The following is a 57,671-nucleotide window of genomic DNA, read 5'->3' as shown; positions in this document are numbered from 1 at the left end:
CCTACCGCTTCAGCCGCTCAGCGCCTTCAGCGTGGCCGTGCCCCCGGGGTCGCGGTCCGTGCTCACCGGCACCAGGGCGACCTCGTCGACCCCGGCCGCGGCGTAGGCGGACAGCCGAGCGCGGATCGCGTCCGCGTCCCCGAGCAGCGCGACCGAGGCGACCAGTTCATCCGGCACGGCCTCGAACAGCTCCCTGGGATGGGGCCGGGTACGCGCGAACGCGACGACATCCGCAAAGCCGGCCTCGGCGAACATCTCTCCGTACCCGGGCGCGGCCAGATAGCCGACGACGGCGCGGCGGATGCGGTCGACGGCCTCGCGGCCGGGGTCCACGGCGGCGGTGGCCCAGGCGGCCACGCGGACGTCCGGGTCGGCGGCGCGCGCCTGCGCGGCCAGCCGCCCGGCCGAGGCGGGCGTGATCAGGTTGAGCACCATGCGGTCGGCCAGGGCTGCGGTCCGGACGGCCGACGGCCCGAAGGCGGCGACGGTCAGCCGCGAGCGCGGGGCGGGCAGCCGCAGCCGGTAGCCGCCGGCGGACCGCTCCCCGTCCAGCAGCGGCCGGAGGGCCTCGACGGCCTCCCGCAACGCGGTCGCGGGCCGGGCGCGCGAGCGTCCGTGCCACCCCTCCACGACGAGCGGGCTCGACGTGCCCACCGCGACGTCCACCTGCCGCCCGGTCAGGCCGGCGACCGAGGCCGCCCCCATGGCGATCATCATCGGATCGCGTACGCCCACCGCCAGCGGCCCGACGGTGAGCCGGATCCGCGCGGTCGCCAGCCCGATGGCGGTGGCCAGGGCGAAGGCGTCGTACGTGGCCATCTCGCCGATCCACAGCGACGGATAGCCCAGCTCGTCGGCGGCCCGGGCGGTCACCAGGGCCTCCTCGGCGGGCCGGTCCTGCCACAACCCGAGCGACACGCTCAACGAGGGGTTCACACGCGCTCCAGGAGGACGGCCGATCCGGAGCCCGCGGCGCCGCTGACGGCGGCGACGCCGTACCGGGCGCCCCGCCGGTGGAGCTCGTCGACGCAGGCCGCGACGAGGAGGGCGCCGGTGGCGCCGAAGGCGTGGCCCATGGCGATGGTGCCGCCGTTGACGTTGAACCGGTCGTCCCCGACGCCGAGGTCGCGCTGGAACTTCAGGCAGAGCGCGGCGAACGCCTCGGCGAACTCGAAGACCTCGACATCCTCGGTGGACAGCCCGGCGCCGGCCAGGACCCGCTCCACCGCGAGCTGGCCGGCCGTGAGCATGGTGACCGGGTCGGCGACGGCGGTGGCGGTGCCGGCGATCCGGGCAAGGGGAATCAGGTCCAGGCCGGTGCCGACGAGCACCAGGCCGGCGGCGTCGCAGAGGCTGGGCGAGGTGCCCCGGGTGTGCAGGTGGCGGATTTCGCCGAGCTCGGGCCGGTGCTTGAGCACGACCGCGTCCTGCTCGGGCGTGCCGGCGAAGGCGGGCGCCATCGCGGTGTAGGACTCGATCGTCAGGCCGGGGCGTACGTGCTCGTCGCGGTCCAGATCGTTGAGGCGCACGAGGGAGCGGTCGTAGCGGCCGGCCGCCCACGCCTCGGCGGCGAGCGTCTGGGTGCGCAGGCCGTACCGGTCGAGCTCGTCGCGCTCGAAGCCCTCGAGGGTGGCGACCACGTCGGCGGCCACGCCCATGTGGAGCGAGCCGACCGGCAGGGACCACAGCGGCCCGCGGTCGGAGAACATCGGCACCCGCGACACCGACTCCACCCCACCCGCCACGACCGCGCCGCTCGCGCCGGAGGCGACCAGCGCGGCGGCGGTGCGCACGGCGTCGATGCCCGAGGTGCAGTAGCGGTTGACGGTAATGCCGGGCGCGTCGAAGCCGGAGGTGAGGGCGGCGGTGCGGGCCAGGTTGCCGCCCTGTTCGGCGGTCTGGGTGGCGCAGCCGACGATCAGGTCGTCGGCCGAGCCGATCCCGGTCCGCTCGGTGAGGGCGGCCAGCAGCCCTTCCAGCATGGCCAGCGGCGTGACGCCGGACAGTCCGCCGCCGGGCCTGGCCTTGCCGCGCGGGGTGCGGACGCACTCGTAGACGTAGACGTTCACCGCAGTTGCTCCGCGCGCACCCAGGTGGCGTGGAAGCCGAGCGGCACCCGCCGCGGCAGCAGCACCCGGGCGATCGGGCCTTCGGAGATCCGGGCCGCGTGCAGGATCCGCACCTCGGAGCGGCCCTCGCGCTCGTCGGTGACGAAGCTGACCAGGTAGCCGTCGTCCTCGCCGGTCGAGCCGTCGCGCGGGGCGAAGGGGGCCTCGCTGCCGTAGACGCCGGGGCCGTAGAAGTAGGTCTCCTTGGCGCCGGTGACGTTGTCGTAGCGAACCAGGCCGTCGAAGAGGTTGGTCTCGGCGTCGGCCACGGAGACGTTGTAGGCGTAGCGCGTGGGGTATCCGGTGGCGCGCGCGTCGATCGAGGGGAACTCGGTGTTGTGGTCGGGGTCCACGTACCCCTCCGACGTGGTCCCGGTGCGCAGGTCGAAGCGGTAGCGGTACATCCGCGCGTCGAGCTTCAGGTAGGAGATCATCCGCGCCAGCGGCGAGCCGTTCCCCGACGGCGAGGGGCGGGCGACCCGGCAGACGTCCAGGGTGATCTCGTCGCCCTCCTCCCAGGCGTTGACGACGTGGTAGATGTAGCAGGGCTTGGCCTCGAACCAGCGGATCTCGTGCGCCTGGCCGCGCCGCGGGATCACGCCGAAGCGCGAGGGCAGCTCGCGGTCGAAGGTCAGCTTGTAGCGGCCCTGCCGCGCGGCGTCGAGATCCTGGTAGAGCGGCAGGTCCATGAGGATCGCGTGGTTCCGCGTGATCGCCATGTCGTGCGGCAGCCGCGCCCCCGGCAGGTCCAGCTCCACGCGGTGCTCCACGCGGCCCCCGGCTCCGACGACGCCGTAGCGCAGGTACGGCGGGCGGGGCCCGTAGTCGAACCAGAACAGCTCGCCGGTGCGCTCGTCCACCTTGGGGTGCGCCATCATGTCGCCGTTGAGCGTGTCGAGGAAGGTGTCGGCGCCCAGCGTCTCCAGCGAGAGCGGGTCCAGCCCGTACGGCGAGCCGCACAGGTACCACGAGGCCAGCACCCGGCCCCGGTGGAAGATCAGATCGGTGTTGGCCGTGTCCTTGAAGGGCAGGCCGCGGGCGTTGCCGAACGGGTTCGCCTTGGGGCTCTCCATGACGCCGGTCCACAGCGACCGGCCGGCCGCGGACTCGGCCTCGAAGGCCCGGGTGCGCACCCATCGGTTGCGGTAGCGGGCCCGGCCGTTCTCGAAGTGCACGGCGTGGACCATGCCATCGCCGTCGAACCAGTGGTAGCGCCCCTTCATCGGGAACCGCGCGTTGGGCCCGTTGCGCAGGTAGACGCCGTTGAGGTCCGCGGGGATCCGCCCGATCACCGTCAGCTCGTCGGCGGTGATCTCGTCCTGGACCGGTGCGTAGACGCCGAGCAGGTACGGGTTCGGCTCGCCCGACTCGTCCATGATTACGACACTTTCGGCCATGTCTGGAAGCTACGATAGACGAAGTCAGGCGTCAATGACCGGGCATTGACGACCTGACTTCTGCTTTCGTAGTGTGGCGCCCATCACACCCGTGGGAGCCGCGATGACGCATTCCGCCGACCGGATCGCCCGCTACACCGCCCGGGGCTGGTGGACCGGTGACACGATTGACAAGCTCCTCGCCACCCACGTCGCGGCCCGTCCCGCGGACCTCGCGATCGTGGACCCGCCGGACAAGGACGGGCCGACCAAGCGGCTGACCTGGGGGCGGCTCGGCGCGGAGGTGGAGCGAGTGGCCGGCGTGCTGCACGCGCACGGCGTCGGCCCCGGCGACGTGGTCGCCGTTCAGCTGCCCAACGGCGTCGAACTGGCGGTGAGCTTCCTCGCGATCGTCCGGCTCGGGGCCACCGTCACGCCGTTCCCCGTGCAGTACCGCGAGTACGAGCTGGCCCAGCTGCTGCCGCTGTCCGGCGCCCGGCTGCTGGTCACCGGCCGGGAGTCCAGGGCGCCCGAGGGCACGCCCACGCTGTCGTGGCCGGACGACCTGGAGGACGCGACGGGAGCCGGGGCGCCGCGGCGCGACGCCGACCCCGCCGAACGCGTGACGATCTGCTGGACCTCCGGCACCGAGGCCGTTCCCAAGGGCGTGCCGAGGTGCCACTACGACTGGCTGGCGGTCGAGGCGATCTGCACGGCCGCGGCCGAGCTCACCGCCCGGGACGTCATCCTCAACCCCTTTCCGATGGTCAACATGGCCGGGATCGGCGGCGTCTTCCTGCCGTGGCTGCGGACCGGCGCGCTGCTGGTCCAGCACCAGCCCTTCGACCTGCCCACCTACCTGGCCCAGATCGCGGCCGAGCGGGTCACGTACACGCTGGCCCCGCCCGCGCTCCTCACGCTGCTCCTGCACCAGGAGGCGATCCTCGCGAGAACCGACATCTCCTCGCTCACCCGCATCGGCTCCGGCTCCGCCCCGCTGCCGCCGCCGATGGTGCGCGGCTGGCAGGAGAGGCACGGCATCGCGATCATCAACTTCTTCGGCTCCAACGAGGGCATCGCCCTGCTGTCGGATCCCGCCCACATGCCCGACCCGGAGGTCCGTGCCCGATTCTTCCCGCGGCCGGGCGCGCCGGGGGCGCCGGAGCTGCTCGACCGGGTGAGCACCAGGCTGGCGGGCCCGGGCGGCAAGGAGATCACCGAGCCCGGTGTCCCCGGCGAGCTGCGGCTGAGCGGCCCCACGGTCTTCGCGGGCTACCTGCCGGGCACGGCCGCGGCGGACCCGTTCGACGAGGACGGCTACCTCAGGACCGGCGACCTGTTCGAGATCGCCGGCGAGCGGGGGCAGTACCTGCGCTTCGTCGACCGCGCCAGGGACATCGTCATCCGCGGCGGCATGAACGTCGCCCCCGCCGAGCTGGAGGCGCTGCTCGCCGGGCACCCGTCGATCGCCGAGGTGGCGGTGGCCGGATACCCCGACGAGGTGCTGGGCGAGCGGGTCTGCGCGGTCGTGGTCCCCAAAGGCGAGATCGACCTGGAGTCGGTCGTGGCCTTCCTGCGGGACAAGGGCATCGCCTCGTACAAGCTGCCCGAGCGGCTGGAGATCGTCGACGCGCTGCCCAGGAACCCCGTCGGTAAGATCCTCAAGAGGGAGCTGAAGCTGTGATCCGCATCCTGGGCGGCCACCAGACCGACTTCGCCCGCTCCGGGGCGGACCTGTTCGGGATGCTGCGCGAAGCCGCGCTCGGGGCGCTGGAGGCGGCGGCCGTACCCGCCGAGGACGTGCAGGTGGCGCACGTCGGCAACCTGGCGGGCGAGCTGTTCGCCGGGCAGGCGCACCTGGGCGGCCTGGTCGCCGCGATCGACCCCGCGTGGGCCATGCTCCCGGCGTCCCGGCACGAGGCCGCGTGCGCCTCTGGGTCCATGGCGGTCCTGGCCGCCATGGCCGACCTGGAGGCGGGGTTCTACGACGTGGCGCTCGTCGTGGGCGTGGAGCTGATGCGCAACGTGGGCGCGAAGGAGGCCGCTCAGCACCTGGGGTGCGCGGCCTGGGCCGGGCGGGAGGCGCAGTCGGCGGACTTCCCCTGGCCCGCGCTGTTCGCCGAGATCGCCGACGAGGTGGACGCCCGCCACGGCCTCTCCCACGACCACCTCGCCGCGATCGCCGAGATCAACCACGGCAATGCCCTGCGCAACCCCCTCGCCCAGACCCGCTCCTGGTCCTATCCCGAGGGCTGCTTCGGAGCGGACGACGTGCTCAACCCGGTGGTCGAGGGGCGGCTGCGCAAGTACGACTGCGGGCGCATCACCGACGGCGCCGCCGCCGTGGTCCTGGCCTCCGACCGGTACGGCGGGCGGGGCCCGGCCATCGCGGGGTGGGGGCACCGTACGGCGCCGATGCCGCTGAAGGACCGGCTGGCCACGCGTGCGGAGTACCTGTTCCCGCACCTGCGGCGGGCCGCGCTGGACGTCTACGGACGCGCCGGGCTGCGCGGGCCCCAGGACGTGGACGTGATCGAGACGCACGACTGCTTCACGATCACCGAGTACGTCGCCCTCGACCACCTGGGGCTGACACCGCCGGGCGAGTCCTGGCGGGCGATCGAGTCCGGGATGATCGCCTTCGACGGCGGCCTCCCGGTCAACCCGTCGGGCGGCCTGCTCGGCCTCGGCCACCCGGTCGGCGCCACCGGCGTACGCATGCTGCACGACGCGGCCCGCCAGGTCTCCGGCGCCGCGGGCGAGTGCCAGGTGCCGGGCGCGCGCACGGCGCTGACCCTCAACATCGGGGGCAGCTGCACCACGGTCGCCCTGTTCGCCGTCACCCGCGACTGACGCCCAGCCGCAGCCGCTGCTCGGGCATGACGAAGTGCACCTCGGTACGGCCGAGCGCCTGCCCGCACGACCGGCACCGCAGACAGGGACGGAACGGCCGGCCGCACGCGCGATGGGTGACGCGCAGGTCGGTGTCCGGCGGGCCGGCGTACCAGGTCTGCGCCCAGTCGACGATGAAGGCGAAGATCCCGAAGAAGTCCAGCCCCTTGCCGGTCAGCCGGTAGCGGGGCCGCGCCCCCGGCTCGTCCGCGGCGAGCACCCCCAGCTCCGTGAAGCGCCGCAGCCGGTCGGCCAGCACCGACGGCGCCACGCCGAGCTCCGACTGGAAGTCGGCGAACCGCCGGGTGCCGAGGAACGCGGCCGCGAGGATCACCGTGCTCCACCGGTCGCCCAGCAGCTCGAAGGTCTCGGGGAGGTACGACAGCGGGTCGCGCCCGGCCTCGCCCCGCACGGTCCTGCGGTGATGACGCGCCACCGTCACCTGGGCGAACGTGGCCGCCCCCCGCACGGTCTCGGTGTCGCGTGCGGTGACCGGCGCCCCGCCGCAGCTCGCGCAGCCCAGCTCCACGTCCGTACGCCGCCCGCAGACGTCGTGCGCCAGCTCCGGCAGCCCGTGGCGGCGCGGCACCCACCTGCGCTCCCACGACCAGATCTCCACGAGCAGCGGCCACAGCTCGATCGCCCGCTCGGTCAGGAGATATTCGGTGCGGGTGCGGCCCTGCTCCCGGTAGGGGACCGGCCGCAACAGGCCGCCCGCGACCAGCTCTTTGAGCCGGTTGGCCAGCACCGACTCGGACATGCCCAGCTCGTCCCGCCAGTCGGCGAAGCGCCGGATGTGCAACAGGAAGGCCCGCTGCAGGATCAGCAGCGTCCACTGGTCGCCGATCGCCAGCAGCGCCTGCCCGATCGCGCTGGGCCGCTCCGTTCCCGTCACCCGCTCCGCTCCTCGCCGCCGGCCGCTTCGGCTGTAAAAGCTATCCGAGCCGCGCTCGTCCGCGTGCGGTACGCACCTTCAAGTGCGTACTTCCTAGTAGAGAGCAGCTCTCCGTAGGGTCGTGGCAGCGAAACCTGATGAGGGAGTCATCGATGCGCGCAGTCGTCATCCACGCTTTCGGCGGGCCCGAGGCACTGGAGATCGCGGACGTGCCGGTACCCGCGGTCCGGGAGCGGCAGGTCCGCATCCGGGTCGAGGCGGCGACGGTCAATCCGGTCGATCTGGCCACCCGGTCCGGGGCGCTCACGGAGGCGGGCCTGCTGCCGGCCCGCGACGTGATCGGCATCGGCTGGGACGTGGCCGGGACCGTGGACGAGGTGGGCCCCGGCGTGACCGGCATCGTGCCGGGCGAGCGGGTGATCGGCCTGTCGGACCGCCTCGACGTGCCGCTGGGCGCCCAGGCCGAGTACGTCGTCCTCGACGCGGACGCGGTCACCCGCGCGCCGTCGGGCCATTCGGCGGTGGAGGCCGCGACGTTGCCGCTCAACGGGCTCACCGCGGTGCAGGCGCTCGACCGGCTGGAGCTGGCCGCCGGGCGGACGCTGCTGGTCACCGGCGCGGCCGGCGCCGTGGGCGGGTTCGCCGTGCAGCTGGCCGCCGCGCGGGGACTCCGGGTGGTCGCGGTGGCCGGTGCCGAGGACGAGCCGCTGGTACGCGGGTTCGGCGCCGAGTGGTTCGTGCCGCGTACGGCGCGGCTGGGCGAGGCCGTACGCGCTCTCGTGCCGGGCGGCGTGGACGGGGCGCTGGACGCCGCGGTCGCCGGGGCGGCGGCTTTGGACGCCGTCCGCTCGGGCGGCGCCTTCGCCGCGCTGGTCGCGGGCGGGGCGCCGCTGCCGTTGCGCGGCACGCGGGTGTTCGACCACTGGATCCGCGCCGACGGCGCCCGCCTCGCGGACCTGGTCGCGCTGGTCGAGGCCGGCTCCCTCACCCTTCGCGTCGCCGAGACCCTGCCCCTGGACCAGGTCGCCGCCGCCCACCACCGCCTCACCAAGGGCGGCCTCCGCGGCCGCCTCGTCCTCGTCCCCTGACCCCGACCACCCACCGACGGCGGGACCGCCCCCGAACCCCGCCACGCTCCGACGCTGCAGCCTCCCCCGAACCCGACCACCCACCGACAGCGCAGCCTCCCCCGGGCGCTCATGCGCGGGAGCGGCTGAGGGTGAGGGTGAGGGCGGCGGCGAGGGCGGCGATGACGGCGTAGGCGAGCGTGGTGACGTCGGTGCCGTGCTGCCAGCCGAGAGCGCCGATCGTGGTGGCCATGGCGGCCACGCCCAGGGAGGAGCCGACGTAACGGGCGGTGTTGTTGGCGCCCGAACCCATGCTCGCCCTGGCGATCGGCACGCTCTCGATGGCCAGGTGGGTCAGCGAGGCGTTGATGAGCCCGCTGCCGACGCCGCCCACCACCAGCCCGGCGACGACCCGCGTCCAGGGGGCGGCGTCCGCGACCCCGAGCGTGAGCAGGGCTCCGGCGGCGGACAGGAGCAGGCCGAGCGCCAGGCGGACGCCCGAGTGGACGCGCAGGTGCCGGGCCAGCAGGGAGGCCAGGAACGACATGCCCGACCACAGCGAGAACAGCACGGCGCTGGTGAGCGGGGTGAGCGAGCGGGTCACCTGGAGCACGGTGGGCAGGTAGCTCATCATCCCGATGACGGCGATCCCCGTGACGAACGCGCCCGAGGTGGCCACCAGGAAGAGCGGGCGGCGCAGCAGGCCGAGGTCGATGAGGGGCTCGCGGCGGCGGTGCTCGATCAGCGTGAACGCGGCCAGCAGCACGACCGCGGCGGCGAACGACGCGTACACGACGGGCCGGTTCCAGCCCAGCCGGCCCTCGGTGACCCCGGCGAGCAGCGCGGCGGTGCCGAGCGCCAGGGTGATCGCGCCGGGCAGGTCGTGCGGCCGGCGGCGGTCGCTGCGCGACTCCGGCAGCATCCGGCCGGCCACCAGGGCCAGGACCGAGCCGGCGACGGCGATCAGGACGTGCACGCCGCGCCAGCTCCAGGCGGCGGCGATCGAACCGGACAGCAGCGGGCCCAGGGCGATGCCCAGCCCCAGCATCGCACCGTAGCGGCCGGTCACCCGGACGCGGTCCGGCCCGCCCGGGTAGGCGTGGCCGAGCATGCCCAGGCTGCCCGCCAGCATGGCCGCGCTCGCCCCGCCCTGCACCAGCCTGGCCACGACGAACATCGCGGTGTTCGCGGAGAGCGCCGCCAGCAGGGCTCCGGCGGCCAGCACCCAGGTGCCGGCGACGTAGGCGCGCCTGCGGCCGTGGTCGTCGGCGAGCCCGCCCGCGACCAGCAGGAGGGCGGACAGGCCGAGCGAGATCGAGTTCAGCATCCAGGCGGGACCGGTGGGCCCTGAGCCGAGGTCGGCGGCGGCCTGGGACAGCGTGACCATCGGCACCGTGTAGTTGATCAGCGCGAGCAGCGCGGCGGCGCAGGCCGCCACGGCCACCGTACCCGCCGCATGCGGGGCCGTCTGTGCGGGAGCCGATCGGGTGAGTGTCACGGCACCTCCTTGGTTCATTCATTGAACTATGGAGGCACACGCTAACACGCCAAGGTTCAATGAATGAATTACCCTGGGGGTCATGGCGCTCGGCAAGAACTACGACGGCCAGGACTGCTCGCTCGCCCGCTCCCTGGAGCTGGTCGGCGAGCGCTGGACGATGCTCGTCATCCGCGACGCCCTGTACGGCGTGCGCCGCTACGGCGACTTCCTGGCCCACCTCGACATCCCGCGGGCCGTGCTGTCCCAGCGCCTCACCACGCTCGTGGACGCCGGGGTCCTGCGCCGCCACCGCTACCAGGAGTCGCCACCGCGCGAGGAGTACGTCCTGACCGAGATGGGGCAGGAGCTCTGGCCGGCCGTCCTCGTCCTGAGCAGCTGGGGCGAACGCCACTTGTCGGCCAAGCCGCGCCGGATCTTCTGCCACGTGCCCTGCTACACCAGGATCGACGGCTACGGCATGTGCCCGGCCTGCGGCGTCCGCCCCGAGCTGACCGAGATCGAGGTACGCCCCGGCCCTGACGCCGACCTCTTCCGGGACGACCCGGTCAGCCGCGCCCTACGGCACCCGCACCGCATGCTCGAACCCCTGCCGCACACCGCCGCGGAAGCCACCTGACACCCACCACTGACCCTTGTCTGACCTCGCGTCCGCGGAAGCCACCTGACAGCCACTGGGCCGTGCCTTACCTCGCGTCTACGGAAGCCACCTGACCGCCACCGGCCCGTGCCTTACCTCGCGTCTACGGAAGCCACCTGACCGCCACCGGCCCGTGCCTTACCTCGCGTCTACGGAAGCCACCTCACAACCACCGGCCCGTGCCTTACCTCGCGTCCGCGAACCGCTCGACGCCGTCGATCCCGTGCGGGGCCGGCGCCGCGTGCCCGGAGTCGTTGAACGTGCCCTCACGCCGTACGGTGTGCCAGCGCAGCCGCACGCCCAGCAGGGCCGTCGCCAGGGACTGGATGACCACGAGGTACATGAGCTGGCGGTAGACGAACTGCTGGAGCGGCAGCACCCAGAGCGCGGAGGCGCGTTCGCCGTCCAGGCGGAGTGCGTACCAGCCCGTCAGCGCCTGCACCACCACGAAACCGGCCCATACCGCGACGACCGGGAGAGGATCGCCCAGGACCGTGTTGTAGATCGCCATGAGGTCGACGACAGGGGCCAGCAGGGGCAGCAGCACCTGGAACAGCGTCAGGTAGCCGAGGCAGCGGCGGCCGAACGGGCCGGGCCCGAGGACGGCACGCCGATGCTTCCACATCGCCTGCATGGTGCCGTAGCACCAGCGGTAGCGCTGCTTCCACAGCTGGCCGAGCGAGGTGGGCGCCTCGGTCCAGGCCAGCGCCTTCTCCTCGTAGACCACGCGCCATCCGACCCGGCACAGTGCCATCGTGAGGTCGGTGTCCTCCGCCAGCGTGTCGGTGCTCACCCCGCCCAGCGCCACGAGCGCCGAACGCCGGAACGCCCCGATCGCGCCGGGCACGGTGGCCATGCAGTCGAGCAGTTCGAAGGCGCGCCGATCGAGGTTGAAGCCGATGACGTACTCGATGTGCTGCCAGCGCCCGATCATGCCGCGCCGGTTGCCGACCTTGGTGTTGCCGCTCACCGCGCCGACCGTGGGGTCGGCGAGCTGGCGGACCAGGTGGCCGATCGTGGCGGGTTCGAAGACGGTGTCGCCGTCCACCATGATGAGCAGCTCGTGGGTGGCCTGGGCGATGCCGGTGTTGAGCGCGGCCGGCTTGCCGCCGTTGGGCCGGCGGATCACCCGTACGCCGGGCAGCCCCAGCGCCTCAGCCAGCGTGGCGGTGTCGTCGGTCGAGCCGTCGTCGACGACGAGGATCTCGAGCGGGCCCTGGTACGTGGTGTCGACCAGCGACCGTACCGTCGCCTGGATGCCGGCCGCCTCGTTGTAGGCGGGCACGATCACGGTCACCGGCGGGGGCGCGGACCACACGGGCGCGCGACCCTTTCGCCGCTTGCCGCCCCTGTTGCGTGCCGCGTGCACCCAGGCGAGCCCAGCGAAGAAGCCGAGCCGCCCCAGTGTGAGCGCTCCGGCGGCCAGCAGCACCCATGCCAGCACGTCGGCGAACGTCTCCGAAGCACGCTGGGCCAGGTTGAGCGCGGAGCCGGCGAACTGTTCGGCTCCGCCGGCCGGCTGGTGCGCCGAGGGCATGCCGAGCGCCTTGGTGACCGTGACGGCGCGGTAGCCCTTTCCTGCCAGCTCCCGCAGGACGGCTCCGACGGCCTCGACGGTCTGCCGCCGGTCGCCACCCGAGTCGTGCATCATGACGATGGCGCCCCGGCCCCTGGCCGGCAGCGAGGACGCCACGATGTTCGTCGTCCCGGGGCGGCTCCAGTCCCTGGTGTCGAGATCCGTCAGCGTGACGAGATAGCCCTCGGCCGCCAGGGCCTTCATGCTCGCCCACTGCGGCCCGGAGATCGCCGCGGGGGTCGAGGAGTAGGGCGGGCGGGCCAGCGTCGTGTGCAGCCCGGTCGCTCCGGCCAGCGCCCGCTGCGTCAGCGACAGCTCCAGTTTGAACCGCCAGTTGGGCAGCGCCGCGAGGTCGGCGTGCGAGTAGGTGTGGTTGCCCAGTTCGTGCCCCTCGGCGACGATGCGTCGCGTCAGCTCGGGGTATTTCGCCACCTTGGAGCCGACGGTGAAGAAGGTGGCCTTGGCACCGTACTTCTTCAGCATGTCGAGCACCTGCGGGGTCCACGCCGGGTCGGGGCCGTCGTCGAACGTCAGCGCGATGGTCCTGCTCGGCAGGCGGGCGCTGGAGGGCCCGTTCGCCGTGATGTTGAGTACGGGGCCGCCGCGCCGTACCTTCTCCAGCTCCGGGGACGGGGAGCCGGTGGAGGGTGGGGGCGCGTGTGTCTCTCCGACGACGTTGGTCACGTACCCGTTGAGCACCAGCGCGGCGGCGGCCAGCAGCATGCAGACGGCGAGCGGGAACCAGTGGCCCTTGGGGTCGGCCGGGGGTCTCGCGGTCGGCGCGGGCGGGATGTGCGGTCGTTCGTCCTGTTGCCGGGCAGTGTGGTCCTGCCAGGCCGGGAGCGGCGCGGACGGCCAGACCAGCTTGTCGGGCTCGTGTGGGCCGTTCACTTCTTCGGGCCCTTCGTCCGGTCCGGATCGAGTCCCGGCGGCGTCCTGGTCTGGCCGGGCGGCTCGCTGTCCGTGGGGCCGGCTGTGGGGTCGGCTGCGGGATCCGTGGCGGGGCCGGTGCTCGGCGCATCCGTGCTGGGCCGCGGCGTGGGCCGCGCCGACTGCGGCGAGGTCTGCCCGGACGTCGCCGACGGCCTGACCTGGCCGGTGGCTCTGGGGGTCGGCCGGCGCGACGGCGGGCGTGTCGTATCCGGGCGCGTCACGGAGGGGGTCGGCTGCTCGGACCGCGTCGGCGAAGGCGTCGGCGAGCGGTCCGGCGAAGCCGTGCCGTCCGACGCTCCTCGGCTGTCGCCCGGCCAGCCGTTCACCGAGAGCGTCGTGCTGGAGAACATTCCGGCGATCACGACGGCGAGCAGCGCGAGAGCCAGGACGCTCGCGGCGATCGAGCCGATCATGATCAGCCTTCGACGCCGTCCGCTCTGGTTGACGAAGACGGCTGTCGGGTTGTGTTGCTCAGGAGGCACGCGGAAATCGTAGTGACAGGGAGCAAAGTAGAGAAACTAGGGCATTCTTGACATCGCCCCCAAAATTGCCCGACACGCCCAGTCAAGCGTGCGGCGGCGCCCAAGAAGCGGGCGACCAGGAGACGGGGGCGGCCAGGAGGCGGGGGCGGCCAGGGATCGGGGCGGTGGCCCGGGGGCGGGGCGATGGCCAGGGGCGGGGCGGCCAGGGCCTCATGCGGGCAGCAGCCACGCGCACAGGGCGGCCGTCAGTGTGACCGTGTCGGCGGGAGCGGGGCCGGGAGCAGGAGCGGGAGCGGGGCCGGGGGCGGCGCCGGGGCCGGATGCCCACGCGACTGCCCCGTCCGGCCGGACGAGCGCTGCCGTCAGATCGTCGCGATCCTTGACGGTCGCCTCGACCACGTCCAGCACCCCGCGCCACGGCCCCGCCGCCTCCGCGATCTCCGGCTGCGACGGCGCGTGGACGAGCAGCGCCCGCCCGCTCCCGCACAGCTCCGAGAGCGTGCGCGTCTCCCCCGAACTCGTCACCAGCCGCAGGTCCGGGCAGGCGCGACCGGTCAGCGGGTGCGTGGCGGGGTACGGGAACTCGTACCGGGTGCCGAGCCCGTTCAGCATCCGGCCGAAGTAGCGGTTGACGTCCGGGAGGTCGAGCAGGTCCGACACGATGTCGCGCATGGCCGCCGCGTGCGCCCCCGGCAGCGACAACGCGGACTGGGCCCGCGTGTTGTGCAGGACAGCGGCGCCGACGGGGTGGCGTTCCGCGGTGTAGGTGTCGAGCAGGCCCTCGGGGGCGCGCCCGGCGACGGTGGCGGCGAGCTTCCAGCCCAGGTTGGCGGCGTCCATGAGGCCGAGGTTGAGTCCCTGGCCACCGTTCGGCGAGTGGACGTGGGCGGCGTCGCCCGCCAGCAGGACCCGGCCGCTCCGGTACGTGGCCGCCTGGCGGGCCCCGTCGGTGAACCGCAGCGGGCCGTTCACCTGCGGGAGCTCGACGTCCACGCCCGTCACCCGGAGCAGGCTCTGGCGCATCTCCTCGGCGGTCAGCGGCAGCCCGCGATCTTCGGGGAACCCGTCGAACTCGATCGTCGCCACCATCCCGGGCGCCCGCATCAGCCGGCCCGCTGGGGTCCAGCCCGGCTCGGGGAGCCGGTCGAGGCCGGGGGCGTCGGTCAGGACCCGCCGTACGACGCTCGTGGGTTCGGTGCCGGGGAAGTCGAACCCCGCCAGCTTGCGCACGGTCGAGCGTCCCCCGTCGCAGCCGACCAGGTACGGCGCGGACAAACGCCGCTCCCCTGCCGGGGTGGCGACGGTGACGGTGACGCCGGAGTCGTCCTGGGTCAGGGCGACGACCTCGCACTCACGCGACACGCCGCCCTCTCCCCCGCCGATCGAGGCGAGGTGTTCGGCGAGGACCCGTTCGAGGTCCCGTTGCCAGATCAGCGTGCCGACCCGGTCCGGCTCCTCCTGCAGGGCTGGGTCGATCTTGAAGATCTGCGCGAAGTGCCCCTTCTCGCTGCCGTGGTCGCGCGCCTTGTCGGCAAGGCCCTGCTCCCTGTACGCGTCCAGGACCCCGCCCAGCCCACGGCGGCGCAGCGCCTCGGCGGCCAGCGGGCCGATCCCGCGCGCCTTGGGCTCGGCGCTCGGCTCGGCGAGCCGTTCCAGCACCAGCGGCCTGGCTCCGGCGAGCCGTAACTCGGCGGCGAGCAGCAGCCCCACGGGCCCGGCCCCGACCACGATGACGTCGGCATCCATCGTCGCTCCCTAAACTAGACTAGACCGTCTCGTCTCGTAGACTAGTCCTCATCCGAAGGAAGTGGGTACAGACCATGGCCGAGCACGGCCCGCGACGCTCCCCGGTCAAGCGCCGGGCCATCCTCGACGCCGCGATCAAGGTGTTCACCGACCAGGGGTACGCCCGGACGAGCGTGGACGCCATCGCCGCGGTGGCGGGGGTGGGCAAGCAGACCGTGTACGGCCACTTCGGGGACAAGGAGCAGCTGTTCCTCGCCGCGGTCCAGGAGGCCAGGTCGGCGGTGAGCACCACGCCGGTCGCAGGCGACACGGAGGGCATGCCGGGCATGTCGGGCATCGTCTTCAGCGGGGATCCGCGCGAGGACCTCACCGCGCTCGGCGGGCAGATCCTCGACATCGCACTCTCACCCCGCGTGTCCGCGCTGCACCGGCTGACCATCGCGGAGGTGGCGCACCATCCGGAGCTCCAGCGCACCTGGCGGGAGAGCTCGGCGTCGGCGGACCACGCGGTGGTCGACTACCTGCGCGACTGCGACGCCGACGGACGGCTGCGGATCCCGGACCCGGCCAAGGCGGCGCGCCAGTTCTCGCACCTGGTGATCAGCGAAGGACGGGTCGAGACGGCGTACGGGATGCTGCCGCTGCGGCCCGAACGGCGCCACGCCATCGCCGCCGACGCCGCGGACCTCATCATCCGCGCCCACCGCCCCTGACACCGCACGAGGCACCACATGGGGAGACGCTGCCGCACGATCGCCACCCGCGCGGACACACAGGTCCCGTGATGCCACCCGCGCGGACACACGGGTTCCGTGATCCCACCCGCGCAGACACACGGGCTCCGTGATCCCACTCGCGGGCCGGCAAGCCCTTGATCGCCGCACACCGATTCGCGACCTCTTGATCGGCCGCGCGGCTGCCAGCCCCCATGGTCGCGTGCCGCTCCAGGACGCACCGGCGACCTGGCCAGTGCAGGGCGGTTGCGCCATGACGCACCCCTCCGCCGCTCCAGCCGACCGTCCCCCAAGGCCGCACGCCAGTCAGGGGAGGCCGTCGCGTGATCACGCGCGCGGTTCGTTCACCGCGGCGCGGGCCGCGGCGCATCTACGTGGTGGATTCAGAAGGGCCGGAGATAACCCTTTAGGACGACCCTTTCCAGCGATTATCACGTTTCGTGATGCACCTTGAACAAAATGCAAGAGACACATCACATGACAGCGTGCCGAGAAATATCCTGATTGCCACGTGGGCGAGGGCTCGGGGTGTGTGGAGGGGCATGTACGCGCATGGATAGAAAGCACCCTGGAAAAAAATGGTGAGATGTCCTATCTGTCGGTCTTGGGCATCAAGTGAACAATGTGACCAGTGTGCCTGGCGGGTTCGTACGCCACTCATTCTCGGACCGGCGACACCCGAACTGCACCGGAATTTCCGTTCCCATCTGGAGCGCGCCCAAGCCCGGCACGACATCTGTGCCGCGCTCCGGGCCACGGGAGCTCCTGGCGAGGAGGACGGGCAGCTGCTCCAGGAGTTGCTGGACCGCGCCGTCAGAGGCACCTCGGCAGCTGAGGAGACGGTCGAGAGCTGCCGCACCCGGCTCCGCATCGAGCGGGTGCCGCGCTGGCCGCTGAAAGACGTGTTGAGTCAGATGCTCGGCCACGTGATCAGGGGCGAGATCTCGGGGCTGCTGGTCGTCGGCCTGGGCGCGGACCGGGTGGCGGCGCGCAAGATCAAGGCGGGCAAGCACGGGACACCGCTGGAAGTGGACGGCCCGGACTGGAGCAGGACCTGGGAGGAGATCGGCACCGGCCTGCCGGCGGACCGTACGATCTGCCGGTTCGTCCTCGCCGGCGGCGTGGGCGACCAGCCCGACGACGTGCTGGACGCCGCCTCCCACGCCGACGCCCTCTATGCCCAGCTGGACAGCGCGTACGCCCTCACCAGCGGCCGGGTGGCGCTGGCCCTCGTGCTGGACCGGCCGGGCTGGCCACTGCTGGACCAGGTGGCGCGGGAGCTGGCCCGGCACCGGCAGCCGGTCGCCGCGCTCCATGGGGAGGACTTCGACAAGGCCGTCCAGCAGATGATCGACCGATCGCCGTTGCGCGAGCCGTACGCGCTGGTGCTGGGGCAGATCGACGCCGACAAGGGCACGGCCTCGCTGGTCACGCGGACGCTGTTCGAGACCGGCACGGTGCCGGGCAAGGACGTGCAGAAGGCGCTGACCGTCCAGGCACCGGAGGCGATCAGCGGCGGGGTGTGCCTGCCGGTGGTCAGGTTCACGTGGGGGCCGCCCGAGACCTGGGAGCTGGTGGGCAGCGGCTTCCTGCCGCTCGGGCCGGGCGAGAGCGCCGGACTGTGGGCGGTGCTCGACGGCGTCGACCGGGTCCGCCTGGTCGGCCAGACCAAGGAGGTGCAGCCCGACCGCAGATCCTGGTCCGAGCTCTACAAGTCGTTCTCCGTCTGGACGCAGCGGCGGCGGACCGTCGACCTGGTCTTCCTGCTGGAGCTGAACACCACGGAGGACAGGATCTCACTCGACCGGCGCGGGCTGGTCCGCGAGGTGATCACCAAGGCGAGCCGGGCACTGGCCGCACGCGATCTGCTGCGGGTCGGGTTGGTCGGCTACCGCGACCACGGCAGCAGGCGGCTGTACCGCACGGAACCCGTGGTCGACACCGTGCCGCTCGGCCGCCCCGACGAGGCCCGCGCCCGGCTCGACGACTGGGACAACGGCCCGGCCCATCCCACGACGGCGGCGCTGTCGGACGCCCTCCACGCCGCGTCGGAAATCCCGTGGCGAGATCGCAGCGCCCGGTTCGTGGTCACCGTTGGAGACCGTATGCCCTGCGGCACGGATCAGTTCAGCAAGCTGACGCCGGAGATCTGCCCCGGCCGGCGTTCCTGGAAGCGCGGCCTCGAGCAGGTCAAGCGGGACGGCGCGCGTTGCCTCGCGGTGGTGAGCGGGAAACGCCGGATCAAAGGGGACCGATCGTGGGAGGCCATCGGTGAGAACGGCCGCTTCGACGCGGACAGGGTGACGGCGGATGATCTTCTGGAAGCTCTGGGGCTGGCGGGCGACTTCCCGTTCGCGCAGATCGCGGCCGGCGAGGAGGGGTCGCCGTGACTGAGACCCCGCAACCACCCGTACGGCGTCTGCCCGACCGCCTGCCGGAACTCGAGGCGGAGGCCGTGTCCCCCACCCGCCCGGCCGTGCTCTCTCCCGGGCTCCCTCCCGGCCCCGACGATGACGCCGACGTTCCGTTCGCCCCGCCCGCGGACGTGGCCAAGGGCATGCGGATCGGCCTGTGGGGAGCGAGCGCCAGCGGCAAGACGACCTTCGTGAACGCTCTGGCCCACGTCGCCAACAACACCACCGATTACGGCAGGTGGCGGGTCATGGGCATGGACGACGGCGAGCGGACCTTCCTCACCGAGGGCAAGCAGCGCCTGATCAACGAGGGCGGTTTCCCCGAGGCCACCATCTCCGGCAGCGAGCTCCGCTTCGGTTTCGCGGGGCAGCGCCTGGACGGCACGGAGACCCATTTCGTGCTGCACGTCCAGGACCGGCCCGGCGGCGACTTCCACGACCGCAGCGCGGACATGGAGCAGGTGGCCTCTCAGCTCGCCCAGTGCCAGGGCTTCGTGCTGCTCTTCGACCCGCTCCGGGAGCGGCGCGACTCCAACAGCGCCGACTACCTGTTCGGCATGCTGGAGCACATCACCACGCTGCTCGTGAAATCCGGAGAGACCAAGCTCTATCTGCCGTTCGAGGTCGCGGTCTGCGTGACGAAATGGGATGACCCAGGCGTGTTCATGCCCGCCCGCGCGGCCGGCTGGGGCACCCAGGACAAGCCGGACGGCGCGCCACGGGTAAAAGATCACGATGCGAAGGCCTATTTCACCTGGGCGTGCCGCTATTTCGGCGCCGACGTCGGGCAGCGCGTCGACCGGATCATTGAAAAGTATTTCGATCCGGCGCGCACCTGCTATTTCGTCTCCTCTTCCGTCGGCTTCCGGCGGTACGACGGCGAACGTTTCGACGCCCGGAAATTCGCCAATGTGCAGGGCAACCGGATCAGCCAGATCAATCCGATCAATGTGATCGAGCCCTTTCTGGAGCTCGAGCGAAGGCTCCGGAGAAGGCGATGAGCGGGCGGAGCGTACTCACGGAGTGGGCGGTGATGTCCAAGCCGCCCGGAGCGACGGACGACTACCGGATCGTCGACTGCAGCCTCGGCGAGGACGATCACATGCGGTTCGGGCAGCTCATCAGGCTCGTCAATCCGGGCACCCCGCGCGGCCGCCGCGACGGGGCCATGGACGCGCTGCCCTGGGTGACCTTCAGCGCCCCGGAGGCCAGCGGCGACGGACGCCGCTGGTCGGCCGTCGCGGTGCGGGAATGGTCGGACGAGCTGGACGCCAGTGACCGGGCGATCATGCCGACCCGGTACTTCACCTTTCCCTATGAGGACGGCGCCCAGGTCGGCATCGGCTACCGCGACCTCTACGAGGCCGTCCTGCGTACACCGTCGCCGGGTCCGAGCGGCGAGCAGGTCAGGCTCGAACTGCCCCACCTCGGCACCGGGCGGTACACCGCCGGGCAGGTCGGGCTGCGGTGGTGCGCCGGGGTGGCGGCGCTGCTGCTCGAAGGGCCGGTCGTGCTGACCGACGCGCCCCCGCTGAGCCCGCTCGACCGGCTGGACTGCCTGGATGCCGTCGTCGCCTTCCTCCCGTACGGCATCCGCGCCTCGCTGACGGCGAGCACGTGGGCCGACAACATCGCGGACCATCGCATCCGGCTGATGTTCGGCGAGTGGGCGAGGACGCGCCAGCTCGAAGTGCGCTGGGGTGCGCCGCCGCCGCCCCCGGCCGACGAGGACGCGCAGGTCTACCTGCGATGGATCTCCACCATGCTGGAGTCCGACCCGGACGAGCTGCTCCACCGGCTGAGCGGGTTGCGCGAGCCGCTTGAGTTCAACAGCCCCCAGCTGCGCCTCGCCCTGGAGAGGCTGCAGGACAGCAAGGCCCTGTCGGTGATCCACCGGCTCGACGACGGCGTCCCGGCGGAGGAGCAGCGGGCCGCGGTGCGCGACCCCTCCTTCGACCGGCTGACGCACGCGCAGCGGACCGAGCTGCTGCGGTGCCTGGTGGAGCGGGCCGCACCCGAGGATCTCGCGGTGCTGGACACACACTGGCCGTCGGTCGCGCCGGTCGCGCTGGCGCTGGCGGGCCGGCGGCTCGCCGTACGGGATCCGCGCCTGGCCCGCGCCTACCTGAGGCTCGCGGACCAGCACGGGCAGCGTGACGACTGGCTGGCCGGCCTCCTCGACCAGCCCGCCGTGCCGGACGACGCCGCGGTCCCGCTGCTGGTGCCGGGCGGCCCGCCCGGGAGCCTGACCTGCGCGGCCCTGCTGACCAGGCCCCTTGCCCTCTACCGCCTGATCACCCAGCTGGTGGCGGAGAACTCGGCGGAGGACCTGCGCGCGTGGGTGCGTTACTACACCGGGCGCGAATTCGCCGAGACCTGCCCGATCTGGCTGCTGGCCTACGCCTCGGTGCTGCGCACCCCGCCCAAGCCGCCTCCGGAGCAGACGCTGACCAGCCTCCACGACGTCGGCGGCGACATGGCGCTCGTCATCCTGCTCCGGGCCGCGGCCGCCGCGTCCCGGGTGGAGGTGGTGCTCCAGCCCGCGCCGTACTCCCACCTGCTCGGGCTCGCGCTTGGCCCGGCCGTCCCCGCCCGGGTGGAGCTCGCCAAGCTGCTCTCCGACATCGTGCAGGCGCCGATCGAGGCGGGCGCCCTCCTCGACGTGCTCGCCGCCCTGGTCGGGACGGAGCCCCGTTGGGCGCTCGCGGCGGAGAGCCACGCCGTACGACGGTACGCCGCGAGCTTCGTGAGGATCTGGGAGCAGCTTCCGTCGCAACAGCTCCGGCTGGAGGTGGCCCGCCGGATCGTCTCGCCGCTGGATCACCGGCACCCTCTCCTGAACGAGCTGGGAAGGCGGGAGAAGGCGCTGGCGGAGATCATCGACCGGCAGCGGGTCAACGCCAACCCGGCCGTGCGGTCCCTGCTGACGGCGGCGGAGAATGACACGCGGCCCCCGCAGCTGGCCCTGCTGTGGACGCTGGCGCTGGAGTCGGTGGGTGCGGCGTTCGACCCGGGACCGCTCCTGGCTCGCTGGCCGAGCTCCCGGGACCCGGGCGCCGTCCACGAGCTGCTCCGATACCTGCGGCAGGAGTCGGCCCGCCGCGGCGTGCTCTCCGACGCCGGCTGCCGCAGGCTGGTGGAGGTCGTCGTGCACCACCCGGGTGTCCCCGAGTACGCCGAATGGGTCCGCCGCAGGGTGCCACGGGACATCGACTACCTGCGTGCCGAGGTGCACCGGCTGGAGTGGCTGCTGGAGACCGCGAGCGCCGGTCGCGCCGGCAACCGGCCGCGAGCCGCCCGGCTCAAGCTGCTCGGCGTCCTGCGCCGCCTTGTGCGCAACCTGCTTCTCGGCCGTGGCGGCACAACAGACCGGGAGGACTCGTGAGGCTGGGCATCGACGCGGGCTGGGCGTACATCAAGGTGGCCGAGGTGAGCCCGGCCGGGCCCGCCCTGATCACGCAGCTGGGCGCCACCACGCGGTTCGAGGGCAGCCCCGAGCGCGTGGTCCTGGCGGTCGCGGAGGGCGCCAGGGAGCGCGCGATCGCCAACGCCCGCCGCGCCGGATTCCGCGACTTCACCACCCTGAGCCTGCCCAGGGCGGTCCTGCTCCACCTCGGCGCGGAGCAGCGGATCGGTCCCGGCCGCAGGGTCCTGCTGTGCGACGTCGGCGCCGCCTGGATCGACCTCTACCTGTGCTTTTTCGGCCACTCCGTGATCTATGTCCTGGACAGCGAGCATCGGGCCTCCCTCGACCTCGGCGCCGCCGTCGACCGGTTACAGGGCGCGAACGTCACCGACCGGCGCTTCGACCGGCGGGACAAGGCGTCGGAGGCGCGTTTGCGTAAGCTGCTCGCCCATGTCACACGCGACAAGGCGTGGGGCGACACCCGGGCCTACGGGGACCTGACGACCGCGCAGATGTACGAGCTCGTCCACCAGGTCGCCGACCTGGCCGCGCAGTCGGCCGCGCTCATGCGGGACCGGCTGGGCGACTTCGGCGGCCGGCCCGGCGACGTCCTGATCCCGCTCGGAGGCGCCGGCACCTTCTCCCTCGTGCACGAGGCCCTTCGCGAGGCGCTCGGCCTGGACGAGCGAGCCATGCTCCTGCTGTCGCCCGACGAGGTCGTCAACGCCGCCGCGTACGGTGCGGCCAGAGTCGCGGCCGGCCAGGACGAACGCGACCGCTACCCCTTGCGCCTGTCCCTCGCCGCCCACCGGTTCGAGGGCGCCGAAGTGCTGGGCGAGTGGCTCGAACTGGCCGCCCCCGGCCGACTCCGGCTGGGTGACGAGGCGGTCTACGCGCACGAGGAGAGCGGGCCGGTGCTGGTCGAGGACGGGCACCGTGTCGTGGTCGCGGTGGGCGACGATCCCGCCGGCGGCCGGCACCTGACCTTCGATCACCAGATCAGCCGCGGCGAGTATCGCCTCGGCGTGCGCGTCGGCCACAGCGGGCACGGTGAACTCCTCTTCGCGCCCGCGAACGGCAAAGCCGCCCCGTTCTCCCTGCCTCTGGGCACCCTTCCGGCCTACAGCGAATAGAGCGCCATGAACCCGTCAATCGCCCTGCAGAAGCTCGCCGGCATCGTCAAGGAACTCCGGTCCGGCGACGCCCCGCTGGCCCGGCTCAGGCTGCTGGAGTGCGCCTTCGAGCTGGCCGAGGAGGCGGTCCGTAAGTGCCCCGAGGACCTGATCATCGACGCTGCGGCCATCTTGGACAAGGCCCTCGCCGAGAGCACGGCGTTCAAGAAGAGCGCGCTGGCCATGCTCGACCGAGGCGAGGTCGGAGCCACCAAGCGGGGCCAGATCGAGACGAACCTCGACAGCCTGGACGGCCTGGGTCAGGACGTCGCCCTGAGGCGCAACACGGATTACCTGATGAAGGAGGGCGATTCGTGAGGGCCCGAGCGATCCTGGCCGCCCTCATGCTGGTGGCCTGGCCGCTGTCCGCGCCCGCGGCGGCGGATCCGGAGCCCACGGCCCTCTACGAGGCACTCGACCTGAAGGAACGTCCCGCCGACTACATCGTGCTGCTCGACACGTCCGGCACGATGAGCTCGCAGCAGAAGGCCGTCAAGCAGCAGCTCAAGGGCCTGTTGAAGGCCAAGGGCGAGCGGGACGGCGTCACCCTGGTCCGCTTCGACAGGAGGCCCTACCACCGCAGCGCGCTTGAGACGGACAAGGACATCGACGGCCTGCCCACCCCGGCCGGCGAGTACACCGACATCGGCCGGGCCCTGGAGTGGGTCGTGCGCTACCTGCGCGAGCACCCGAGCCGGCTGGCCGCGGTCATGCTCGTCAGCGACGGCATACAGGAGCCGGCACCAGGGAGCCCGTATGGCAGCGCGGACGGGCCCGCCTGGGACAAGCTGCGCGACCAGGCCGCCGGGCTGAAGCCCCAGCCGCTGCTCTACACCTTCCCGTTCGGCGGAGCCGACGTCCGGCGCCACCAGGACGAGATCGTGGAGCGGGTCTTCCCCGCGAACGCGCAGATCCTGGACCCGCGGCAGAGCCAGGCCGCCAAGGATCTGTCGATGGTCAAGGACGACTCGCTCCGCGCCGAGGCCAGGCGGCGGGTGGCCGGAGATCTCAAGCGGGGCGTCGCCGCCACCTGGAAACAGCCGGACGTGCGGCTGGACCCGGCCCGGGGCACCGGCTCGCTCACGCTCGACGTGCGGTCGCAGACCGAGGTGCTGCCGCTGGAGCTCAGCGCGGTCGAGGTCGAGGTCTCGGACGGCAAGGAGCGCGTGACGGGCCGCTCCGCCCTGCCGGCGCCGATCCGGATCGAGCCCGGCCGCACCGTGTCGGTGCCGATCGAGCTGTCGTGGGCCGAGCCGTCTCTCGTCCGTGTCCAGCCGGTCGTCCTCGACCTGTCCCGGACCGTCCGGGTCGGCGCGACCGTCCGGACGCCGTGGGAGGGCGATCTCGGCCTGCTGGGCCTGAGCTACGGGAAGCAGAAGATCAGCACTGACGCGGCGCGCGTGACCGGCTCCTACCGGGGCTCCCCCTCCTGGTGGGCCGCCGCCGTCGCGGTCGTGCTCGTCGCGGCGCTGATCATGCCGCTGCTGTGGTGGCGGCGGGCCCGGAGGCGGCGGCTGCCGAAGATGACCGGCGTGCTCTGGTCGGCGTACGTCAAGGACGCCGAGGACGCATGGGACGAGCACACCCTGGGCCCCGTCCAGCTCGGCGGGCGGCGGTCGGTCCGCACCTCCGAACTGGCTCCCGACCTGGACCTGCCCGGGGGCAGCGTCAAGGGAACCGTGGACGTGCGGGCGGCCGCGGACGGCATCAGGATCACGTACGCGCCGGAGGGCCTGCCCGGCCGCAGCGACGCCGCCACCTGCCCCCTCGGCCAGAGGGTCATGATCAACGGCGTCGAGTTCACCTACAGGACAACCAGTGAGGACTGAATGAGGACTTTCGAGAAGGTCGAGCTCAGTACCGGCGAGACGATCTGGGTGGCGGCCACCGTCGCGCCCGCCGACCAGGAGCACGACGACGGGCCGCAGGACGTCTTCGGCGGCAGGACGGTCAAGAAGCTCCAGGGGTTCGGGGAGACTCTGGGCGGCATCGTCAGCAGCGTGCACAAGTCCATGGCCGGGATCAGGCCGGACGAGGTGAGCCTGGAATTCGGCCTGGAGGTCGGCTGCCAGGCCGGGGAATGGCTGGCCGGGCTCGCCGACGTCAGCACCAACGCCAGCGTCACCGTGACGCTGACCTGGACCCGCGCCGAGGAGGGCGAGCTTCCCACGTGAGCCTCATGGCCCTCCTGGACCGATGCGCCGTCGCCGTCTGCGGGCACGACGGCGGCGCGCTGAGGGGAACCGGCTTCCTGGTCACGCCCAGGCACGTGCTCACGTGCGCGCACGTGCTGGGCGAGCTCGAAGCCACCTCCGTGGGGGCCAAGCTGGACCTCGTCCGGCCGGGCCGGGATGAGCCGCTGACCGGCACGGTGCGTCAGGTCCTGCCGCCGGGGAAAGGCCCGGAGAAGATGTGGGCCATGCCCGATCTCGCCGTGGTGGAGATCGACGGCGATCCGGGCGAACGCGCGTGTGCCTGGATCGGCTTCGGCCTGCCCGACCTGGACGACCATCACCGGCTCGCGGCCTGTGCCGACAACTACCGCCCCGCGGAGTACGGCCGCGACCGCCTCAGGTTCACGCATCCGTCCTCCACCCTCGTGGACGACTTCGACGAGTGCGAGCTGCGCATCAAGCTGGTGGAGGTCACCGGCGGCTGTTCCGGCGCTCCGGTGATCCACCTCAAGAGCGGTGCGGTCCGCGGCGTCATGAAGACCACGCGCCGCACCAACGACGACCTCGGCGGCCTGGCCGTGAGCCTCCTCCAGCTGGCGCGGCTGCGGCCCGCCCTCTATCAGCACATCTGGCGGGAGAACATCCGCTTCCACGCCTCCGCCCCGGCCTGGATCAGGGAGCGGGCGAAGCTGCTGGGCAGGCGCGCGCGGGCCGAGGCCGACCTGCTCATCCTGCTGGCCGGGCAGCCGCCGCCGGACGATCCGGCCGGGCTGCTCGCCCGGGCCAACCCGGAACGGGCCGAGCCGGACCTCGTACGCGACTACTGGGACATCGCCCACCACGTGTTCGGCGACGACGCCGGGCGGGACCTCCATCCCGTGCTGGGCCTGATCAAGGAGCTGCTCCCGATCTTCGGCCAGAGCGAACGGGACCGGCTCCTGGAATGCGGTGACCTGTGGGCGGAGATCGTCGATCAGGAGCGGGCCTGGCGCATCGCGCTGCGGAGCACGGCGGCGGATCCGCCCCCGGAGGAGGCGCCAGCCGTCGCCGTCCATGTCGGCCTCGACCTGCAGGCCCGCCAGGCCGGGGCGCCGCTCTACCGGTATGCGATCGCCGAATCGGCCGCCCACCGCCCGCACCGCAATCCCGTTCCCCTGCGCCGGGGCGAGCTGGAGGAGGCGCTGAAGAGGGATCTCCTCGGCCCGCTGATCAGGCTCGGCCGCGCCCTGGGCGAGCCCAAGGTCTACCTGAACCTCCCCGGCGAGCTGCTGGACCTCGGTGTGGAGGAGTGGACCGGCCTGGTGGAGCAGCAGAAGGACATGTCCCTGGGCACGCGCTTCCCGATCGTCGTCCGGGACCACACCTCGGGCAGGGGTTTCCGGAACTGGCGCGACACCCGCTGGGAGACGCTGAAGGACGCTATGCCGCTCCCGCTGCACCAGATCGGCTGCCGGCATGAGCTGGTCACCTATTCCGCCGGCCAGCGCGCAGGCTGGTTCTCGGTGCGGATCAAGGAGCGTGCCGGGTTCATGCTCTCCTGCGGCTCGGACGAGCTCCTCAGGTGCGCGATCGGGCTCGGCGTACCGGTCGCGCTGTGGTGGCGGTCGCCCTGCCCGGGGCCGGAGCAGAGCCCCGGCGCTGAGCCCTGTCCCGGGGCGGTCAGGATGGCCCGCCTCACCGCGGAGCTCGCGCACGTCCGCCTCGCGACGCTGCCGGAGAAGGTCAGAGAGCTGCGCGGCGAGGCTCAGATCGACGGGGCGGACCATTGCGGCGCCGGTCTCGTCCTGCTTTTCGACGATCCTTTCACCGCTGATTATCTGCGTTTCGATTATGACGCTTTCCATTCCTCCTGATCCGCCTAGACTCGAACCGAGGAGGCTGAATTGCAGTCGCCGGTCGATGGGTTCACGTGGCCTATATACAGGGGCTCGGGCCAACCCCGCGTCTGCCATTCCTTCGGGCCGGTGCCGCCCTGGCGTGCTTTCTCGACGGAGAGTCCGTCCGGCGATTCACCGGACGCCCCCGAGCTGACCGGCGTGGCCTTTCGGCGCGGGGAGACCTACCAGACGGCGGGCGCCGTAGGCCCGGACGGCCTGACCGACGAGGCCAGGATGGTCAACGCCGCGCTCATCCTCCGCCGGCCGCTGCTGGTGACGGGGGATCCGGGCAGCGGCAAGTCGAGCCTCGCCTACCGCATCGCCTACGAGCTGGGCCTGGGGGCGGTGCTCCGCTGGCAGGTCACCAGCCGCTCGAAACTCGTCGACGGCCTGTACTCCTATGACGCGGTGGCCAGGCTGCACGACGCGCAGCTCGCCAAGAGGGGCCAGCCGATGCCACCGGTCGGCCACTACATCCAGCTCGGGCCGCTGGGCACCGCCCTGTACCCGCACCGGCGACCGCGGGTCGTGCTCATCGACGAGATCGACAAGGGCGACTTCGACCTCCCGAACGACCTGCTCAACGCCCTCGACGAGGGAGAGTTCCCCATCAAGCAGCTGGTGCGCCCCATGACCGCCGAGGAGGAGACCGCGCAGGTCCTCACCGCGGAGAGGCAGTCGGTCCAGGTCCGCGGCGGGATCGTGCGGTGCGCGAACTTCCCGGTCATCGTCATGACCAGCAACGGCGAACGGGAGTTCCCGCCCGCCTTCCTGCGCCGCTGCCTCCAGCTGCGGATCGAGCACCACAAGGAGCGGGCTCACCTGGGCAAGGTCCTCCGGGCACAGCTGCCCGGCGTGGCCGACGAAGCGGTGGCGGACGGGATCGCGGAGTTCGTCAAGTCGTCGCAGTCCGGGCAGTTTCCGGTGGACCAGCTGCTGTCGGCGGTCTTCATGATCAAGGACGTCCGCGACCGCAAGCTCCGCGAGCAGCTGCTCAAGCTCGCGATGCAGCCGATCGACGGGCCACAGGAGCGGGAATGAGCCTCGACCGCTGGCTGGAGCTGCTCCGGGCGAGAGGCGTCGACCTGAACGCCCGCGAACTGCTCGACGCGGCCTGGCTCGCCGCGCACATGACCCCCCAGGCAGAAGCCCGACAGGCGGCCCCGGAACCCCGGCATCCGGACGAGCCGCCGGCGGAACCCGAACCGGAACCGCCGCGGCGGCCGCCCGCGGCGGCACCCGTACCGCCGCGGAAGGTCGCGATCGCCGGCGGTCTGCCGCCCCGGCCGCGCCCTGCGCCGGAACGGCCCGAGCGCTCCTCGCGCGAGGATCCGGACGCCGCCGAAGCGGTGTCGGTCGAGCTGTTCGCCTATCCGCACGCGATCGAGCGTCCGCGAGAGTTCGTACGTGCCCTGCGCCCGTTCCGCAGATACGTCGACGCGGGCGGGGAGATCGACGTGGACGAGGAGCGGACGGTCGAGCGGATCGCGCACGAGCGGATCTGGTCCCCCGTCCTGCGGCCGGCCTCGGGCCGCTGGCTCGACGTGGCCTTCGTCGTGGACGCGAGTGTTTCGATGCGGGTCTGGCGTCCGCTGGCAAGGGAGCTGCACGACCTGCTCCTCCAGGTCCCCTTCCGCGACGTCCGGCTGTGGTACATGCACGGGAGCGACGGGCGGGTGCGGATCAGCGCCTCGGCCACGCCGGGCGCGGAGTCGCATGATCCGGCCGCGCTGATCGACGTGACGGGGCGGCGGCTGACGCTCGTGCTGACCGACGGCTGCGGGCCGATGTGGCGTGACGGCACGGCCGGCGCCGCGCTGCGCAAATGGGCCGACGCCGGGCCGTCGGCGATCCTGCACCCGCTGCCGGAGGAGCTGTGGGATCGCACGGCCCTGGCGCCCGTTCCGGGGCTGCTGCACTCTCCGGTGCCCGCCCAGGCGAACCGCTCGCTGACATTCCAGGCGCTCTCCGGCGAGAAGCCGGAGGGCACGCCCGTCCCCGTCATCCGGCCGGAAGGGCCGTGGCTGGCGCCCTGGGCCAGGCTGGTGACCGGTTCGCTGGACCACGGGCTGATCTGCGCCGTGACCATGGCGGGCGGCACGCCCCCAGCCAAGATCCCCAGGCCGTCCCGGCAGGACGCCGCCACTCGGGTGGCGGGTTTCCGCCAGGGCGCCTCCACGCACGCCTACCGCCTGGCCGGCTACCTGTCCTACACCGAGCCCCTCGACCTGGGCCTGATGTGGCTGGTGCAGCGCTCGATGTTCCGCGAGGCCGATCCGCTGCCGATGGCCGAGGTCCTGCTGAGCGGCCTGTTGCGGCGTCAGGGCGAGACGGAGACGTTCGCCTTCCAGCCCGGTGTGCGATCCGTCCTGCAGAGCGCGCTGCCCGCGGCGGAGGCACAGCGGGTGCGGGCGGCGGTGTCCGCGGAGATCGGCCGCCGCACCGCCGGCATCGGGCGCAAGCAGCGCTTCTGGGCCATGGTGGCGCCCGGTTCCGGCGGTGAGCCGTGGACGCTGCAGGAGGCTTTCGCCGATCTCGAGAGCGCCGGGCTGCTGCCGCCGGGGATCGGCCCGGCTCAGCCGGGCCTTTCCGGCGCCGACGTCCCGGCGTTGCGGCGGCTCTGGGGTGAGGCGCTGCGCGAGCGCCGGCCCGGGGATCCCCGCCGGTACGGCACCGCGGTCTCCCTCGCCGTCGCCCTGCTGGCACGCGCCCGCCAAGACGATGACCGGAGCGCGCTCGACGACTGCGTGGCCCTGTTGTCCCGCGCACGGGGCGAAGCCGAACTGGCCGGCCGGGATGGGCTCGACGTGATCGACGGCCACCTCGGCTGGGCGATGCTGACGCGGTTCCGGTGGGACTGCGACCCGCTGACACTCACCGAGGCCAAGGTGACCTTCCCCGACGCCGCCGAAGGGCAGGAGGCTCGCCCGCGAGACGTGTGCGGCCTGGCCTTGGCCGCCGTCGAGAGCGCCCGGTGGATCGACGAGCCTGCCGATCGCGAGCTGCTGCTGCGCTGCGCCACCGCCTTGCGGGCCCCTTCCCCGCGCGACCCGGCCCACCCTCTCATGGCGGGCACGCTGGCCAGGATCCTGCTCGTCCTGGACGAGAGCGGGCGCGAACACGCCATCGGCCTGCTCCGCCGGGCCGTCTCTGCCGCCCAGGACGACGACCCCGACGTGCTGGCCTGCCGGGCGGATCTGGGCGCTCATCTGCTGGCCGAGTTCCGCCGCAGCGGGCGCGGCGAGACACTGGCGGAGGCGGCCGAGCAGCTACGGCTGGCGCAGCGCTCCTGCGCCGCCGGCGAGCCGCTGCTCGCCTGGATCTGGGCCGGGCTGGGACGGGTCCATCTGGAGGAGTTCCGGCTGAAACGCACCTCGTCCTCCCTGGAGCAGGGGGAGGAGGCGCTGCGGCGGGCACTCGACCGGCTGGGCCGCCTGCCGCTGCCCCGCGATCACCGCCTGGCCTGCGACGTCCTGAACGACCTGGGCGAGGTGCGGCTCGAACGGTTCGCGATCGAACGCCGGCCGGGCGTCGCCGACGACGCCCGCGTACTCCTGCTCAGGGCCCGGGACCGCGACGGCAGCCGGTCGGCGAGCATCGACGAGAGCCTGTCGCGGCTGCTCATCGCCCGGTATGAGAGCTTCCAGGACGTTCACGACCTCTGGGGGGCGGCGGACCACCTGCAGCGGCTGACCGAGTCCGACGCCGAGCCGCCGGTGCGTTTGCGTGCGGCCCGGACCTGGGCGGGCTGCGAGGTGTCGGCCGGACGCTGGCACCGCGCCTCGGCCGCCTACGCCCAGGCCATCAGCCTCTGCGGGAAGGTCGGCCGGGCGGCCGACGAGGACCTGTCCACCCTGTGCAGTGAGGCCGCCGCCGTCGAGCTGGAGCGGGGCGACGCCGCCGGCGCGCTGCGGCTGGCGCAGGCCGGGCTGCGCCGGTTGACGGACCACCGCAGGTCCACCCTGCCCGGCCTGCCCGCGCCCCGCGGGCCGATGGTCTTGATCAACGTGTGTGAGCGGCGCACCGACGCCCTGGTGCTCAACGCGAGCCGGATCGAGGTGCTGCACCTGAGCGGCGTCAGCCTGGACGACGTCAACAGGAACGCCCGCGACCTGCTCACCGCCACGCGACAGCCAGGCTGGGCCGACGACGAGCCGATCGCGGACACGCTGGCGTGGTTGTGGCAGCTCGTCGGCGAGCCCGTACTGGCCCATCTCGGGTGGCTCGGCCGGGCTCCGGGACAGCAACGACGGCGGTTGTGGTGGTCGGCGGCGGGCGCCCTGAGCTTCCTCCCCCTGCACGCGGCGAGCGACGGCAAACGGACGATGTTCGACCACGTCATCTCCTCCTACCTCGCCGACACGCGCGACGGGCTACGCACGCCGGCCGCGAGGAGCGTGCGGACCGCGGACCTGTCGCGTACCGATCCCTATGAACCGGCCCGGAGCAAGGTGCGTTTCGAGGGCACCTGGCACCAGGTGGCGGAGCTGGCGAGCTCGCCGGGCCGGCTCGCGGTGCTGCCCCGGCACGAGGTGATCTCCGGCTTGGGCGAGCCCGCGGACGGCGCGGCGCCGCTGCCTGCGCACCTGCTGGCGGCCTTCCGCGAGGTGGTGGCCGTCATGTGGCCGGTGCCGGAGGAGGTCCGCCTGGCGCTCCAGGACGTCAGCCGGCAGGCGGGCGAGCGCTCGACGGCCTGGCACGTGCACGACGTCGCCCTTGAGCTTCGCCGCCGCTTCCCGGCCCAGCCGCGCATCTGGGCCGCTCTCCGTCACTTCGGCGCCTGACCCGCCGTTTCTCCCCTTAGGATTTCAATATGTCTGCATCGTAATCGAATTTCGGGCCTACTTAATCAGACTTGCGTTGCGTCCATAACTGCGGCAGAAACTTCTGGTGGCCTCTCTCCGTTCTGCGGATAGGTAAAACGGCAACTGTGAGGAAATGTGCGCGTCACTTCATCCCTCAGGTCCCTTCTCGCCCTGGCCGTAACCGCTGCTGTGGTGCTCTTGCCGACGGCCGCGAGGGCTTCGCAGCCCTCTGACGTCAAACCCGTCCGCGTCGTCGTCCTGGTCGACGAGTCCGGCAGCCTGTCCGGCTCCGACGTCGCCCGTGAACGGGCCGCCAGCCAGCTCATCGCCCTCAGCGAGCTCTCGCCGCAGTCGCAGGTGGCCGTGGTCGGCTTCGGGAGCTCCAACGGTCCCGGCCAGGCGGCCGTGGACATCGCCTGCCCGCTGACCGGCGTGGAGACGGCCCAGGACCGCGAGTCGCTGAGCCGGTGCGTGGAGAAGCTGCGCCGCCGTGCCGCCAATGAGGGCGGCGACACCGACCACGCCGCCGCCCTGGAGCAGGCCCTCGACATCATGAACACGCCCGACGACCGGCAGCGGGCGAAGATCGTGTTCCTGCTGACCGACGGCGTCCTCGACGTACGGAACAGCCCGCAGTACGGCGCCGACGCCCAGGCGCGCAACCGCAACGCCCGGGCGCAGATCGACCGGAGCCTCCGGGACGCCGAGAAGGCGCACGTGCAGATCTGGCCGCTGGGTTTCGGCTCGGCCGACAAGACGAGCCTCGACGCCTTCGCCGCGGGCGGCTGGCGGCAGCCCTGCGGCGACCAGGAGACGGCCACGCCCCGCGCGAGGGTGGTCGCGAGCTCGGCGGACGTGGAGCGATCCCTGCTCGAGGCGTTCGCCTACGCCCGGTGCGCGGGCATCGAGCGGTCGGTCACCGACTCCCTCGAACCGAACGCCACCATCGACCTCCAGGTCAACATCCCGATCGTCGCGACCGACGGCTCGATCGTGGTGGTCAAGCGCGACCGGCGCATCCGGGTGACCTACTTCGACCCCGACGGCAACCAGGTGCCCAAGCAGGGCGAGCAGAACGACTCGACCTTCCAGGTCGCCGGCGAGGCCGGCCCGGTGGAGTCGCTGCGCATCCGCAACCCGCTGCCCGGCAGGTGGCGGGTCCGGCTGACCTCGCCACCGGGTGTCAGCCGCCAGGACGTCAGCGCGACCGTCGTCTGGCAGGGCGCGCTGCGCGCCTCCATCTCCCTGAGCAACCCCCGGCCGCGTCCCGGCGAGCAGGTGGCCGTCCGGCTGCGCCTGCAGACCAGGACCGGCACGATCACCGACCCGGCGGCGCTGGAGGGCCTGCGCTTCACCGCCCGGATGTCCGGCGACGGCTTCCAGGAGCTCCCCATCGACCTGCGCGACACGGGTGACGGCCCGGACCGCGCCCGGGGCGACGGCGAATACTCCGGCCAGGTCACCATCCCGGCCTCGGCCACCGGCGCCCTGTCCTTCCTGGGCAAGGTCACCGGTCCGGGTGTCGCCGGCGACGAGCGCCCGTACGCGACCCGCGTCGCCGGGCCCGCCGACCGGCTCCGCGCCCAGGTGCAGCTCGACGCGGCCACCGTCGAGCCGGGCGGGGAGGTCTCCGGCACCGTACGGGTGACCAACGACGCCGAGCCCGCCCAGCTCGCCCTGCGGCTCATCGACGTCCCGGGCACGGTGAGCCTGTCCGTCCAGCGGTTCCAGGCGCCGGCGGGCGCCTCCGAGCACGCACTCAAGCTGCGGATCGGCGCCGACGCGCCCAAGGGCCCGGTCGGCGGCTCGGTCCAGGTGGTCGACGCGGCCGGGCAGGTGGTGGCCGAGGAGTTCGTCGACGTCGACGTCCAGCCGCCCACCCCGCTGTGGCAGCGGCTGCTCCAAGCCCTCCTGGTCCTCCTGCTGATCGTGGCGGTGGCCCTGCCGCTGCTGCTCGTCAGGAGGCGCGCGCGGATGCGGGCGGCCGATCCGAGCGAGCTGACCTTCTACCTCTTCGAACGGCCGGGCGAGCCGTACGTCAGCAAGATGCAGGCGCCCCTCGGCGAGGGACCCGAGTTCACCTTCGAGATCTCCGGCGGCCGCCTGGTGCGCACGTTCGGCACCGGTTACACGGCCCGGCGGGGCGGCGGGCAGACCGTCATGGTCCGCGACCCGTCCGGGCAGGAGCTGGAGCCGCTGCGCCCCGGGCGCCCGATCCCGCTGCCCGGCGGCATGTTCCTCGGCGTCGACGACGCCCGGGTCAAGGGCGCGGAGCAACCCGTGTACGGCTCGCGGGAGCCGTACCAGAGCAGGACCCACAGACCGATGCCAGGCGACGACCTGTTGTGAGGGGCGCATGAGGATCTTCGATCCGATGATGTTCGTGGGGCTCGGCGGCACCGGCTGCCGGGTCGGAGTGGAGCTGGAGCGGCGGCTGCGGGACGAGCTGTGCGGTCCGGACGGCATGGACCTGATCAGAAACTTCAGCTGGCAGAACTACCAGCCCTACGAATTGCCCTCCTGCCTGCAGTTCGTCTATGTCGACCTCAACGAGGCCGAGCTGACCCGCACCCGGCGCCGGGTGGTGCCGACCGAGCGGGAGTTCCCGGCTGCCGGCCGGACCGCCCACCTGATCCACGACGTGGTGCCGAAATTCGACTCCTACCCGGAGGTGGCCCGCAGCCTGCGGGCGACGTCGAGCGACCACGTCAAGGACTGGCTGCCGCCGCGCGAGCAGGAGCCGCTGGTCGCCCCGCTGATGCGCGGCGCCGGGCAGCTGCCCACGGTGGCCAGGGCGGCGCTGTTCGAGCGGATGCGGCACGGCCCCGGGCCGGTGGTTCAGGGCATCGACGACGCCATCGGCGCGATCAGCAACTCGGGCAGCGAGCTGGCCGCGCTGGGCGGCCGGCTGAGACGCAGCTGCGACGTCTTCGTGGCCTTCTCGGTGGCGGGCGGCACCGGCAGCGGCATCTTCTACGACTATCTGCACCTGATCGGCGACGCCTTCGCCCGCAACCACATCAGGGCGCGGATCTACCCGCTGGTCGTCATGCCGTCGGCCTTCGCCGAGGGCAAGGGCGGCGGCCGCCGGGCCCGCCTTAATGCCGGAGCCAGCCTGCTGGACCTGTTCCGGCTGGTCGACGACCAGAACGCGCCGCACGCCGGCACGCAGGTCGACGAGCAGGGCATCGCCGGCGAGCTCGGCGTGCGCTACCCCGGCAAGGGCGAGGTACGGCTGGCCACCGGCACCGTGCAGACGGCGTTCCTGTTCACCATGCCGCCCGGCGTCGAGCGGGACGACCTGCACCGCTCGATCGCCTCCCTGATCGTCTCGCTGGCCGGCACCCAGCCGCGCGGCTCGGGCGAGGGCGGCGGCATGGAGGACCGCGGCGAGTCCTCCTTCGCCGACGACTTCATCAACCGGGCCGTGGAACGCGAGGTGGCGGCGGCCTCCGGCATCGGCAACCGGGGCGTTTCCACGGCGTTCGTCTCCTCCATGACCGTCCCCGTGGAGGAGCTGGCCGACCTGGTCAGCTCCCGGCTGCTGGCCCGCGCGGTGACGCAGCTCGAAGCCGTGCCGCCGGGCGCCGCCGAGAGCAACGTCGACGAGATCCGGCGCATGTTCACCACCACCAACCTCGAACCGCTCAACACCCGCGAGCCGCTGCCGCTGCCGGACGTCCGCCCCGCCACCGGCGCGGCCGAGATCCAGAAGTCGCTGGCCAACCGGATGCGGGCGATGGAGGACAACCTGGCCTCGCTCGAACGGCAGCTCAACCGCGTCGTGCCGACCCTGGCCCAGGAGATGGACGTGCGCCGCGGCGCCCTCGAAGCGCTCGGCCAGGTCGACCCGTTCCGGCTGCGGCGGGTGGTGGTCGGCCTGCCCGGCGACGTGCACGAGGCCGACCGGCTGGGCTTCGCCGGGCTCCTGGACCACCGCAGGGCGCAGCCTCGCAAGCCGTACGACAACATGACCGAGGCCCCGCCGCAGCCGCGGCCGATGCGTGACCGGCTGCTGCGCAAGGCGCAGTGGACCGACCCCGAGGTCCAGGCGTCGATCGCCGACCAGGACACCTGGTACCTGTGGCGCAGCCAGGCGCTCTGGCACCGGGCGTGGGCCGACCAGATGCCCCGCTGGGAGCCGCGCCGCAAGCAGCTCATCCGCGAGGTGCGCGAGTTCACGCAGGTCTTCGCCGAGCACGCCGAGGCCGACGCCGAGCGCTTCGCGCGCCGGGCCGGCGAGCTCTACGAGACCCGCGTCGGCGTCTACCACCTGCTGCCGCCCGCGGGCGCGGAGTCCTTCTACGACGCGGTCGTCCGCCGCTTCGTCGACGTCTTCGTCTCCCGCCAGCTGCTGCGCCCCACCGACGGGGAGGCCGCCGTGGCCAACGCGCTGATCAGCCCGGACGGCTGGCGGCACGCCTACGACCTGGCCTGGCGGACGGGCAAGCCGGCCGACGCGCTCACCTGGGTGCGCGACCGGCTCAAGCTGGAGGTCAAGAAGCTCTTCAAGGACCAGGACGAGGCCGCCGCGCTGGGCGAGCAGCCGCTGCTGCCCTCCCTGGCCGACATCCTCGCCCAGGCCGCCTCCGGCGGCGGCGACGACCCGCACGTACGGCAGTTCCAGCTCAAGCTGGCCGACCTGGTGCCGGGCGGCTTCACCCCCGACGGCACCGGCGACCTGAAGGTGCTGGTCTCCTATCCGGCGCCGGCCAAGGATCCCGCCCTCGAACGGTTCCTCAAGGACCGGATCGACCTGCCGGGCGTGCCCGACTTCCGCAACATCGACGCCGACTCGGTGACCGTCGTGCAACTGCGCACCTCAATGAGCGTCACCCAGGTCCGCGAGCTGCGCGAGGTGCTGCACAGCTGGGCCGACGCGCTGCGCGACGAACGGCCGCAGGACCACCTGAAGTGGCGCCAGCGGCTCGGCTACGACTTCGGCTACCTGGCCACGACCGAGGAGCACCGGGTCCGGATCCTGCACCGGCTGCTCTGCCTGCTGTGGAACGGCCGGGTCAGCGTGGTGGAGGGCGAGCTGAGCTCGCCGGCGCGGATCCGGATCGACGTCGAGGGCGGCTCGATGACGCTCCCTCTGACCGGGTACGGCAAGGCCTCCTCGTGGCCGAGCATGCTGCGGGCCTACGAGCAGTGGGTGATCGGCGGCGACGAGGAGTTCCGCAGCCTGGTCAGCGAGCAGCTCATGAACGCCACCCCGAAGGGCCTGGCGGGCGCCCCGAGCGTGCCGGACCCGCTCTACCACCTCGTCACCGGCATGTCCGCCGACCAGCTCGGCCTGCTGGAGATCATGGTGCCCAAGCTGCCGTCGGGCGCGCGCAACCGGGCCGACCAGCTGATCACCTTCTGGGCGCACACCCTGCCCGCCGCCCTGGACCTGCCGTTCGAGCGGGTCGCCGAGGCGGTCGCCTACAACCTGCGCGACCTGGACGCGCTCCTCGGGGAGTGAGCATGGTCGTCGTGCTCGACCTGCGCAAGGGTGAGCTGGAGCGGCTCGGCGCCCAGGTCCTGGTGGTGGCCGACACCGAGCGCCTGGCCGGCGCCCAGCGGGTGCTCCAGGACGTCTTCAGCTCGCGCCTGGTCAGGTCGGTGCTCGTCCTGGCGGTGGGCCCCGACCTGCGCCTGCCCCCCGTCCTGGGTGGGGAGAGCCGCAGGGTGCTCTGGGTGAGCGACCCCTGCGGCATCCTCTGGAACGCCGACACCGGCGAGGCGGCCCACGGGCCCGGGGTGAGCGCGGAGGCCATCCTGATCGACCTGCTCACCCAGCCGGAGGTCTTCGACGAAGTGGTCAACGGCCTGGGCGACATCCCGTACGGCACCGCCTCGCCCGGCTGGCGCATCGTGGCAGGCCGGATCGACCCCGAGGTGCTCGGCCAGGCCTTCCGCGAGGTGGCCGAACGCTTCGACGGGCCCGTCCAGCAGGACACGGCCACCTTCAGCTCGCCGCTGGCCACCGCGCTCCCCGTGCTCAGCGGCACCGTCGACCTGCCCTCCGACCTCCTCGACGCGTTCATCCCCGAGGGCCCGCTGGACCGGCTCTACCGGAGCGCCGCCGAGCGGATCGACCAGGCGGCCCGCGCCCTGGACGACCTCGGCTACTTCCACAACGCCCGGGCCCGGGCCGCGATCGTCGACAAGGTGATCGCCGCGGGGCGGGCGCTCGCCGAGTTCCGCGACACCGTCGCGCGGCTCTTCGAGGAGATCGACCACAGCGACGAGAACGCCGCCGAGCGGCTGGCCGCGCACGGGATCAGGTTCGCCGTGCCCGCCGACATGGGCCACGCCCAGATCGTCGGCGAGCTGCGCGCCGACCTGGAGGCGGCCCTGGCCGAGCGCAAGAGCGTGCTGCGGATGGTCTCGCGCTTCCGCCTGCTGGCCGACCACAGCGCGCCCATCGGCAGCCGCGCCTTCGTCGGCGACCTCTGGCGGGCCTGCCCGGACGAGCTGCTCAACGCGCTGCACGCGCCCGCCGAGTTCCCCGCCACGTTCCTGCCCCGCTTCGTCTTCTGGCGGCGCTCGCGGGCGTGGTGGCGCGAGCAGCTCTGCCTCGGACCGGCCAGGACCGCCCTCGACGACCTGCGCTCGATGCTCGAACGGGTCGCGGCCAGCGAGTGGATGCTCGGCCAGGCCCGCATGCACACCTCCGACGCGTCCCGCACGCTGGCGGCGGCGCTGAACGAGATCTGCGCGCAGGTCTCCTGGACGCTGACCGACTGGAGCAAGGCCGAGACCGGCCAGGCCGCCGCGAGCCCGGCGCTCGACGAGGAGGTCACCCTACGGCTGCGCGACCGCGGCGGCCAGCTGCGCGAGGTCATCACCGGCGACCTCGTCGACGCGGTCGCGAGCTGGCTGGAGCCCGCCTGGACCTCCCTCGAACAGGGCGCCTACCGGGACGCGCAGGTGGGGCTGGACCGCCGGATCGACGAAACGTTGCGCCAGTACCGCTACCACCTGACCCACCGCGGCGTCCAGGAACGCCCCGGCTTCGGCACCGGCGACACCGGCCGCCAGGAGCTCGTCGACGCGGTCTGGCGGCAGTCCAACCAGGTCGTGCGCGCGCTGCGCGCCGAGGCGAACGGCCAGATGCTGCAACTGTGCGGCGACCGCGACCTGGCGATGCTGCTGCGGCAGGCGTACGCGGTGCGCTTCGCGCCCAGGGCCGTGCGTGGGCAGGGAAACCCGCCCGACGTCGTGTGGACCCGGTCAGGACAGTACGCCGGCACCCTGCGCCTGGTGCCGCTGCGCCCCGGGACGGTCGAGGAGAACTGGAGCGAGGATGGAACCTGAGCCGCTGACCTTCTTCACTCCCGACGGCGACCGCGTGACCTGGGAAGTGGAGGCGGAGCCGGACCACGACCCCTTCGAGCGCCGGCTGACCCTCGTCGTCCAGGGCACCAAGATCGTGCAGCGGCGGGTGCCCCGCGCGGAGGGGCGCGACCGCGAATACCTCTACGAGCTGCTGGAGAACGAGGCCCGGATGGGCGCCAGGCTGCTCACCCGGCTGCGGCGGGCCTACCCCGTCGAGCTGCCCCGGCTGATGGGCTACAGCCTGGACGAGGAGGAGCCCTTCGTGCTGCTCTCCGACCACCGGGGCGAGCCGGTCACCCGCTTCGCAGGGGCGCTGCTGATCGCCGAGCAGCGGGCCCTGCAGGCCAGCCTCTTCCGCGCCGTGCGCATCCTGTCGGCCTGCGACATCGTCCACCGGCGCATCGACCCGGGCACCGTGCGCTGGGACGGCACCGCCGTACAGCTCACCGACCTCAGCCACGCCACGCTGGTCGGCAACCGCCGGCTGCGGCTGGGCGAGGCCCCCTACGCCGCGCCGGAGCAGCGCGCGGGCACCGGCCGCGCCTCCACCGCCGACGACCTCTGGAGCGCCGGCATGGTGATCTACCGCACGGTCACCGCCCGCGAGGTCGCCGACCGCCCCGACCTCACCGCCGCCCCGGCGCTGCAGCCCATCCACGACGTCTTCTCCGGTCAGCCGCCGTCGGCCCTGGAGGTGCTCGACCGGCTGCGGGAGCCGGATCCGATGCGGTCCATCCCCGCCGAACAGGACCTCAGGCTGGAGGAGGGCCGCGTCGCCTTCGACCGGGCCCGCGAAGCCAAGCGCGAGCCGGACGTGGAACAACCTCCGCCCGTCACCCGGATCGAGCAGGTGCCGCGGGAGCAGCCGCAGAAGTGGTGGGCCCGCTGGCTTCCGCTGGCCGTGCTGATCGCCCTCGTCGTGGTCGTCTGGATGGTGATCCGGTGATCCTCTGCCCGATCTGCCTGCACGAGTTCGCCTGGAGCGAGGACGAGCTCTACGAACGCACCCCGGCGGGCCACTACCAGCGGCTCTCCCTGGAGCACGCAACCGGGGCCCGCCGCGAGGACCTGCTGCGCGGCGCCCACGTCCGCTGCCCGGCGCCGGTGGCCGACCCGAGCCTCGAACACCACCTGCCCTACACCTACGTACGGCACGGCCGCCCGCTGGTGATCGGGCTGGTCGGCGGGCCGGAGACGGGCAAGACCCACCTGCTGGCCTCGATGATCGGCGCCATCGAGCAGGGCGGCCTGCGGCCGTACGGGCTGACCTCGTACGCGGTGGACATCGAGCGGCACGCCGAGTACGTCAACACGTACGTGCATCCGCTGATGGTGGAGCGCACCGCGCTCTCGCGCACCACGCACCGGGCCACCGCCGAGCCGGCCGCCACGCTGCTCGTCAACGACGGCCGGCACACCACCGCGGTGGCCTTCTTCGACATCGCCGGCGAGCTGCTGCGCAGCGCCACCCACGAGGCGACCAGGTTCGTGCCGGCCGTCGGCGGGCTGCTCTTCGTGATCGACGCCGCCACCAGGTCGGCCAGGATGGGCGACGAGTCCTTCCGCGCCGTGCTCGACCGGCTGCCCATGAGCGGCGGGCGGCTGGACATCCCCGCCGTCATCGCGGTCACCAAGAGCGACTCGGTGCGCTTCGAGGCTCCGGTGGACACCTGGCTGTACGACGAGCCCGACCGGCTGGACCAGGTGGACGTCCTGCGGGAGAGCCGCGACGTCTACGCCTTCCTGCACCGGCGCGGCGCGCAGGCGTGGCTCAGCCCTTACGACAAATGCCACAAATGCACCCTGCATTTCGTCTCGGCGACGGGCTCCGCCCCGACCGACGGACGCTTCCCCAGGGGCGTGCGGCCGCGACGCGTCCTGGCGCCCCTGGTCTCGCTCCTCGCGATGACCGGCGTCCTGCGCGGCTATCCGGAGGTGGGGATCTGATGGGGCGTTACTCCAGCGTCGACTGGATCCTGTTCGAGTGGGACGAGCGCCGCACCGGCCTCGGCCCCGTGCGTTCCTCACTGGAGGACACCCGGGGCTGGTACCACCAGCTCGGGCCCTGGCTCGACCCCGGGCCCGCGCCCGGGGTCAGCGTCGCCCGGCTCATGGTCGACGGGCGCGTGGTGGTGCTCTCGCGCACGCGCACCGGCGGCTCGGACAGCAGGCGGACCATCCGGGTCCAGGCGTATCTGGGCGGCTCCGCCGCCAACACCTCGGCGATGCCGAACGTCCGCCAGGCGCTCGCGCTCGCGCCCGGCTGGAGCTCGTTGCTGCCCGCCGACCCGGAGCCGCTCGACCTGGCCGTGCTGCTGCGCCCCTACGCCGACTCCAGCGCGGCACTCGACCGGCGCGCCCGCGCCGAGGCGCCGGCGCTCGCGCCGATCGTCTCCGAAGCGCTGCGCGGGCACCGGGAGTCGCTGTCGGTGGTGGCCCAGGGGGAGGCCGTCGTGCAGCTGTGGGGGCTGGTGGACATCCTGGACCTGGTGCTCGGGCGCTATCCGGAGACGTTCTCCACCTACGAGAGCGACGACCTCAAGCCGGGGGCCGAGGTCATCTTCCTGCAGCAGTGGCCGGGGCCGTCGTCGCGGGCCTCGCACCGGCGGCGCGTCGATCTGCGGGCGCCCGATCAGACTGATCTGTACGGCGAGATCGCGGCCATGGTCGTCGACGCGTACGCGGGCCGGCGGCTGCCGGAGCTGGTCAAGCGGCTGCGGATCAGCGACGGGATGGCGCTGGAGGAGCGGGTCGAGCTGCTCAGGGCCGCCCTGCGCGAGCCGCCGAAGCCCGTACCGGCCGAGCCCCGCGCTCCTCGCCCTCCCGCGCCTTCCGAACCTGGGCCCGCCGCTCCGGAGGGACCTCCCACGGCGTCTCCAGCCCCTCCCCTCGTGAACACGGGCCCTCGGACGCGCGTGCCGAGGGGACGGCCCGCGCCGGGCCCCGCGCCCGCGACGCAGGATGGGCCGCCGCCCGCCTCGGGGACCCGCGCGCCGGTCTCGCCGCCGGCCCGCTCCGAGGCGCAGCCCGTCGCGGTGCGCGACGCCTTCGACTACTTCCTGGCGGAGCTGGCGGAGGCGACCACCGCCGGGGCGGCCCGGGGCATCCTGAGGGACGTCCACGCCTGGGCGCAGACGCGCCCGCCGGCCGACGTACGCTCCCGGCTGCACGCCCTGGTGCCCGAACTGGAGCGGCTGCTGCCCGACGACGAGGTCAACCCGATCCTGCGCGACCTGCTGGACCCGGACGCCCCCGCCGAGGCCGTCAGGTCCGCCTGGCTCGATCCCCGCTGGCTCGTGCTGGCCGCGGTGCTGCTGGTCGTGCTGGTCCTCCAGGTCGTGACGACGATCCTGCGCTGACCACCGGTCAACCGGCCAGCCGGTTCAGCAGGGCGGCCAGGGCGGCGCGGTCGTTGACCCCGGTCTTGTCGTAGACGGCGTACAGGGTGTTGGCCACGGTGCGGACGGACACGACGAGCCGCTCGGCGATCTCGCGGTTGGTCAGCCCCTGGGCGGCCAGCACCGCGATCTCGCGCTGCCTCGGCGTCAGGCTGGGCACGTCGAGGTCCATCAGCGCGAGCGTACGGGCGCCCTGGCAGTGCTGCGAGAGCCGCCAGGCCCGGGTCTGCGCCGCCCGCGTCCCGCGCGCCAGACCGGACTCGCGGTAGCGGGCCGCCGCCTGCGCCGCCGCCTCGGCCGCGTACAGCAGCAGGCCGAGCCGCTCGAAGCCCTCCGAGACCGCGTCGAGCTGCGCGCCGTCGCGGGCGGCGGCGTGCCGCGCGAACAGCGCCACCAGCGGGCCGCCCACGTCGAGCGCGGCCAGCCGCTCGCACACCAGGTCGGCGCGGCCCAGCCGGACGACGTCGTGCAGCAGGAACGGCACGTCGCACGGCAGCGCGCCCTCGGCGGTCTCCAGGCAGAGCTCCACGGCCCCGGCCGCGTCGCCGCGACCGGCCAGCGTCCACGCCCGGGCCAGGCGCAGGGGCACGACGACGGACGGGCCGATCGGCGTCCCCGTCGCCTCCGCCCGCTCCAGCGCCTGCTCGGCGGCGGCGACCTCGCCGAGCAGCGCGTACGCGTGCGCGAGCTCGCCCAGGCACGACCCCGCCTGCACGCTGCGGTCGGGTAGCCGCGCGGCGGTGTCGCGGGCCCACGCGAGGGCGTCGGCGACCCGGCCGCGCAACCGCAGCACGCGGGCCTTCAACGTGCCGAACTCCAGGAGCGCCCGCGTCCAGCTGCCGAACTGGCCGTCCAAGCCGTATCCCTCGTCGGCGAACCGCTCGGCGGCGTCAAGATCGCCTAGCAACAGCCCAGCGTGCGCGGCGTTCTCGGTCAAGGTGGCGGCGAGGCTCCGCATGCCGTCCGGTTCCCGCACGAGCCCGGCCCGGATCTCCGCCACACGGGCCAGACATTCCGCGGCGCGGCCCCGCGCCGCCATGACGGCCACCTCGGCCACGGCCAGCAGGCGTGCGCCGTGCGGGCTGAGCGGCCCCATGTCCCTGGCGCGCGCCAGCAGATCTTCGGCGGCGGCGATCTCACCGGCGAGGACGGCCAGTACGGCCCGCATGATGAACGTGCCCTGCCGCGCTCCGACGTCACGGCCGCGCCGGGTGGTCTCCTCCATGACGGCCCGCGCCCGTGCGACGTCCCCGAGCCCGACGGCCAGGTTCAGCGCCCACTGCACCGCGAGGTCGGTCCTGGCCATCTCGGTCATATCCGCTTCCCACGCGATGGCGGACACCTCGTCGGCCTCGGCGTACCTGCCGGAATAGGACAGCACCGTGGCCAGCGCGGAGAGCGCGGGCGCCCCGCCGCCGGCGTCCACGGCCGCACGCCCGAGCCGTACGGCCAGCTCCAGGTCCCGGACGACCCTGGCGCGCTCGCAGCCGGCCAGCAGCAGCGCGGGATCGCCGGTCATGCCGCCGTCCAGCCGCCAGACGGCCACCCTGAGCACGTCCTCGCGCCGCCGCAGCCCGGCCTCCGAGACCGCCTGCGCCAGGCGGCGCATCATCGTGCGGGCGCGCAGCACCCCGCAGCCGTCCCTGATGACCTCGCCGTACAGGGGGTGCGCGAGCCGCACCTGGAGCCGCCGGCCGTCCGGCTGCACCGTGACGAGCTGCCGGTCCTCCAGGTGCTGGACGGCGTCGAGCGACCCGAGGGCCGCCAGCAGGTCGGCGCCGAGCGGCTCGCCGTACGCCAGCAGCTCCAGCGCCTCCCGCTCCCGCGCGTTCACCTGACCGATGCGGCCCGCGATGGTCTCGCGCAGCGTCGGCGTGATCGTCAGCGGCCCGCTCCACCGCCACACGCCCCCGTCGGCGGCGAGCATCCCGGACAGCACGAGTTCGCGCAGGTAGAGGGCGTTGCCCTGGCTGACGCGCCACAGCCGGGCCACGGTCGCCGACTCCACCTGGCCGCCCAGCGCGGCCTCCAGGACGGCCGCCGTCTCCTCCAGGGAGAACGGCTCCAGCTCCAGCCGCGGCACCAGGTCGTCCTTCCACAGCGCGAGCACCGCGTCCGGCACGGGCGTCCGGCTGCGTAACGTCGCGATCACCCGGGTGCCGTCCCGCGTCACGAGGTGGTGGACGAGCGCGGCCGAGACCGGATCGAGCAGGTGGGCGTCGTCCACCACCAGCACCGGCACACGCAGCGCGGCGGCCGCCCAGCCCAGCGGGTTGCCGGCGGGCGGTGTGGCGGGGAGCAGCGGGGCGAAGGCACCGAGCGGAACCTCCGCGGCGGCCACCGTGGCCCGCGCCCAGGCGACCCCGTCGAGACCGTGCACGGCCTGCGCCGCCAGCCGGCTCTTGCCCGTGCCCGGCGGACCGGCCACGACCACGCCCCTGGAAGCGGACCTGATCTCCGACAATTGCGCCACACGCCCGATGAACGGCCAGGAGCCTGCCACGGCGAAAGCGTATTTGAGTAGGCCATGCTCATGCGAGCGCATTGTCCCGCCCTGCATGCTGGGGCCCATGACCATGGCGCTGACCACCGGCCTGACGGACCTCGTACGGGAGAGCCTCGGCGACCCGCTGGCGGAGATCGCGGAACAACACGTCGAGCTCCTCCACCACGGTCCCGGGTCGCTGTCGACAGCCTCGCTCCACCGCGTGCGCGGCACCACGACCGGCAACGTGAGCTGGTCGTTCTTCGTGAAGTCGATCCACGCGATCAGGCACTCGGCCGGGTTCGCGAAGATTCCCGAGGAGCAGCGGGCCGCCGCGCTCGCACATTTCCCCTGGCGGGCCGACGCCGACGTCTACCTGACCCGTCCCCCGCTTCCCGGCGGGTTGCGGCTGCCCCGGATGTACCGGCTGGACGACCTGGGGGACGACCGGCTGGTCATGTGGCTGGAGGACGTGCGGGTCGCTCCCGCCGCGTGGGACCAGGACCGCTACCACGCCGCCGCCCGCCTGCTCGGCGGCCTGGCCGCCGCACGGCCCGTGGCGGGCCGGTCGTCCGCTCCGCGCGAGCCGCTCAACCGCAGCCTCCGCTATTACTGCGCGGTCCCGGTCGCCAACCTGTTCCTGCCGGCCCTGCGGGACCCGGCGACGTGGCGGCATCCGCTGGTCGCCGCGAACGCCGACCCTCTGCTCCGCGCCGACCTCCTGGCCCTTGCCGACCGGATCGATCCGCTGCTGGAGGCTCTGGACCGCCTTCCGCACACCTTCGTCCACGGCGACGCGAGTCCCATGAACCTGCTGGTTCCCGCCGACGGCTCGGCGGAGTTCGTGGCCATCGACTGGGGCTGGTCACATCCGGCGGCCGTGGGCTTCGATCTCAGCCAGCTCCTCGTCGGCCGGGCCCACACCGGCGACCTCGACCCCGCTGACCTGCCCGCCCTCCACGAGGCGATCGAGGCCGCGTACACCGCCGCGGTGGCCGGCCTCGCGGACCCCGCCGAGGTCTCCTTCGGCTACGCCGCCACCCTCGTGCTGCGCAGCGCCTGGACCGCGATCCCCTTCGAGCTCCTGGGCCAGGCACCCACCCCCGAGCTGCACGACCTGTTCCGCAAGCGGGCCCGGCTCGCCCGGTTCGTCGTCGACCTGGGACGCTCCCTGCTCCCTTAGACGCGGCCGGCGGGTGAGAACCTGATCCGGCCCACCGGGAGACAGCAGGCATGACACGAACACGAGCAGTCGAGAGCGTGGAGGAGGAGGATGACGCAGAGCTCATCCGCCGCTCGCACGACGACCCGGAGTGGTTCGCCGGGATATTCGATCGCTATGTCCGGCAGATCCACCGTTATGCGGCGCGGCGGCTCGGCACCCAGGCGGCCGACGACATCGCGGCGGAGACGTTCCTGATCGCCTTTCGCCGGCGCGCGTCGTACGACCCCTCGCACCAGATGGCCCGGCCGTGGCTGTACGGCATCGCCACCACGCTGATCGCCCGGCACCGGCGCAGCGAGGAGCGGTTCCTGCGGGCGCTGTGCCGTACGGGCGTGGACCCGCTGCCGGAGCCGCTGGCGGACGCGGTCGTCGGCCGGGTCGCGGCCCAGGACAACGACCGCCGGCTGGCAGGGGCGCTGGCGGGACTCTCGCGAGGCGATCGCGACGTGCTGCTGCTGGTGGCCTGGGGCGATCTGTCGTACGAGGAGGTCGCCGGGGCGCTCGCCATCCCGGTCGGGACCGTGCGCTCGCGCCTGCACCGCGCCCGCAAGAAGACCAGGGCCGCTCTTGGCGGCGACGATCCGACGAGAGAGGACGCCTGATGGACGAGATCAAGAACTTCCGCGGCTCCACCCCCACGATCACCCGCCAGGCCGAGGACGCCGCGCGCGCCCGCCTGCTGCGCGCGATGAGCGAGCCGGCGCCCGCGCCCCGCCGGTGGCGCACGCCGCGCCCGGTGTGGAGCATGGCCCTCGCCGCGTCGCTGGCGGTGGCCGTGGGTGTGGGCGTCGCCCTGACCAGGGACGACGACCGGCCGGCCTTCACTCCCGTCGCCAGTGTCCAGGAGCTGAGCGAGCGGGCCGCGAGAGCCGCGGAGACCGACCCGTACAAGACCGTCCCCTCCCCGGGCAAGTGGCTGTACGTCAAGGAGAGCATCGCGCCGCTCCGCGCGGAGCCCGCGCCCGAAGTCGATCGGGACAGGCGGATCACCCTGGAGCTGTGGAACAGCGTGGACGGCAGGCAGACGGCCCTGGACGACGGCAAGGGCAGGCTCGCCATCCACGAGTCCGGCCCCGGCGTCACCGCCGCCGACCTGGCCGAGGAGCCCGTCACTCCCGAGCGGACGCTCGCCCGGATCAAGGCCGCCGTCGCCGCGACCTCGGAACCCGGCGCCGACCAGCCCGCGGAGCAGCGGATCGTCGAGACGATCGCCCAGGTCATGAGCGAGCAGGCGGTCGAGCGGAAGGTACGGGCCGCGCTGTTCCGCGCGTTGCCGATGGTCCAAGGGGTGTCGGTCAGGCAGGACGCCGTGGACGCGGCCGGCCGCCACGGGATCGCGCTCGTCTACACCGGGCCTTGGGAGCGCTTCGAGCTCATTCTGAGCCCGGAGGACTACCGCTTCCTGGGGACGTACGGCGAGACCGTCGCCACCCGCACCTACACCGCCGGACAGCCGCGCGAGGTCAAGGCGGGCACGCCCGTCGTGTGGACCGCGCGCCTGGAGGCCGGGATCGTCGACAAGCCGGGCGAGCGGCCGTAGCCGGTTCCCGCACGGCGGTCCTGCGGCTCCCGTCGCCGCAGGGCCGCCGCTGCCGTCACGGCGAAAGGATCGCGCTCGCGCCGCGCAGCAGCTCGTCCCGGAGTTCGTCGTCCGGGACGTCCGGAAGATGGCTGATCGGGTCGGTGGCCGCGGCGAAGGCCTGGGCGGCCCGTACGCGGCGGCGCCAGTCCGGATCGGGGCCGGCCAGCAGCTCGACGGCCCGGCTGGTGATGTCCACCACGCGCGACATGAGCTCGGTGGTCTCCTCGCCGTAGACGGAGGCGTCGCGGAGCAGCAGCACCATCGTCTCCCGGTGGCCGAGCATGACGTCGACACAGCCGCCGAGCACGCGCTGCCGCACCTCGGCGGGGGTGGGCGCGGCGGCGGCTTCCCGGATCGTGGCGTCGAGCCGGTCGATCGGGGGCCTCACCAGGCAGTCGAGGATCTCGCCCTTGCTGCGGAAGTGGTGGTAAAGCGAGGGCTTGCTGATGCCGACCCGTTCGGCGACGTCCCGCATGCTGGCCGCGCGGTAGGTCTGCGCGGTGAACAGCTCCCGCGCCGCCTCGATGATGCGCAGCCGGGTGTCGGAGGTTTCGTTCGGCGCCAATCGCTGTCCCTCTCTCGGTTCGGGCTGAAAGCATACCCCGATTGCCAACCGTCCGGTCGGTAGGCTAGCGTTCCCGCCACCCGACCGACCGGTAGGTCGGCTCTGACGCGAGGAGCGCGACGATGGCACAGATCGAAGGAACCACCGCCGACGGATTCCAGGCGGTGCGCGAGTCGTTCGAACGGAACTTCACACACGGAGGCGAAGTCGGCGCCGGGCTCACCGTCTACCGGCACGGCAGCCCCGTCGTGGATCTCTGGGGCGGCCACGCCGACCAGGAGACACGCAGGCCCTGGCGGCGCGACACCATCGCCCCCATCGCCTCCACCTGCAAGACGTTCGCCACGGGCGCCGCGCTGGTGCTGGCCGAACGCGGCGAGGTGGACCTGGAGGCCCCCGTGGCCCACTACTGGCCGCAGTTCGCCCAGAACGGCAAGGGCGAGATCACCGTACGGACGCTGCTCAGCCACCGCGCCGGCCTGCCCACCCTGGACAAGCACCCCATCACCTGGGAGGACCTCCGCGACTGGACCCCCATCACCGACGCCCTCGCGGCCGCCGCCCCCGAATGGCCCCCGGGCACCGCGCACGGCTACCACGGCGTCAGCATCGGCCACCTCGCCGGGGAGATCGTCCGCCGCGTCTCCGGGCTCACGCTCAGCGCATTCCTCGAACGCGAGATCACCGGCCCGCTCGGCCTCGACTGCTACGTCCGCGTCCCCGACAGCGCCATGCCGCGCATGGCCACCATGATCGTCCCCGACGCCGACACCATGCGGCTCGGCATGGAAATCCCCGAACTCGCCGACTTCACCAAGGCGCTCAACGACCCCGCCACCCTGTCCTTCCGCGCCTTCTACGGCAGCGTCGCCATCGGCTGGGACGGCACCGACGATCCCCGTACGTACCAGGTGGAGAGCCCGTCGATGGACGGCGTCGCCTCCGCCCACTCCCTGGCCCGCTACTTCGCCGCCCTGATCGGCGAGGTCGACGGCATCCGGCTGCTCGGGCCCGACCTCGTCGACCGGATCCGCACCCCGCAGGCCGACGGGATCGACCAGACCCTGCGGGTGCACACCGCCTGGGGCATCGGCTTCGCCGTGCCCGGCGGCCCGTTCTGGCCCGCGCCCGGGCACATCACCGGGCTGTTCGGCCAGGGCGGCGCCACCGGCTCTTTCGCCTTCGCCGACCCTGTCCGCGGCCTCGCCTTCGGCTACGTCCCCAACCGCGGCTCCGAACTGCTGGAGGGCGGCGACTTCCGGGTCCGCTCACTGGTCGAGGCACTGTACGCCGCCCTGGACGACGCTCGATGACAGGAGCAGGGGCGGTCGGCCAGGACCCGACCGCCCCTGCTCCTGTCCTGAAAGACCTAGTGGGCCGCCTCGTACTGCTCCACGACGGTGGCGGCGATACGGCCACGCTCGCTCACCGGCAGCCCCTGGGCCTTCGCCCACCGCCTGATCTCAGTGGACTTCTCACGGGTGACGGCCCGCGAAGTGCCGGCGCCACCGCGTCGGCCACGAACACCTCGCTCGGCGCGGACCGCGCGAGCCTTGGTGATAAAGGGAGCGAGAGCCTTCTCCAGCTTCTCCCGGTTGGAGCCCGACAGGTCGATCTCGTAGCTGGTGCCGTCGAGAGCGAACCTTGTGGTCCCCTCGGCGTCACTGCCGTCGATGTCATCGACAAAGGACTCAACAATGCGCTTCGCCATGATGCTGCTCCGATTACGTAATGGTTGCAGGTACTGTAGCTCCCTTCAGCAGATCACGCACCTCCTTGCGGCGCGGTGCTGACACAATCGAACTTCGCGATCGTGTCCCGCACTACAACGCCTTTCGCTGTTGTGACGCGGTTTTCGCGCTTCTCGTGCCCGGCATTCATCGGCGACGCCCCGGCCCATGGCCGGGCAGGGAACATACCAGGACCCGACCTGCGCGAGGCTCGCCCAAAGACCTGCCCGAGATCCCTTCTGCCCTTCTCACCAGTGATAAGCCATCAACAACCGGCGACATCCCCGGCATCGGACGCCCACGGCCGCCATCCCGCCTCCTCCGGCACGCGGGCGCGAGACGCCTTTGCCCCGGACCGCCCGCGCCCACGGCGATCCTGCGCTCCGGCCCCCGCTCTCAGCAACCTAGTCGCAAGTGCGTCCGTCCCGCGGTCAATAGCGATGAATCCGCTATGTTGAAGTTCGATTCAAAGGTTTGCCGGGCCATATCAGGTATTGGCCGAGAACCGCAACTCGAGCCGGCCGCACCGCACCGACGTTTACCAGATTCGCATGCGCCGACTCAGCCGGATCCGCCCTTTACAAAGTAGATTTTCAGCCGTTTCGGGGCCACCGGCGCACTCGCTACATGTGGTGGGCGGCGATCGTGCGCGGTGTCCGGTCCTCGGTGCCGGGCCGCACGATCACGAACTGCCCCATCATTCCGGAGTCCTCGTGCCGGAGGATGTGGCAGTGGTACATGTACGGCGTGGCCGGATCGGTGAACCGGCCGAACCGCACCGCGAGCCGTACCGTGCTCTTCGGCGGCACGTAGACGGTGTCCTTGTGGCCGCTCGCGTACGCGGGCGGTTTCTCCCCGTCCACGTCGAGCACCTGGAGGGCCACCTCGTGGATGTGGAAGTTGTGGGCGTAGACGGTGTTCTCGATCTCCCAGATCTCGGTGGCTCCGGCGGGGACCACCTCGTCGATGCGCGACAGGTCCATTTCCTTGCCGTTGATGGCGTCGTGGCCGTTGAGCCGGAACCGGCGGACCCTGGCGCCCGGGGGCGCCGTGATCGGGGCGGTGTCGGCCAGGCGCGCAGGCAGGGGCGGGGAGGCGGCGAGCCGCGGCGCCGCGACGATCTTCAGGAGGTCGAAGTCGCCCTCGTCGATGTCGTCCGACCCCGAGAGCGTGCGCAGGAGGACCTGCTCGCCGGCGGCGAAGGCGGCGACGATCTCCACGCGCTCGCCCGGCGTCAGGGAGATCCGGTCGACGGGGACGGGCGCGGCGAGCAGTCCCTGGTCGTTGCCGACGACGTGGAACCCGCGGCGGTCGGCGAAGGAGAGGTGGTACATGCGGGCGTTGGAGCCGTTGAGGACCCGGAAGCGCACCCGTTCGGTGGTGACCTCGAGGAACGGGCCGTAGGTGCCGTTGACCAGCATGTGGTCACCCAGGATGCCGAAGGTGCCCTTGAGCGGGTCGCCCGCCGGCGAGCCGTCCGGCGCGAACCTTTTGTCCTGCAGGATGAGCGGGATGTCGTCGACCCCGTACCTCTCCGGCAACCCCGTCGGGCGGTCGTCGTCGATGATGAACATGCCCGCGAGCCCGCGATAGGTGTGCGTGGCCGTCCTGCCGTGCGGATGCGGGTGGTACCAGGAGGTGGCGGCCGGCTGGTCGATGGTCCAGTGCGGTGTCCACGTGGCGCCCGGCTCGATCGTCTGGTGCGGTCCGCCGTCCATCTCCGCCGGGAGCCGCAGGCCGTGCCAGTGCACCGTGCTGGCCTCCTGGAGCCGGTTGGTGACCGCCATCCGGACCCTGTCCCCCCGGGACGCCCGGATGGTCGGCCCGAGGAAGGAGCCGTTGAACCCCCAGGTGCCGGCCAGCGCGCCGGGCAGGATCGCGGTCCGGCCGCGCTGCATGGTCAGGTCGAACCTGCGCACCCCGTCCTTGCCCGCCTTCGGCTCCAGCAGGGGCGGGATGCGCAGGCGGGTGCGGAAGGCCGGCTTGCCCGCGGGACGGACGGCGTCGGCCGGCGAGTCCGCGCCGCAGGCCGCGGCGACGCTCGAAAGGGCCGCCAGCGTGAGGAAGTGCCGGCGCTTCATGCCGTCCACGTGCATCAGTCCGATTCAGTCGATCTTCGTCGTCGCTGAGCAGTGTGGACGTCCGGCGGCGTGACGGACCAGTCGCCGGATTCACCTCACGGAATGAGAATTTCATGATCGGCCGGCAGGTCCGCGCGCAGCTCGAAACGGCCGGGCGTCCGCTCGGTGACGAGCTCGCCGGCGGCGTCCTGCAGGCGGGTGCGCAGATTGCGCAGGCCGCTGCCGCTCGCCCGGAGGCCGTCGCCCTGCGGGCCGCTCGCCCGCGGGCCGTCCTCCTGCGGGCCGTCCTCCTGCGGGCCGTCCTCCGGCGGGCCGTACGGCACCCCGTCGTTGGCGACGCGCAGCCGTACCCGTCCGTCCTCGGTGGCCACCTCGATGTGGCATTCGGCGGGCGTGCTGTGCCTGAGCACGTTGGTGACCGCCTCGCGCAGCACCACCGCCAGCAGCGCGTCCAGCGCGGCGGGCACGCGATCGGCCGTGACGCGGACGCGCGCACCCGCCGACTCCAGCGCGGCCCTCGCCGAGTCCAGCTCGCCCGCCAGGGACAGGTGTCCCCGCGGACCGCTCAACCGGGTCACCTCGGCGGCCGAGGCGCGGGCGGTCTCGGCCAGCCGGGCCAGCTGCTCGGCCGCCCGCGGCGGGTCGGCGCCGAGCAGCCGCAGCACCAGCTCGGCGTGCAGCGTGATCGCGGTCAGGCCGCGCCCGAGCAGGTCGTGGACGTCCCTGCCGACTTTGAGGCGTTCCTGGAGCGCTGCCATCTCGACGAGCTGCGCGCGGGTCCGCCGGAGTTCGGTGACGAGCGCGGCGAGCCGGGTCAGCCCATAGACCGCCAGAGCCACCGAGAGCGTGCTGCAGCCGGCGTACACCCCGCTGACCGGGTCCCAGCGCAGCACGCCGTCCACGAGGCTGACCCCGACGATGACCGCGCACAGCGCCCAGGAGGCCGGTGCCGCCACGTGGAGCAGCACCAGCCCGCCGAGGAAGCCCGACACGATCAGGCCGGACTCCCCGCCGAGCGCCACGGGCAGGTACGTGGCCAGGGCCTGGAGCGCCATCGTCCATGCCCAGTGCCGCGGGCGAGCGCCTGAGCGGGCCGTGGCCAGATGCCACAGTTGCAGGCCGAAGGTCACCGGCAGCAGCGCCAGACCGGCCCTGGTCCCAATGGCGTCGCCTGTGGTGGCGTTGAACACCGCCTGCCCCATGAAGATGAGATGCACCACGACGAGCACCGGCGTGGCCAGCCGCAGGATCGGCCGGTCGCCGGCGGGGAGCGGGCTCGGGACCGCGGCGCGGGAGGCGGGCAGGGAACGCATCCGGTCGAGCGTGCGCCGTGCCACGGTGAGCGCCTGCGCGGTCAGCTCTCTGGCGGCCTCGCCTTCGTGGCGCCTGGCCCGTTCGGCCAGTTCCTCGATCGTCGACAGGCCGGTCAGGAGCAGGCCGCGGGTGTGGCGCCACAACCGGAGCCGTTCGACCTCCTCCGCCCGGGCGGCGAGCTCGCCGCGTTCCTGCCGCACCCTGGCGAGCAGGTCCGCGAGGTGGCTGAGCCCGTACAGCATCAGGCCGAGAGTGATCGGCGCCACGGACATGTGGTAGACGTCGACGGGTTCACGTCCCAGCAGGACCCCGGTGACGCCCTCCAGGGCCGAGATCAGCACGAAGAGGGGCCAGGCGAGAGGACCCCTGACGACCAGGAGCACCGAACCCGCGACGAAGGCCGACGCGCCCGTCCACCACGCCTGAGGTGTGATCAGCAACGGCAGATAGTTGCACACCGCCTGAGCGGCCAGGAGCACCCCGCGCGGGACCCACCGCCTGCCCGGCAGGGAGATCGGCAGCTGGAGGAGGACGACGAGCGTGATCCCGGCGACGACCACGGTGGCGTCCGTGCCCCGGTCGAGGTGGGACGTCACCCGGATCACCCAGGAGGCGCACACGAACCAGACGAGCACGCCGGCAGGGTTCAGAGCCACCCGGCGTCCGTGGCGATCCGGACCGCGTGCAGCCGGTTGCGGGCGTTCAGCTTGGTGACGATCGCGGTCAAGTAGTTGCGTACGGTCCCCAGGGACAGGAACAGCTGCCGGGCGATCTCCTCCAGCTCGGTCCCCTCGGCGAAACGGCGCAGCACGTCGAGCTCGCGCTCGGTGAGCGGGCTCTCCACCACCTCCAGCGCGGCCACGGCGAGCTGGGGATCGATCACCCGCTCACCCGCCGCGACCCGTCTGATCGCGTCGGCCAGCCGATCCGGAGGGGCGTCCTTGACCACGAACCCGGACGCCTGGGCGGCGAAGGCCTTCCGGACGTTTCCGGGACGGCCGAAACTCGTCACGACCAGCACCCGGCAGCGCGGCAGCCGCCTGCGCAGCTCCGCCGCGGCGGTGAGCCCGTCGACGCCGGGCAGCTCGACGTCGATCACCGCCACGTCCGGCGCGTGCTCCAGCGCCAGGGGCACGATCTCGTCACCGGTCGCGGCCTCCGCGACCACCTTGATGTCGGGTTCGAGCTCGAGCAGTGCGACCAGCGCTCCTCGGACCATGTGCATGTCCTCGGCGAGCAAGACCCGGATCATCCATCGCCCCTACTATCAGGACCCCCACTTTCGTCCCATTTCTACCATCTCGTGAGATCTTCACTTTCGATCATGAAGAAGCTCGGGGCGCTCTCCTGTTCGAACGGGCCTACGCTCGAAGTATGGGAGGGGGGCCATTATGGTTACCGACATCATCCTGGGTTTCCTCGCGACCATCGCCATATTGACCGGGTTCGGGGGCGTCAGGATCGTCAATCAGGTCGAGCGCGGCATCGTGTTCCGCTTCGGCCGGGCGCAGAAGGAGATCCGCCGGCCGGGAGTCGCCTTGCTCATCCCGATAGTCGACCGGATGAAGAAGGTGAACGTGCAGATCGTCACGATGCCGGTGCCGACGCAGGAGGGCATCACGCGTGACAACGTGTCGGTCCAGGTCGACGCCGTCGCCTACTTCCGGGTGCAGGACCCGCTGCGGGCGGCCGTCGAGGTGCAGAACTACCTGTTCGCGGTGGAGCAGGTGGCGCAGACGTCGCTGCGCTCCATCATCGGCAAGAGCGAGCTGGACGATCTGCTCTCCAACCGCGAGGAGCTGAACAAGGGCCTCGCACTCATGATCGACAGCCCGGCGCTCGGCTGGGGCATCCACATCGACCGCGTGGAGATCAAGGACGTCACGCTTCCCGAGTCCATGAAACGCTCCGTGGCCCGCCAGGCCGAGGCCGAGCGGGAGCGCCGCGCCCGCGTGATCACCGCGGACGGCGAGTTCCAGGCCGCCCAGAAGCTCGCCGACGCCTCCGCGATCATGGCCCACACGCCGAGCGCCCTGCAGCTGCGGCTCCTGCAGACGGTCGTCGAGGTGGCGGCCGAGAAGACCTCCACGCTGGTGATGCCGCTGCCGGTGGAGGTGCTGCGCTTCTTCGACCGCGGCGGGCCCGGCTCCCCCGCGCGGGAGGGGTCGACGGAGCCGGCCCCGGTCGAGGAGACCGCGCCGTCTCCGCAGCTGACGCCGCCCGACGAGCTCACCAAGATCCTCGGCCTGCGCGAGACGGCGAACCGCCCCGACTCCTGACCCCGGGACCGATCGACGACCACGCCCGCCGCCAGGCCGCTGCCCGGTTGCTCACCGTCAGCGTCAGCGTCACCGACGCTGGGCGTACCGAAGAGGCGCGACGGAAGCCGGTGCGGCGGTTGCCGTCCAGCTGGAGCCTTGGGAGCGGAAGAGCGGGCGGCCGCTCAGGCGGCTCGGACGGCGAGGCCCGGATAGTCGAGGACGAGGCCGGACCCGTCGTAGACCAGGTGGCAGGCGACGTCGAAGACCGGCGCCGCGTAGTCGTAGCGCTGCCGCCCCTCCTCGTCGGCCAGCCGGGCATAGCGCTGCTCGAGCCGCTCGACGGCCAGGTCGGCGGCCCGGACGAAGGCCGCCGGAGCCGGCGAGGCGGCGCCCACGCCGAGGCCCATGCGATGCACGGGGAACGCGTTGGTCAGGGCCGACGACTCGAGATCGACGTCGAGGCAGCCGTCCAGCCAGGACGCCGGCGCGCCGTCCACGCGCCAGCGCCCCGCCCCGTCGGTCTCCAGGAGGATCTGGCGCCGGCCCCCGGCGGAACGGCTCGCGAGCCGGGCTGAGCGCGTGGCCCAGCTCGCGTCGAGCTCGATGACGTAGTCGACGACCCAGGTGCGGCCCTCCTCGACCGCGGTCGTGCACCCCTCGACGCGATATCCGTCCGGCAGCGGCCGGAAGTAGACCACCTCGAAGCCGGTGCGCGCGGCGAGATGCCGCCAGGCTGCCGTGTCAGGCGGTGGCGCGAAGGTCGTCATGGGCCGAGCATGTCATCGCCCACCGACAGGTTTCAGCCGGTGGACAGGCGGCGGAGGGTCCGCTCGGCCGCGCGGGTCATCTCGGCGGGCACACCGAGGACGTCCAGGTAGGCGGCGGTGCCGCGCATCTCCATGGCCCACCGACGCCATGGAGTGGGCGTCCGGGGCGGGCACGGGCGCGCTGATGCCCGAGCTGCCGAGCACGCGTTCGTTCATGGAGAAGCGGTAGCCGCGTTCCCTGATCTGCTCCAGCTCGGCCCGCCACCCATCAGGCGGGCGACGGCGGCGGACGTGGCCGCGACCCGTCGCTCAGCCATCGCCGTTGGCGCGACTATTCATTGAATGTATAGTTGCGATCATGTCCACAGCTCATGTGTTGCTGGGGCTGCTCGCGGAGCGCCCGAAACACGGCTACGAGCTCAAGAAGGAGCACGACCATCGCCTGGCCGGCGCCAAGCCGCTGGCCTACGGGCAGGTCTACGCCACGCTGCAGCGGCTGGAACGCGACGGCTTCGCGGAGGTGGCGGAGACGCAGCAGGAGGGCGGCCCCGAGCGCACCATGTACGCGATCACCGGCAGCGGCCGGGAAGAGCTGGCCCGGTGGCTGAACACCGTGGAGGCGCCGGCGCCGTATGTCGCCAGCTCGTTGTTCGCCCGGGTCGCCGTCGCGGGACGAGGTGCCGACGGCTATCTCCTGCGGCAGCGCGAGGCGCATCTGGCCCGCATGCGGGAGCTGACCGCCGAGAAGGCGGCCGGCCCGCCCGCCCAGGTGCTGGCGGCCGACTACGCGCTCCAGCACCTCGACGCCGACCTGCGCTGGATCGAGACCGCACTGTCGCGGCTGAAGGAGGACAACGATGCTTGAGGCCAGGGGCCTGGTGAAGTCGTACGGCAGGACCAGGGCGCTGACAGGCGTCTCCCTCCAGCTCGCGGAGGGCGAGATCCTCGCGGTCACCGGGCCGAGCGGATCCGGCAAGTCGACGTTGCTGCACTGCCTGGCCGGGATCATCCGCCCGGAGTCCGGCGAGGTCGTCCTGGACGGCAGGCGGATCGACACGCTGGGCGAGGCGGAGCTGACCAAGCTGCGCCGCGAGAGCTTCGGCGTGGTCTTCCAGTTCGGCGAGCTGGTGCCCGAGCTCACC

At 72.7% G+C, this 57,671-nt stretch carries 43 protein-coding genes and 1 pseudogene (1 of these 44 running past the window's edge); 29 read left to right on the top strand and 15 right to left on the bottom strand.

Going from position 1 to position 57,671, the window contains the following annotated elements:
• Positions 1-9 precede the first annotated feature (9 nt).
• The 3 genes from ACIBI9_RS46830 to ACIBI9_RS46820 are packed head-to-tail and all read right to left on the bottom strand — an operon-like array spanning position 10 to position 3,505.
• Positions 10-936: an LLM class F420-dependent oxidoreductase gene (locus ACIBI9_RS46830; RefSeq protein ID WP_397232828.1), complete on the bottom strand. Its 927-nt coding sequence runs from the start codon at positions 934-936 to the stop codon at positions 10-12.
• Entirely contained in the window at positions 933-2,069 is a 1,137-nt protein-coding gene (locus ACIBI9_RS46825) for an acetyl-CoA C-acyltransferase (protein ID WP_397232826.1), read from the bottom strand. Before ACIBI9_RS46825 ends, ACIBI9_RS46830 begins: the two co-directional genes overlap by 4 nt.
• On the bottom strand, positions 2,066-3,505 hold the full coding sequence (locus tag ACIBI9_RS46820) for a carotenoid oxygenase family protein (protein ID WP_397232824.1): 1,440 nt from the start codon (positions 3,503-3,505) through the stop codon (positions 2,066-2,068). Before ACIBI9_RS46820 ends, ACIBI9_RS46825 begins: the two co-directional genes overlap by 4 nt.
• 103 nt (positions 3,506-3,608) lie before the next feature.
• Here ACIBI9_RS46820 and ACIBI9_RS46815 point away from each other — a divergent pair, with 103 nt between their 5' ends.
• Together ACIBI9_RS46815 and ACIBI9_RS46810 are read left to right on the top strand one after the other, a co-directional pair.
• Positions 3,609-5,168, top strand: coding sequence for a class I adenylate-forming enzyme family protein (locus ACIBI9_RS46815; RefSeq protein ID WP_397232822.1), 1,560 nt, complete (start codon positions 3,609-3,611; stop codon positions 5,166-5,168).
• The gene (locus ACIBI9_RS46810) at positions 5,165-6,337 is read left to right on the top strand and encodes an acetyl-CoA acetyltransferase (protein ID WP_397232820.1); all 1,173 of its coding nucleotides are present in this window, start codon (positions 5,165-5,167) and stop codon (positions 6,335-6,337) included. The genes ACIBI9_RS46815 and ACIBI9_RS46810 overlap by 4 nt, the downstream gene beginning before the upstream one ends.
• Here ACIBI9_RS46810 and ACIBI9_RS46805 read toward each other — a convergent pair.
• Positions 6,324-7,271: a winged helix-turn-helix transcriptional regulator gene (locus ACIBI9_RS46805; protein ID WP_397232818.1), complete on the bottom strand. Its 948-nt coding sequence runs from the start codon at positions 7,269-7,271 to the stop codon at positions 6,324-6,326. The genes ACIBI9_RS46810 and ACIBI9_RS46805 overlap by 14 nt on opposite strands.
• 152 nt (positions 7,272-7,423) lie before the next feature.
• Between ACIBI9_RS46805 and ACIBI9_RS46800 the strand changes: the two genes are divergently transcribed.
• Positions 7,424-8,359 (top strand): NADP-dependent oxidoreductase, encoded by a 936-nt coding sequence (locus ACIBI9_RS46800; RefSeq protein WP_397232816.1) that lies wholly within the window; start codon positions 7,424-7,426, stop codon positions 8,357-8,359.
• A gap of 109 nt (positions 8,360-8,468) precedes the next feature.
• Here ACIBI9_RS46800 and ACIBI9_RS46795 read toward each other — a convergent pair whose 3' ends face one another.
• Positions 8,469-9,836, bottom strand: coding sequence for an MFS transporter (locus ACIBI9_RS46795; protein WP_397232814.1), 1,368 nt, complete (start codon positions 9,834-9,836; stop codon positions 8,469-8,471).
• A gap of 82 nt (positions 9,837-9,918) precedes the next feature.
• Here ACIBI9_RS46795 and ACIBI9_RS46790 point away from each other — a divergent pair, with 82 nt between their 5' ends.
• A complete protein-coding gene (locus tag ACIBI9_RS46790) occupies positions 9,919-10,455 on the top strand; it encodes a winged helix-turn-helix transcriptional regulator (protein WP_397232812.1) in 537 nt (178 codons plus the stop codon).
• 205 nt (positions 10,456-10,660) lie between these two features.
• Here ACIBI9_RS46790 and ACIBI9_RS46785 read toward each other — a convergent pair whose 3' ends face one another.
• Complete coding sequence (locus ACIBI9_RS46785; RefSeq protein ID WP_397232810.1) at positions 10,661-12,943, bottom strand: bifunctional polysaccharide deacetylase/glycosyltransferase family 2 protein; 2,283 nt, start codon at positions 12,941-12,943, stop codon at positions 10,661-10,663.
• Here ACIBI9_RS46785 and ACIBI9_RS46780 point away from each other — a divergent pair.
• Positions 12,929-13,480: a hypothetical protein gene (locus tag ACIBI9_RS46780; RefSeq protein ID WP_397232808.1), complete on the top strand. Its 552-nt coding sequence runs from the start codon at positions 12,929-12,931 to the stop codon at positions 13,478-13,480. The genes ACIBI9_RS46785 and ACIBI9_RS46780 overlap by 15 nt on opposite strands.
• A 197-nt stretch (positions 13,481-13,677) precedes the next feature.
• Here ACIBI9_RS46780 and ACIBI9_RS46775 read toward each other — a convergent pair whose 3' ends face one another.
• Entirely contained in the window at positions 13,678-15,213 is a 1,536-nt protein-coding gene (locus ACIBI9_RS46775) for an FAD-dependent monooxygenase (RefSeq protein ID WP_397232806.1), read from the bottom strand.
• Positions 15,214-15,287: 74 nt separating this feature from the next.
• Here ACIBI9_RS46775 and ACIBI9_RS46770 point away from each other — a divergent pair, with 74 nt between their 5' ends.
• From ACIBI9_RS46770 to ACIBI9_RS46690, 17 genes are all read left to right on the top strand, one after another.
• A complete protein-coding gene (locus ACIBI9_RS46770; protein WP_397232804.1) occupies positions 15,288-15,926 on the top strand; it encodes a TetR/AcrR family transcriptional regulator in 639 nt (212 codons plus the stop codon).
• Between the two features lie 818 nt (positions 15,927-16,744).
• Positions 16,745-18,337, top strand: a complete 1,593-nt coding sequence (locus ACIBI9_RS46765; protein ID WP_397232802.1) for a hypothetical protein — start codon at positions 16,745-16,747, stop codon at positions 18,335-18,337.
• 86 nt (positions 18,338-18,423) lie between these two features.
• Positions 18,424-19,362 carry a hypothetical protein gene (locus ACIBI9_RS46760; protein ID WP_397232800.1) on the top strand — a complete coding sequence of 313 codons (939 nt, stop codon included), beginning with the start codon at positions 18,424-18,426 and terminating at the stop codon, positions 19,360-19,362.
• Positions 19,359-21,746 carry a hypothetical protein gene (locus ACIBI9_RS46755; RefSeq protein ID WP_397232798.1) on the top strand — a complete coding sequence of 796 codons (2,388 nt, stop codon included), beginning with the start codon at positions 19,359-19,361 and terminating at the stop codon, positions 21,744-21,746. The genes ACIBI9_RS46760 and ACIBI9_RS46755 overlap by 4 nt, the downstream gene beginning before the upstream one ends.
• Positions 21,743-22,900, top strand: coding sequence for a hypothetical protein (locus ACIBI9_RS46750; protein ID WP_397232796.1), 1,158 nt, complete (start codon positions 21,743-21,745; stop codon positions 22,898-22,900). Before ACIBI9_RS46755 ends, ACIBI9_RS46750 begins: the two co-directional genes overlap by 4 nt.
• 6 nt (positions 22,901-22,906) lie before the next feature.
• Positions 22,907-23,257: a hypothetical protein gene (locus tag ACIBI9_RS46745; protein WP_397232794.1), complete on the top strand. Its 351-nt coding sequence runs from the start codon at positions 22,907-22,909 to the stop codon at positions 23,255-23,257.
• A complete protein-coding gene (locus tag ACIBI9_RS46740; protein ID WP_397232792.1) occupies positions 23,254-24,768 on the top strand; it encodes a vWA domain-containing protein in 1,515 nt (504 codons plus the stop codon). Before ACIBI9_RS46745 ends, ACIBI9_RS46740 begins: the two co-directional genes overlap by 4 nt.
• Complete coding sequence (locus tag ACIBI9_RS46735) at positions 24,769-25,113, top strand: CU044_2847 family protein (protein ID WP_397232790.1); 345 nt, start codon at positions 24,769-24,771, stop codon at positions 25,111-25,113. It abuts the gene before it with no gap.
• A 5-nt stretch (positions 25,114-25,118) separates the two neighbouring features.
• Positions 25,119-26,966, top strand: coding sequence for a trypsin-like peptidase domain-containing protein (locus ACIBI9_RS46730; protein ID WP_397232870.1), 1,848 nt, complete (start codon positions 25,119-25,121; stop codon positions 26,964-26,966).
• 183 nt (positions 26,967-27,149) lie between these two features.
• Positions 27,150-28,031: an AAA family ATPase gene (locus ACIBI9_RS46725; RefSeq protein WP_397232788.1), complete on the top strand. Its 882-nt coding sequence runs from the start codon at positions 27,150-27,152 to the stop codon at positions 28,029-28,031.
• Complete coding sequence (locus tag ACIBI9_RS46720; protein WP_397232786.1) at positions 28,028-31,774, top strand: SAV_2336 N-terminal domain-related protein; 3,747 nt, start codon at positions 28,028-28,030, stop codon at positions 31,772-31,774. Before ACIBI9_RS46725 ends, ACIBI9_RS46720 begins: the two co-directional genes overlap by 4 nt.
• A 213-nt stretch (positions 31,775-31,987) precedes the next feature.
• Positions 31,988-34,144: a VWA domain-containing protein gene (locus ACIBI9_RS46715; protein ID WP_397232784.1), complete on the top strand. Its 2,157-nt coding sequence runs from the start codon at positions 31,988-31,990 to the stop codon at positions 34,142-34,144.
• A 7-nt stretch (positions 34,145-34,151) separates the two neighbouring features.
• Positions 34,152-37,262, top strand: a complete 3,111-nt coding sequence (locus ACIBI9_RS46710) for a tubulin-like doman-containing protein (protein ID WP_397232782.1) — start codon at positions 34,152-34,154, stop codon at positions 37,260-37,262.
• A 2-nt stretch (positions 37,263-37,264) separates the two neighbouring features.
• Positions 37,265-39,100 carry a hypothetical protein gene (locus tag ACIBI9_RS46705; RefSeq protein WP_397232780.1) on the top strand — a complete coding sequence of 612 codons (1,836 nt, stop codon included), beginning with the start codon at positions 37,265-37,267 and terminating at the stop codon, positions 39,098-39,100.
• A complete protein-coding gene (locus tag ACIBI9_RS46700) occupies positions 39,090-40,067 on the top strand; it encodes a hypothetical protein (protein ID WP_397232778.1) in 978 nt (325 codons plus the stop codon). The genes ACIBI9_RS46705 and ACIBI9_RS46700 overlap by 11 nt, the downstream gene beginning before the upstream one ends.
• Positions 40,064-41,068: a hypothetical protein gene (locus ACIBI9_RS46695; protein WP_397232777.1), complete on the top strand. Its 1,005-nt coding sequence runs from the start codon at positions 40,064-40,066 to the stop codon at positions 41,066-41,068. The genes ACIBI9_RS46700 and ACIBI9_RS46695 overlap by 4 nt, the downstream gene beginning before the upstream one ends.
• A complete protein-coding gene (locus ACIBI9_RS46690; RefSeq protein WP_397232775.1) occupies positions 41,068-42,480 on the top strand; it encodes a hypothetical protein in 1,413 nt (470 codons plus the stop codon). Before ACIBI9_RS46695 ends, ACIBI9_RS46690 begins: the two co-directional genes overlap by 1 nt.
• Before the next feature lie 7 nt (positions 42,481-42,487).
• Here the strand turns inward: ACIBI9_RS46690 and ACIBI9_RS46685 are convergent, their stop codons facing one another.
• Positions 42,488-45,022: a LuxR C-terminal-related transcriptional regulator gene (locus tag ACIBI9_RS46685; RefSeq protein ID WP_397232773.1), complete on the bottom strand. Its 2,535-nt coding sequence runs from the start codon at positions 45,020-45,022 to the stop codon at positions 42,488-42,490.
• Between the two features lie 67 nt (positions 45,023-45,089).
• On the opposite strand from ACIBI9_RS46685, the gene ACIBI9_RS46680 reads away from it, so the two are divergent.
• From ACIBI9_RS46680 to ACIBI9_RS46670, 3 genes are read left to right on the top strand one after another with little or no spacing between them, the layout of a single operon-like run.
• Complete coding sequence (locus ACIBI9_RS46680) at positions 45,090-46,187, top strand: hypothetical protein (RefSeq protein WP_397232771.1); 1,098 nt, start codon at positions 45,090-45,092, stop codon at positions 46,185-46,187.
• 50 nt (positions 46,188-46,237) lie between these two features.
• On the top strand, positions 46,238-46,831 hold the full coding sequence (locus ACIBI9_RS46675; protein WP_397232769.1) for an RNA polymerase sigma factor: 594 nt from the start codon (positions 46,238-46,240) through the stop codon (positions 46,829-46,831).
• Entirely contained in the window at positions 46,831-47,769 is a 939-nt protein-coding gene (locus tag ACIBI9_RS46670; protein ID WP_397232767.1) for a CU044_5270 family protein, read from the top strand. The genes ACIBI9_RS46675 and ACIBI9_RS46670 overlap by 1 nt, the downstream gene beginning before the upstream one ends.
• Positions 47,770-47,824: 55 nt before the next feature.
• On the opposite strand, the gene ACIBI9_RS46665 is transcribed toward ACIBI9_RS46670, so the two are convergent.
• Positions 47,825-48,376 carry a TetR/AcrR family transcriptional regulator gene (locus ACIBI9_RS46665; RefSeq protein WP_397232765.1) on the bottom strand — a complete coding sequence of 184 codons (552 nt, stop codon included), beginning with the start codon at positions 48,374-48,376 and terminating at the stop codon, positions 47,825-47,827.
• A 122-nt stretch (positions 48,377-48,498) separates the two neighbouring features.
• On the opposite strand from ACIBI9_RS46665, the gene ACIBI9_RS46660 reads away from it, so the two are divergent.
• Positions 48,499-49,689, top strand: a complete 1,191-nt coding sequence (locus ACIBI9_RS46660) for a serine hydrolase domain-containing protein (protein WP_397232763.1) — start codon at positions 48,499-48,501, stop codon at positions 49,687-49,689.
• Positions 49,690-49,745: 56 nt separating this feature from the next.
• Here ACIBI9_RS46660 and ACIBI9_RS46655 read toward each other — a convergent pair whose 3' ends face one another.
• From ACIBI9_RS46655 to ACIBI9_RS46640, 4 genes are all read right to left on the bottom strand, one after another.
• Positions 49,746-50,087: an Lsr2 family protein gene (locus tag ACIBI9_RS46655; protein ID WP_185077364.1), complete on the bottom strand. Its 342-nt coding sequence runs from the start codon at positions 50,085-50,087 to the stop codon at positions 49,746-49,748.
• A 642-nt stretch (positions 50,088-50,729) separates the two neighbouring features.
• Positions 50,730-52,202 (bottom strand): multicopper oxidase family protein, encoded by a 1,473-nt coding sequence (locus ACIBI9_RS46650; RefSeq protein WP_397232761.1) that lies wholly within the window; start codon positions 52,200-52,202, stop codon positions 50,730-50,732.
• Between the two features lie 80 nt (positions 52,203-52,282).
• The gene (locus tag ACIBI9_RS46645; RefSeq protein WP_397232759.1) at positions 52,283-54,157 is read right to left on the bottom strand and encodes a sensor histidine kinase; all 1,875 of its coding nucleotides are present in this window, start codon (positions 54,155-54,157) and stop codon (positions 52,283-52,285) included.
• Complete coding sequence (locus tag ACIBI9_RS46640; RefSeq protein ID WP_397232757.1) at positions 54,148-54,753, bottom strand: response regulator transcription factor; 606 nt, start codon at positions 54,751-54,753, stop codon at positions 54,148-54,150. The genes ACIBI9_RS46645 and ACIBI9_RS46640 overlap by 10 nt, the downstream gene beginning before the upstream one ends.
• 139 nt (positions 54,754-54,892) lie before the next feature.
• Here ACIBI9_RS46640 and ACIBI9_RS46635 point away from each other — a divergent pair, with 139 nt between their 5' ends.
• Positions 54,893-55,780, top strand: coding sequence for a slipin family protein (locus ACIBI9_RS46635; protein WP_397232755.1), 888 nt, complete (start codon positions 54,893-54,895; stop codon positions 55,778-55,780).
• A gap of 164 nt (positions 55,781-55,944) precedes the next feature.
• Here ACIBI9_RS46635 and ACIBI9_RS46630 read toward each other — a convergent pair whose 3' ends face one another.
• Together ACIBI9_RS46630 and ACIBI9_RS46625 are read right to left on the bottom strand one after the other, a co-directional pair.
• Complete coding sequence (locus ACIBI9_RS46630; protein ID WP_397232753.1) at positions 55,945-56,529, bottom strand: putative glycolipid-binding domain-containing protein; 585 nt, start codon at positions 56,527-56,529, stop codon at positions 55,945-55,947.
• A gap of 32 nt (positions 56,530-56,561) precedes the next feature.
• Positions 56,562-56,690: pseudogene (locus tag ACIBI9_RS46625) on the bottom strand (DUF1932 domain-containing protein); the annotation flags it as partial.
• A 197-nt stretch (positions 56,691-56,887) separates the two neighbouring features.
• On the opposite strand from ACIBI9_RS46625, the gene ACIBI9_RS46620 reads away from it, so the two are divergent.
• Together ACIBI9_RS46620 and ACIBI9_RS46615 are read left to right on the top strand one after the other, a co-directional pair.
• Entirely contained in the window at positions 56,888-57,394 is a 507-nt protein-coding gene (locus ACIBI9_RS46620; protein WP_397232751.1) for a PadR family transcriptional regulator, read from the top strand.
• A protein-coding gene (locus tag ACIBI9_RS46615; protein WP_397232749.1) for an ABC transporter ATP-binding protein crosses the window boundary here: on the top strand, positions 57,387-57,671 show its 5' end (the start). The gene runs 381 nt beyond the window's last position; only the first 285 of its 666 coding nucleotides appear in the window; its start codon is at positions 57,387-57,389; its stop codon lies beyond the right edge, outside the window. Before ACIBI9_RS46620 ends, ACIBI9_RS46615 begins: the two co-directional genes overlap by 8 nt.

It is taken from the genome of Nonomuraea sp. NPDC050451 (genome assembly GCF_044458585.1).
Note: the sequence above shows the minus strand (reverse complement) of the source record. Positions and strands in the feature narration are given on the sequence as shown.

Excerpts from the sequence above, each read along its gene's own strand:
- ACIBI9_RS46820 (WP_397232824.1), bottom strand. The coding sequence starts at position 3,505 with ATGGCCGAAAGTGTCGTAATCATGGACGAGTCGGGCGAGCCGAACCCG.
- ACIBI9_RS46720 (WP_397232786.1), top strand. The coding sequence starts at position 28,028 with ATGAGCCTCGACCGCTGGCTGGAGCTGCTCCGGGCGAGAGGCGTCGAC.
- ACIBI9_RS46705 (WP_397232780.1), top strand. The coding sequence starts at position 37,265 with ATGGTCGTCGTGCTCGACCTGCGCAAGGGTGAGCTGGAGCGGCTCGGC.
- ACIBI9_RS46770 (WP_397232804.1), top strand. The coding sequence starts at position 15,288 with ATGGCCGAGCACGGCCCGCGACGCTCCCCGGTCAAGCGCCGGGCCATC.
- ACIBI9_RS46680 (WP_397232771.1), top strand. The coding sequence starts at position 45,090 with ATGACCATGGCGCTGACCACCGGCCTGACGGACCTCGTACGGGAGAGC.
- ACIBI9_RS46730 (WP_397232870.1), top strand. The coding sequence starts at position 25,119 with ATGGCCCTCCTGGACCGATGCGCCGTCGCCGTCTGCGGGCACGACGGC.
- ACIBI9_RS46640 (WP_397232757.1), bottom strand. The coding sequence starts at position 54,753 with ATGATCCGGGTCTTGCTCGCCGAGGACATGCACATGGTCCGAGGAGCG.
- ACIBI9_RS46755 (WP_397232798.1), top strand. The coding sequence starts at position 19,359 with ATGAGCGGGCGGAGCGTACTCACGGAGTGGGCGGTGATGTCCAAGCCG.
- ACIBI9_RS46635 (WP_397232755.1), top strand. The coding sequence starts at position 54,893 with ATGGTTACCGACATCATCCTGGGTTTCCTCGCGACCATCGCCATATTG.
- ACIBI9_RS46775 (WP_397232806.1), bottom strand. The coding sequence starts at position 15,213 with ATGGATGCCGACGTCATCGTGGTCGGGGCCGGGCCCGTGGGGCTGCTG.
- ACIBI9_RS46745 (WP_397232794.1), top strand. The coding sequence starts at position 22,907 with ATGAACCCGTCAATCGCCCTGCAGAAGCTCGCCGGCATCGTCAAGGAA.
- ACIBI9_RS46710 (WP_397232782.1), top strand. The coding sequence starts at position 34,152 with ATGAGGATCTTCGATCCGATGATGTTCGTGGGGCTCGGCGGCACCGGC.
- ACIBI9_RS46815 (WP_397232822.1), top strand. The coding sequence starts at position 3,609 with ATGACGCATTCCGCCGACCGGATCGCCCGCTACACCGCCCGGGGCTGG.
- ACIBI9_RS46800 (WP_397232816.1), top strand. The coding sequence starts at position 7,424 with ATGCGCGCAGTCGTCATCCACGCTTTCGGCGGGCCCGAGGCACTGGAG.
- ACIBI9_RS46690 (WP_397232775.1), top strand. The coding sequence starts at position 41,068 with ATGGGGCGTTACTCCAGCGTCGACTGGATCCTGTTCGAGTGGGACGAG.
- ACIBI9_RS46620 (WP_397232751.1), top strand. The coding sequence starts at position 56,888 with ATGTCCACAGCTCATGTGTTGCTGGGGCTGCTCGCGGAGCGCCCGAAA.
- ACIBI9_RS46630 (WP_397232753.1), bottom strand. The coding sequence starts at position 56,529 with ATGACGACCTTCGCGCCACCGCCTGACACGGCAGCCTGGCGGCATCTC.
- ACIBI9_RS46670 (WP_397232767.1), top strand. The coding sequence starts at position 46,831 with ATGGACGAGATCAAGAACTTCCGCGGCTCCACCCCCACGATCACCCGC.
- ACIBI9_RS46650 (WP_397232761.1), bottom strand. The coding sequence starts at position 52,202 with ATGCACGTGGACGGCATGAAGCGCCGGCACTTCCTCACGCTGGCGGCC.
- ACIBI9_RS46655 (WP_185077364.1), bottom strand. The coding sequence starts at position 50,087 with ATGGCGAAGCGCATTGTTGAGTCCTTTGTCGATGACATCGACGGCAGT.
- ACIBI9_RS46660 (WP_397232763.1), top strand. The coding sequence starts at position 48,499 with ATGGCACAGATCGAAGGAACCACCGCCGACGGATTCCAGGCGGTGCGC.
- ACIBI9_RS46675 (WP_397232769.1), top strand. The coding sequence starts at position 46,238 with ATGACACGAACACGAGCAGTCGAGAGCGTGGAGGAGGAGGATGACGCA.
- ACIBI9_RS46735 (WP_397232790.1), top strand. The coding sequence starts at position 24,769 with ATGAGGACTTTCGAGAAGGTCGAGCTCAGTACCGGCGAGACGATCTGG.
- ACIBI9_RS46700 (WP_397232778.1), top strand. The coding sequence starts at position 39,090 with ATGGAACCTGAGCCGCTGACCTTCTTCACTCCCGACGGCGACCGCGTG.
- ACIBI9_RS46790 (WP_397232812.1), top strand. The coding sequence starts at position 9,919 with ATGGCGCTCGGCAAGAACTACGACGGCCAGGACTGCTCGCTCGCCCGC.